The sequence below is a fragment of the Phyllobacterium endophyticum genome (genome assembly GCF_003010935.1).
GTDB classification, from domain to species: Bacteria; Pseudomonadota; Alphaproteobacteria; order Rhizobiales; family Rhizobiaceae; genus Phyllobacterium; species Phyllobacterium endophyticum.
Genome location: NZ_PGGN01000003.1, coordinates 633,578 through 691,248, shown reverse-complemented (window position 1 = coordinate 691,248; position 57,671 = coordinate 633,578). Strand labels below are relative to the sequence as shown.

Sequence of the window (57,671 nt, the reverse complement as noted above, 5' to 3'; positions counted from 1 at the left end):
TCCCATCATATTTCTGACTGCGATGGCTGAAGATACCGATCGGATAGTCGGTCTCGAACTCGGGGCCGACGATTATCTGGTGAAGCCATTCAACCCACGTGAACTTCTTGCTCGGATTAGAGCTGTGCTCCGGCGTGCTACAAGTGCTGCGTCGGCACGTCCTATTCTTGACCGCAGGATTGTTCGTATGGGTCACTGGAAGGTCGATTTGGGTCGTCAGGAAATCTTCGGCGATGATGGCGCCGGGATACCGCTCAGCACGGCAGAGTTTCGCCTTCTGAAGGTGTTTATCGAGCGGCCCGGGTTGATCCTCAGCCGGGAGCAGCTCCTTGACATGACGGTCGGAAGGACAGCCGATATCTTTGACCGCAGCATTGATAACCAGATCAGTCGTCTTCGAAAGAAACTTGAGGAGAACCCAAGAAGTCCCTCGATCATCAGGACTCATTGGGGTGGCGGCTACAGCCTGTGTACAGAGGTTGCATTCGAATGACTGCTTTTTGGCGAAAAAGCCTGGCGACGCAATTTATAGGTCTGACCCTTGCGGCGTTGCTCGCCTCACAGGCGCTCACCGTCCTCATTTCTTGGGATGAATACACCAAAAAATTCGACGCCGCGGTGAAAGGTGAGTTCATCAGCCGAGCGGCAGCGATAACCCGCTTGATGGGAACGCTCTCGCCTCAAACGAGGGAGCAAGCGCTGCGTGCAAGTGAGGGAAGCTATCTGCGGTTCTGGTTGAGCGAAAGCGAGCCGGCGAACGCCAATTCTTGGAGGTTGAGGGCCCTTGCTCACCTTTCCCGGCCTCTGGACAGTTCAGTCGACCCGAGCGGCACGCTCGGCTGGGCTGGGGCGTCGCATCCGCAATTGCCAGACACCGACGAAGTGGCCACCGCAAACGCAAATGACCCGTGGGTGACGCCGACGCCTTATTTGTGGATGCTGCCGCAGCCAGCGAAGGTTCTCCGTTTCTCGGGCAGTTTGGGATATGGGTTTATGACGCAACTCGATGACGGACGCTGGCTGAACGCGGCCTTTTATCAGCACGACAAGAGAAGCTCGTGGACATCCAGGTCACTCATGTCACTTGGGCTCACCGCTTTTATTCTTGCATCGATCGGCGTTTTTATCGCAAGGCGCATCGCGCGACCACTACAAAGCCTGGCAACATCTGCTGAAGCCCTTGGCAGAGGACAAAACCTGCCGCCGCTGTCGGAAAACGGCCCGGAGGAGATCAAGCGGACGGCTCAGTCGTTCAATACGATGCAAAGCCGTCTGCATCGTTTCGTCGAAGACAGGACGGAAATGTTGGCAGCGATCGGCCATGATTTGCGAACGCCGCTGACATCGCTTCGGCTAAGAGCAGAATTCGTCAACGACGAAGAAATCAAACGCAAGATGCTATCGACCATCGACGAGCTCCAGTCGATGACAGAAGCTGCGATTTCTTTCGCACGAGGGGAATCGGTGAGAGAGGAGACCCGTGTCATAGATCTGGAGGCGCTGGTTGGAAGCATTTGTGACGATCAAGCGGATTTGGGGCATCCCGTCATACATATCGAGGGCGTGAAGATGAAGTACTTCTGTCGACCGGACAGCCTCCGCCGTGCGATCAGAAATCTTGTCGAGAACGCGGTCCGTTATGGTGGGGAGGCCAAAGTATCTCTTCGGCACGCCGGGTCGACTGTTGATATCGTGGTGGAAGATCGGGGCAAAGGGATTCCCCATGACATGATAGAGAAGGTTTTCGCGCCTTTTGTCCGGCTGGAAACTTCGCGTAACAGACAGACAGGAGGCATCGGCCTCGGTCTCTCCATAGCGCGCGCGGTAGCCCGGCAACATGGGGGCGACATATCTTTGTCCAACGGTGAAAGCGGTATGCAAGCTGTCATCTCGCTTCCTAGAGAAGGCATTTTGAGCGAGGTACCGGCGCGGAAGTCTCGCTTGTGGAACGTTAAGAATGTCGTGAGCGTCTCGCGCACGACTGGCGCGCCGGAACCGAGTATACCACTGCCTGAACAATCCAACTGACTTCGTGCTTGGCGTGTTTGAACTGCGTTGTCCTCATCTCCACACCGCAAGGAAAGTCGTGGCGTTCTGCCTTGCTTTCTTCGTTGCATCTCGTGCCGGGCCAGATCGTCTATTCTATCGTTGCCGCAATAAGGATTGGGCCGAAATCCCGCGTGAGATCAGGTGGGCGGCCCAATCGCGGTACGCCTCTGGAAGACGCTCCACAGAGTTGAACTTGTCGCTTGTCGAGCGACTATCTTTCAAACCAGAAGATGAAACTCCGTCTGGAATTCGGCAAGCACCCTATCGAGGTGATTTGCAAAGCTTGCCTCATTTTCGTCGCTGCGCCAGTTCTCTAGTGCGACTTTCCAGATGGCTGAGCCCACCTCCGCTATCACACGGGCAGGGGAGGGCCGGATGCCACGCTGTTGCAGCGTTAGGTCAATAGCAGACGCGAGCGCATGCAGCTTCATCAGTTCCCGCTCCTGCAAGTCGCTGTGAGACGATATCAGGGCCTGGCGCAGCTTTACGATCGGCCGATGCCCATCGATAAAGGGGGCGACTGATTTGAACGCGTGAGCCACCATCGCAAGTGGGTGCCTGCTGCAAGTTGCGCTGGCAATTTCGTTGCGTATGCTGATCTGATGGTCAGTGGCACGCCAAAATAGGACTTCTCGCTTATCGGGGAAGTAGCGATAAAAGGTTCGTTCCGTCAGCCCCGCATTCTCGGCAATATCGGGTACGGTGGTGGCGGCATATCCCTGCTCGCCAAAAAGCTTGAAGGCGGCGGCCTCGAAGCGTTCGCGTGCATTTTCCGCTCTCTGTACCATTTCATATCCCTCGCGATTTTGTGAATTTATGTCAATTGTCAGGTTCTGACAATAGTGCTAAACATTGTCAGAACCTGACAATGGATGCAGCTTCCAAGTTGAACGAGCAGGCATATTTCATGGCGAGGCGTTGGAGAACAGGCACCACAGAAAGCGCGTTAGCGACTTACTGAATGGTTCTTAAGCCAATCGCCGTCGCACAACCGCTGCTCGATACAACTTTGAAGCACGAGGGATGGCAAATATGGCAGACGAAGGATCTACAAAGACACAAACCGCCGGTGTCACGCGCCGTGTTGTCCTTGCCACCGGAGCCGGGGCAGCCGCTGCAAGCATATTGCCGCTCGACGAGTCAGCGCAGGCTCAAATGCCGTCTGCTCATGTCGAAACCGGCAGAAAAGTCCACCTCTCGGCGCTGATAAACGGTCAGCGGGTCAGCCTTGAACTTGACTCACGCGCATCTCTCCTCGACTTGCTGCGTGAACGGCTCGGATATACCGGGACGAAAAAAGGCTGTGATCACGGACAGTGCGGCGCTTGTACGGTTCATTTGGACGATCGGCCCGTTTCGGCGTGTCTGACCATGGCGGCCAAGATCGATGGGCGGCAGGTTACCACAATCGAGGGCCTCTCGACGGGTCAAGACCTTCACCCGATGCAGCAAGCCTTCATAGACAATGATGCACTTCAGTGTGGCTACTGCACGCCAGGACAGATCATGTCCGCGGTTGCTTGCGTGACCCAAGGCCGCGCGACAGATCCCGATGCTATCCGTGAGTTTATGAGCGGCAATATCTGTAGATGCGGAGCCTATGTCGGGATTCTGGCCGCCGTCGAGCAAGCGGCGAAGGTCATGGAGGGCTGAAAGATGCAGGGATTGAACTATACTTTTGCTCGGTCTGCCGAGGAAGCCGTCGCGCAATTCGCCGGGGCGGGTGGATCCGCCCGCTATATCGCGGGGGGCACCAACCTTTACGACCTCATGAAGCTGGGGATCGAGCGCCCGGCTCACCTGATCGACGTAAGCCGTATCGACGGTATGGACGCGATTGAAACTGATGGTGAGGTTCTGCGGTTCGGGGGGCGCGCGCTCATGGCCGATGTTGCCTACGCGCCGGTTGTTCGCGACGAATATCCGCTTCTTTCGCAAAGCCTGCTCAAGGCTGCGTCCCAGCAGTTGCGTAACATGGCCACGGTCGGTGGCAACCTTCTACAACGCACGCGTTGCATGTATTTCCGCAATGGAGCAGGGTCCTCCTCAATGGTTGGTGTTTACCCTTGTAACAAGCGCGAGCCTCACTCGGGCTGCTCGGCGATCGGCGGGGTGGATCGTACCCAAGCGGTTCTGGGCACCAGCCAGGCATGCACAGCGGTAGCGCCGGGCGACTGGCCGGTGGCGCTGATGGCGATGGATGCGACGATCGAGACGCTAGGCCCGCAAGGGGCGCGCGCGCTTCCAATTGCCGAATTCTATCGCCTTCCTGGTGATACGCCTCACAGCGAATTCAACCTCAATCCGGGTGAACTGGTGACCGCGATTACCGTTCGGAAAACGCCGGCGGGCCGTAGATCGACCTATCATAAAGTCCGCGACCGCGAAAGCTATGCCTTCGCACTGGCTTCTGCTGCAGTGGCAGTCGAGATGGAAGGCGCCACCGTGCGAGCTGCCCGTATCGCCCTCGGCGGGGTAGCAACCACCCCATGGCGGTCCAGCGCTGCCGAGGCAGTCGTCACAGGGTCAACTCTGACTCGCGAGTTGGCCATCCAGGCCGGACGGGCTGCATTCGCCGACGCCCGAAGCGGCAAGCAAAATGCATTCAAAATAGAGCTTGGCGCCCGGGTCGTCGCTGATGCCCTGATCATTGCCGCTGAGAGGAGAGCGTGATGCCTTCACAAGTCTTCCCGGAAATTGCACGCGTCGACGCCAGGGATAAGGTGCTCGGGCAGGCGCTATACGGGGCTGATATTAATCTGCCGGGAATGCTCTACGCGATGCTGGTACCTGCCACGATTGCAAAAGGCAGGGTGGGCGAACTCGACGTCAGGCGTGCGACTGAAACCGCTGGCGTTGTGCAGGTGTTGTCCATAGGAGACTTCCCGACACTTCGCCCGGAAATATCCTTTCTCGGCCAACCTATCGCGCTGGTCGTTGCCGAGACGATCGAGGCCGCGATTGAGGGTGCCGAAGCGGTAACCGCTGTCTATGAGGCTTCGCCGTTTGTTGCCTTGATGAGTAGCCCTGGTGCGCACCGCGTCCCGGCCGAGGGCTTTAGTACAGGAGACGTCGAGAGTGCTTTTCAGAACGCCGCCACGATAGTAGAGGGCACGTTCGAAACGCCAACCCAGCATCACAATCCCATGGAACTGTTCGGCACTGTCGCGGAATGGTCGGGCGGACGACTGACTGTTTATGAGGGTTGTCAGAACGTCGATGCGGTCAAGGGCGCGCTGGCAAAGGCTTTGAATCTTTCTCCCGACGCGGTCGCGGTCAAATCCGAACATGTCGGCGGTGGGTTCGGGCAAAAGTCTCCTCCCAAGATCCAGACGGCATTGGTGGCCCAGGCAGCCAGGCTGACACGGCGACCGGTCAAGCTGGTTGCGCCGCGTGGACAGGTTTTTCATATCGCAAACTATCGGCCACGCAGTATCCACAATATGCGCCTTGCCGCCAACGCAGCAGGGCGCCTGGACGCCATCTCATATGATGTTGTCCAAGAAAACATCCCGGACGGTGGATTTCGTTCGACCGGATATCACGAAGATATTGCGCGTCTGTATGCCATCGAGAATTTCCGGGCAACGGCAGCTGATGTCCATATTGACCGCCAGATGCCGCGCCACACGCGAGGCACCCATCCCTTTCCCGCGGGATTTGCCTTAGAAAGTCTCATCGACGAGATGGCCCACAAGCTTGGGAAGGACCCTGTACAATTTCGCCTGGATCATCAGGCCAAAAAGGACATCATTGCCGGCCAACCCTTGTCGCCACATTTCCTCAATGACTGTCTGACAGAGGGTGCCAAGCGGTTCGGCTGGAGCAAACGCGTGCCCGAACCGGGCTCAATGCGGCTGGACGATGGAACACTTGTGGGTTTCGGCGTCGCCTGCGGAATATTCGGGGCATCGATGTCCGCCAGCGAGGCGACGCTCAGGGTCCGCGCAAATGGCACCACACGCATGATCAGCTCCGGTCACGAGATGGGCCAGGGGATGCTCACTGCAATCGCCAATGTCATCACGCAAGGACTCGACATCAATCCCGATCGGTTGGAAATCCAGCTTGGGGATACGACACGGGGGCCGCAGATAGCCACCGTCGGAGAACGCGGTACGGCAAGCTGTATTCCGGTGGCGTTAAAGGCCGTGCACGCCCTGCGAGCCAAATTTGAGGAACTTGCCGGATCCAACCCTCCAGCCGGTAACTTGCATGAGCAATTGGCGCGACTGAAACGACCATATATCGAAGTTACGGCCACGGAGCTCGCGCCCGGGCAAGACCCTTCCGCTCTCAAGGCGTTCCGATCAGGGGGCCGTGCAGGGGCAGGGCCAGACTACCCCGGCTTCACGTCCATGAGCTATATTGCGCAGTTTGTGGAAATCCATATCGACCCGATGACGCGCCGAATTCGCATGCCGCGCGCAGTCAGTATTGCCGATATTGGACGGGTCGTAAGCCCCAGGACCGCGAAAGGCCAGATGTACGGCGGAGTTGTCTGGGGATTCAGTACAGCGCTCAGGGAAGAAACGGAGGTCGACCCGCGCTTTGCCGGTTATCTCAATGACGACTTGGCCGATTACGTAATAGCAGTCAACGCCGATATCGGAAACATTGATGTGGGTCTGATCGACCAACCCGATCCCAGGATCAACTCCGTTGGAGTGAAGGGGATGGGTGAGCTTGTGATGCTGGGAACCGCTCCTGCGATAGCAAACGCGATCTATCACGCAACGGGTAAGCGCATACGAAAACTTCCCATTCGCATTGAAGATGTCCTTTGACGGACACAGACCCATCGAACGGTATTGTCAAATACCGGGCTCATAGACATTTCGGTTAACCTGGAGAGAGATATGCCTACTTGGAAAGCAAATTACACCAGCAAGTTCGCTCCGCACCTTTTGAGTGTCTTGCGCATCTTTGCCGCAGGATCGTTTTTCACCCATGGCACGATGAAGCTGTTCGGATGGCCCGCGCCTTTTGAGTATCCTCTCAATCCCTTGCTATACACCGCCGGACTTCTTGAAGTCCTTGGCGGTTTGCTGCTGATATTGGGACTTTTCACTCGTCCGGCTGCCTTCGTTGTCTCTGGCTTGATGGCCTTTGCCTATTTCATCGCACACAGTTCGGATGGTTTCTTCCCCGTGCTCAATCACGGCGAAGCAGCCATGCTTTACTGCTTCACCTTTCTCTACTTTTCTGCTGCCGGTCCGGGTGCCTGGAGCTTGGATGGCTTGCTGGAAAGCAACGCCAAAGCGAGCGTCACCAATATAGCGGAAGCATCGTGATATTGGAACGCCGGCCCGTTCGAGGCGTGCACTTGTACCGACCGATGATGCGGTTTTGGCTGCCCCTTAAGGAGCGAGCAGGAGGCCGGAAGCAACTTGCCTGATGACGACTTCCGATGGGTTCGATGAGATCCTAACCAAGCCGTGCCTCAATGGACCACTTGTCACTTTGGTGTGCAACCGGACGCCGACGCCAGGCTGTCATCTTGACCTCGCAAACAAGGAGGATGCCAAATGACCAAGATTTTTCTCTACGTCGCGGGAATCGCCTCGCTGTTGGTTTCGACGCCGGTGGCAATGGCCCAATTGAGTGGACAATGCAGGGATCGAGCCGAGGCTGAAAAAGAAGTTCTCGCCCTGGATGAAAGGCGTATCGACGCATTGCTCCACAATGATGTGGCCCTGCTGGAGTCCATCACAGACGACGACTATACGCATGTCGAGAGTTCTGGGGGTGTTCGTGACAAGGCCCAATTCATCGCAGGTCGTCGTGGTCAACGCGCGTTGTTCTCGACCTTCGTCATCGAAGAAAACAAAGCGACGATCTACTGCAACGTTGCTGTTGTCGCTGGATCCTATCGCAATGCGTATAAAACCAGCGGCGGGGCGTCCGTGGAAAAAAGAGCCCGGCATCTCCGCGTCTACGTCCATAAAGACGGGCAATGGAAAAACGTCGCGCATCAGGCAACGGAGACTGGCAGAACCGACTAGTCACGCGCCAAGCGAGCAGGCTGCGACTTTGGTGTTGGCGTAGCTGAAGAGCATGTCGTTGATGTGAGAATAGCACGATCCAAGGGAGAGCTGTCCATGCCGTATCGGGATTTCGAAGATAGAGGCGGCGCTGGATATATGCGGCGCAGTATGCTCGCAAGGGGCGCGTACGGCGCAGCGATTGCATTGGTCCGAATCTCAGTGATCAGCCTCGCACCCGTTCTGCTCGGGATCATGCCGCTTGTGGTGTCCTCAGACACAAATGCTCAGTCATCAAATTTGCCAGGATACCCAGATACAGGCGTAATGCCCGTTGACACTCCCGTCCAGATTGTCGCAAGCCTCGATTTACCCTGGTCGGCGGTGCCGGTGGGCCGCGAGGTGCTCGTCAGCCAGCGTGGCACAGGAGATATAGTCGCTCTGCGGCCAGGCGCGACGTCGCGATCGGTCGGGGTTGTGCCCGGCGTCGTTGCCCGCGGGGATGGCGGTATGCTTGGACTGGCAGCGCTCGCACAGGGCGCGGAGGTCTGGGTCTATGCCTACCACAGCACGACTTCGGGCAATCGCATTGTTCGGATGGCGTACAGCGACGGTGTGCTTGGGAATGTTCAGGTCATACTTGACAGCTTGCCTGGCGGTCGTGGTCACAACGGCGGACGGATCGCCTTTGGTCCCGATGGGATGCTTTATGCTACGGTCGGCGAAACGCGAAATCCAGATCTCTCCCAGGACCAGAATTCACTTGCGGGCAAGATCCTCCGCATGACGCCGGACGGCGGCATCCCGGCGGACAACCCGATCAAAGGCTCCCTCGTCTATGCCTTTGGACTGCGCAACCCCCAAGGGCTGGCGTGGGACGAAGACGGGCAGCTGTGGGCAACCGACTTTGGCGACGATACATGGGATGAACTCAATCGAATTAGGCCGGGCGGAAACTACGGCTGGCCGGTTGTTGAAGGCCGAGGCGGCAACCCGGCTTACATCGACCCGGTCATGCAATGGCATACGCAGGAAATGGGTCCCAGCGGGCTTGCTTACGTCAGGGGCACCTTGTTCATTGCCGGTCTGACTGGAGAGCGGCTGTGGTCGGTGACAATGGACGCCACCGGCAATCCGCAAGCAAGGGCGCACTACGTCGGCCAATACGGTCGGGTTCGTGATGTATTTGAGGGTATAGACGGAAAGCTGTGGTTCGTAACGAACGGGCGGCGCGGCGATCCGGGTGGGCAGATCCTTTCGGTCACGCTTGCGCCTGCGCCCGCTGCCCGATGCACGCCAACAGACGGATCCGCTCAGGTATGCCCAAACGACGAGGTCGAGCGCTAGGCGATCGGAGAGATGGCTGACGGAAAGCCGTCATCCAGAAGGCGCCGTCACTGCCGGCTTCAGGGCCGGCCGTTCGTTACGAGGCGCCGGAGGTTGGCGATCCCTACTCCTGGTGTCCATTCGCACTGGGTCGGGTCGCTGGCTCCATTTATAAGCTTCCACCTTTGACTTGCTGCGTCTGACCGCTCTTGGAGAATGTGAATTGCAACAAGGTGGGATCATGTCGTTCTCCTTGATAGAGTACGCCTTCAGCCGGGAATATCGTTGGACGGTACCAGGCGGTCCGTTTCAGGTGAAGGGTTTTCCTTTCCAGGATGGTTCGGAACCTCAAACGCCGAGTTCATCTTGCGATCCGCCGCCGGGAAGAGACTGCCTTACTTCCGGGCTACTTGGTAACAAATCTTCATATAACTTAACCCACCAAGCCCCCTATGCGTGAGATCAAGCCATCGTAATTTTACGGTGAGGTGCGACGATGCATTGAGTTCAAAACGATCAACTTGATAAGCGCCAGGCGCTGGCACCTCAGATGCGAAGTTATCTCATCCATTCGCAGGTTGCTTCCAGCCCTGACGACCTGCGATCAGGTGAGGGTATCGTTAGCCCATCAAAAATTGCACGACCACCAATCGAGAAGTTTAGCCGTGCCATCCTGGCTCCGTGCTTCCATAAGGGATTTCGATGAATACCGTACCTGCCCCATCGCCGGTCAATCAGATCATACGACTAAGAACCATTCAATTTGCTGTTGTTTCAATCATTCCGATTGTCGCGTTTTCCACGTCCGCTTGGCCTACCAATTCTTTTATTGCCAGCATGATGACGCTCGTGGGACAGCTATTGCTCGCCGTTTGTATACTCGGACGCCTCTGGTCGATACTATATAGCGGGGGACGAAAAAATCGCGAACTCGTGATGGAAGGCCCCTATTCGGTCAGCAGAAATCCTCTTTATTTGTTCTCAACTATTGGGGCTAGTGCAATCGGGCTGATACTGCATAGCTTCATTCTTGCTGCCAGCTTTGGCGTAGCATGCGGAGTGATTTTGTCCATCACATCTCGGCGTGAGGCCACATACTTGGAAACGAAATTCGGAGCGCCTTACCAGGATTATGCACGTCGCGTCCCTGCATTTTGGCCGGATTTCAGGCTGTATCGGGAGCGCAAGGAGGCAGTGTTCAATCCCGCAGTTCTCAGGAAAACGTTCCTTCACGCTTTGTATTTTTTGTTGGTCATTCCCTTGATGGAAATCAAGCAATTCCTCGTACAGAGTGGAATCATACCCAGTTTCTTCCATCTTTTGTAACGGCGTTGATTATCTCAAGATGAGCGATAGCCGGACGCTTAACGGCTGGCACTACGGGGAACTGATCGGACGTGCAATTCAGGCTGGTGCGGCAACGTCCGCCAAGCTGTCTGTCGCCAATCCTATGTAACTTCAACCGCGGCAGTTAACATGTATCCGCCCAGCCGTACCGTTTTGAAGAACACCGGGTCCTTCGCGTCCTTCTCAAATTTCTTTCTCAGGCGGCTCATGTGGACATCTACGCTCCTTTCGATCGGTCCTGCCAGCCCCGCATGCGAGACAGCGAGAAGTTCTTCGCGGGTCAAAATACAACCGGGGTTTCTACAAAAGGCAAGAAGCAGATCGAACTCGTGGGTGGTCATTGGTACCCGTGCATTGCTCGGATCGTGGACCTGACGGCGAAGAGGATCAATTCTCCAACCTTCAAAGCGATATAATTTTGGTCGCTCCCGACTCACAGGGGCATATGATGCGCGCCGCAGAAGCCCCCGTATGCGTGTGGTGACCTCGCGGGCGCTGAAAGGCTTCGTCATGTAGTCATCAGCGCCGATTTCGATACCGAGAATTCGATCGATTTCATGACCAAGCGCAGTCAGCATGAGAATAGGAACGGTCGTTTTTGTCCTCAAACGACGGCACAGGCTGAGGCCGTCTTCACCAGGAAGCATGACGTCGAGGACGACAAGGTCAAATTCATTCCTCGCGAACTGCGAATCCATCTCCGACCCATCGCAGGCAATTTCAACCGTCATCCCATTTTCTCTGAGCGTGTCGGCTAACAGTTTGGCAATCTGGTAATCATCTTCGACGATCAGAATCACGTTGCCTTCGCGGGCATTTTTCATGTGGATATCCGTACCTGTGAGAAGTGTTCTTCCAGAACACTAGCGTCAAAATCAAACAGCGATGTTTCAAAATATTAAGTTTTATTGCCAGCGCATGGAACGGGTAGGGCATCATTTCGCCACGGACTGCAACAGAACTTCACATAATATAACAACTCCACCCTCCGGGCTCATTAAACGTGGGTTTGTTGACCTACGACGCCGCCACGCTTTCGGGCCGGGCGCTTGAACATTGGAGCCTTATATGTATCTCTTTCCGGCTGATCTGCCAACGCGGGCTTTGCTGTCGCTCGCAAGCGCAACCTTTATCGTTGGCGCTTCCCTTGCTTCAGCCTCGTGGGCGGCGGATACACCAGATCCTTCAGACGAGCTTGTTCCCACCCCCACTCAACCTGATCCGGCGCGATACGGCCCAATCAGGACCAAGCTGCACGATTGGGAAGTTACCGTAGGCGGCGGGGCCATGTACAAGCCTTCCTTTGAAGGCAGCGACAAAATGGAACTTTCTCCGATCCCTTTCGTCTCCGCCAGATTGTTCGACCGCCTTGCCATCGATCCGACTGGCTTGGAACTTGACGCCTACAAGCATGGTCCGTTCACACTCGGACTTTTGGTCGGATATGATTCGGGACGAGATGAAGATGATGGCGATGATGATTACCTGAGAGGACTGGGTAACGTTGATTTTGGGGTTAACCTTGGCGTGAAAGCAGCACTGGAATATGGTCCAGCGGAGTTCTATGGCACGATCAACAAAACGATCGGTGGAAGTGACGGTCTGCTCGGTAAAATGGGCGTTGAGGTGAAGCAGCCACTTTCCGAAAATTTTATTCTGGGACTTGATGCCTCTGTGACAGTGGCGGACGAAAACTATATGGATTCTTACTTTAGCGTGAACAACAACCAGGCCGCTAACTCAAGATTCGGGGAATACAAGGCGGACGCCGGATTTCAAAGGGCTGATTTCGCTTTAACCGCAACCTATCTCGCCACGGAAAACTGGATTGTACGTGGTAAGGCCGGCCTTGGTCTGCTCTTGGGCGACGCCGCCGACAGCCCCATAGTCCAGAAAAAAACTCAACCGGAATTCGGCCTGTTCGTCGCATACCGCTTCTGATTTGAATTGCCTGGGATGCGGGAGCGCTTTGGCCGCGACCGCATCGTACTGATCCGGGTGATCCATCCGCCAGCCAGGCAAGTTCAGGCGCACAAGCCCTGCCAGTATAACGCCGATCGGCTGACATACAACTTAGCAACACGACACAATCCACCTTTGCGTCGTCGCATGTTGTTGCAAATTCCAAGGAAATTGTCGTGCGTTCGCACAACACCAGGAGACAAATATGGCAGCCAAATTCTTAAACTGGGCGCTTGCGCTCACGTTGATCTGTGTCCTTCCTAAGGTTCGCGTCGCGGGTGCACAGGGTGCTGGTCGTGCCGTCAGCGTTGTTGCGGCTAGGTCGGGGGAACTCGATCAGACCGTTCGTGTCATCGGGACCCTTGTGGCCAAAGAAGAAGTCCTGGTCCACGCTGGCCTCGACAGCGATGACCATGCGAAAGTTGTGGAAATTCTGGCGGAGGCTGGTGACAGGGTGCGGGCCGGCCAGCTTCTTGCGCGTTTGGACAGCAGTCGTATCGAAATCGAATTGATGCAAAGTGATGCGAAAGTTGCACGCGCAGACGCAGCGATCAAGCAAGCACTCAGTCAAATTGAAGATGCGCGGGCGGTGGAAGTTCAAACCCGTTCAACCCGCGACCGCAGTGTAAAACTCCAAGCAAAAGGGGCAGTCTCAAATCAAGCGCTTGAGGAAAACGAGACGGCTTTGATGCGGGCTATCTCAGCAGTCGGGCTCGCCCAACAAACATTGGGAATGGCACAAGCCGATCGGCTTCTCGCCGAGGCAGAGCGCAGTGATGTCAGGTCGAGATTGGCTAGAACCAGCATCATCGCCCCCAATGCCGGTTTTATCATTCGGCGATCTGTTCAATTGGGCGCGCTCGGATCCTCGTCGACCGAAGCATTTTTTTCAATCGCACGCGATGGCGATGTGGAATTGAGTGGCGAAGTTGCCCAAGCTGAATTCTCCCGCATTCAAGACAACTCTTCAGCGCGTGTCGAACTTCTCGATGGGCGTGCGCCTGTAGAAGGCAGGGTTCGGCTCAAATCGGCAGAATTGAGCGCCGGGAGTCGGCTTGGCCGAATACGGATATCCATGCCAAATCCCAGTGGGATCTTCATCGGTGCTTTCGCCCGAGCGGATGTCGTCGTCAAGAGGGCAATTGGAGTGATCGTGCCCGACACCTCGGTAGTCAATCTTGCCGGCTCCGACCGTGTGCAAGTCATTTCGAATGGCAAAATACAAACGCGAGTCGTCGCAATCGGCGTCCGGTCCAATGGCCTGGTGCAGTTGAATTCAGGTCTTTCGGCAGGAGAGACCGTCGTTTTAAAAGGCGACAATTTCTTGTCTGAAGGTGAACCGATCACCCCCGTCAAAGTAGTCTTCCACGTGCCGGGTGAAGCACAGGCGGCGTCAGCATTTGCACCGGTAGCCTTGCAATGAACGCAAGTTTTTCCGCTTGGGCCATCCGCAATCCGTTACCACCTGTTCTATTGTTTGTTGTTCTGACAATTTTGGGACTCTTCAGCTTCGCCAGCCTGCCGATCACCCATTTTCCCGTCATTGATGTCCCGGTTGTCAAGTTGGAAATATCTCAACCGGGGATGTCTCCCGCCCAGATGGAATTACAGGTTACACAGGTCGTGGAAGACTCCATCGCCTCTCTGGTCGGTATCGAAGAAATGAGTTCAACGGTCGGCGAAGGAGCATCTGTTACCACTGTCGAGTTCGAACTTGAGGTTCCGATAGACAGGGCGGTGTCGGATGTACGCGATGCCGTATCCAGGATCCGTTCGAAACTTCCGGCCACAATCGATGAACCAACCATCGAACGCGTGGAAGCCGAAAGCCAGCCCGTCGTTACTTACAGCGTTGCTGATCCGACCATGACGGGTGACGAGTTATCGTGGTTTGTCGAAAACATTGTGACCCGCAGACTTCAGCATGTGCCCGGCATTGGCCAAATCGACAGGTTAGGCAATGTTGAACGCGAGGTGCAGATCCTGCTTGACCCCGATCAGTTGCAAGCCGCGGGTCTCAGTGCCACACAGGTCGATGATCGACTGGCATCAAGCCAAATTGATCTCTCCGGCGGAAGGGCCGAGTTGGCAGGTCGCGAACGTTCCATGACGGTCAATGCGACAGCTCGGTCGGTGGCGGATCTGGCCAAGAGCAGAATTATTCTACCAAGTGGGGGAAATCTATCACTTTCGGACGTGAGTACGGTGTCCGATACAATAAAGGAGAGGCGGAATTTTACAACCTTGAACGGCAAAGACGTTGTCAGCCTTTCCATTTTCCGGGCCCGCGGCGCGAGCGATGTAGAAGTCGCACTTGCAACCGCGCAAGAAATTCAAAACTTGAATAAGGCATATCCCCAAGCGACCTTCACACTCATAGATGACAGTGTGACTTATACGTTGGGTAACTACGAAGCGGCCATGAGCACGTTGTTCGAGGGTGCTGTGTTGGCCGTGATCGTTGTGTTTCTCTTTTTGCGCGACTGGCGCGCTACCCTGATTGCCGCAGTAACCCTGCCACTGTCAGCTGTCCCAACCTTCTGGGCAATGGATATGCTCGGGTTTTCGCTCAATATAATCAGCTTGCTCGGACTGACCCTGGTGACCGGTATTCTGGTTGACGATGCGATCGTCGAGATCGAGAATATCGTCAGGCATGGAAATATGGGTAAACGTCCGTACCAAGCTGCCCTGGATGCATCAGACGAAATCGGTCTGGCAGTCATTGCGATTTCGGCTACGATCATTGCCGTTTTCCTGCCCGTGGGTTTCATGGGCGATGTAATCGGGCAATATTTCAAACAGTTTGGTGTAACCGTCGCTATCGCGGTTTTCTTTTCGCTGCTTGTTGCTCGTCTGATCACCCCAGTACTGGCGGCCTATTTCATGCGGTATCATTCAACAAGGCCAGTTTCGAAGAGTCTCGTCATATGCGCTTATCAAAAACTGTTGGAAACCACTTTGTTGTGGCGTGGCACGACGCTTACGACAGCGCTGCTGCTTTTTGCCTTCTCGATTTGGTCTGCAACTTTCTTGCCGACGAGCTTTCTTCCCGATGAGGACACTGGTCGCGTGGCAGTCTCGATAGAACTTCCACCGGGATCGACCTTGAAAGAAACCGCTGCGAGGGCCCACCAGATCGCCGCACAATTTGGAGGTTTGCCCGAGGTAAGAAATGTCTTCATTCGAGGGGGCGTGAGTGTTGCGGGGATTGAAGAATTGCGCAGATCGGCAGTTACTGTCAATCTTGTGCCAAAGTCGCAACGTTCTCGTACAGCTTCTGAAATGCAGGCCGAACTCTCAACCATCCTTAGTTCCGTGCCTGACATCCGCTATGAGTTTATCAATAACCGTGGCGGCCGAGATGTTTCGTTCGCCGTCTTGAGCACGGACGGGCAAGCAGCAAGCCGAGCTGCGAGCCAGATACGAGCCGAAATGGCTTTGATGGTCCAATTTCACAACCCCACCTCATCCGAGTCTGCAATGCGGCCGGAACTGCAAATCAGCGTTCATTCGGAGATCGCCGCAGACGCGGGTGTCAGTGCTGCTGACATTGCACGAACCATGAGAGTCTCGACAATAGGCGATGTCGACAGCAACCTTGCTCATTTCAATGACGGGAGCCGACAAATTCCCATCAGGACACAATTGGCTAACGCCAGCCGTAACGATCTCGCGACGCTGTCGTTGTTGCGTATCCCGAACTCGGCTGGCGGGACAGTACCTCTTGCGAGCGTTGCAGATATCGACTTCGGTCAGAGTGTGTCGACAATAGAGCGCTTCGATCGCGAGCGGCGCATCGAAATAGCTGCCGACATGACGGGGAACCTGTCGTCAGGCCAGGGGCTTGCGATGGTCCGTGATCTTAAGAGTGTGAAGGCGTTGCCTGAAGGGGTTCGGATAGAGGCAACCGGTGACTCCCACGCACAGGGTGATGTTTTCACCAGTTTTGCAGTTGCCATGTCTTCCGGTGTAATGCTCGTCATGGTCGTGCTCATCTTGCTGTTTGGTAGCGCATTCACGCCCCTGACTATTCTTGCATCTCTTCCGCTGTCTATAGGCGGAGTTGTGGCGGCGCTCGTCATTACCAGCAGCCCGGTCTCTCTTCCTGTTGTGATTGGTATTTTGATGCTGATGGGAATCGTAACGAAAAACGCCATCATGCTGGTTGACTTTGCAATTGAAAGGGAAGCCGCCGGGTGGACGCGTCGGGCGTCGATAATAGGAGCAGCAACCGAGCGGGCGCGACCTATTGTCATGACCACCATCGCCATGGTCGCCGGGATGATTCCCGCCGCGCTTGGAAACGGGGAGGGTGGCGAATTTCGCGCGCCTATGGCCGTTGCTGTCATTGGAGGACTGACGGCATCGACTTTATTGTCTCTCGTCGTTGTCCCGGCTCTGTATATGCTCTTGGCCGATCTTGCACAGCGTGTCGGTAAGATTTCAAGTTTTGTTTTTGGGCCTGATCGAGCAAGATCGCAAGAATGACGGTTCCAACATAGTTGGCCATGGCACACAGGTTCATCGAGGTTATAACTTTCACATAACAAATATGGCTCCGACAAACTGGTCGATATTGTACGCAGCGAGGCTGACATACATAAAGCGGGCGATCAGAAGAATGAATGGGAAAGCAAATGACGTCAGCTCTTCATGGGTTTTTCCCACGAACTATGCGCGGGCAATTCATGGTGGTCATCCTTGTCGCCATTGTTCTGGTAGTCGTGATCGGTGACTGGATAGACGTCTTCAAAAGGTATATGGGCATTGAAGACATAGATTTAGCCAACTCAAAAGCTTCAACAATGGCGCTGCTCTTGCAGAAGGTGCCAATTGACGAGCGGTCCAATTTGATCGAATGGTCCGGCGGGGCTGGCATGCCGCTGGAGATGATCCCGACAGTTTCTCTGGCAAATCGCACCGCACCGGAAGCATCGTTTCCATCTGTTAGATGGATCGTCGCTAGGTTATTTCCTGCAGACAATCCCCTGTCAGCAGGTGGTCGCCAGGTCATGCTGGACGGTCTGCCGGCTCTTGTATTTCCGTTGGATGGTAATATGTCTGTGGTATTCAAAGACATGCCAGATACGGTTGTAACCTCAGATGTTGTGGGTCCGCTTTCCTACTATGTCCTTGCTTTTGTAATACTCCTGGGGCTTTTTTCAGCCTATGCCTCACGGGCTCTTACGGAGCCACTTGCTTCGATCACCAATCGGCTCAAAGAGGTGGAAGGTGATTATCTTGCACCCGTGTTTGAGGAGCGCGGGACAGTTGAACTCATTGCTCTCGCGCGAGCGCTCAATGAAATGCAGGCCAGGATCAAGAAGCTGATAGATATCCGCACGCGGCTGCTTCGAAACGTCAGCCACGATCTACGAACACCCTTGACCAGAGTAAGGCTGCGAATTGAAAGACTTTCTCAAGAGGGCAGCGAGTCCATACTTTCCGACCTCGACCATATTGATGCTCTCATTCAAGATACACTCGACTACATGAGCAGCGCCGTAAACACGGAAAAACTTGAGCGCACGGATATCGCCAGTCTGCTGCAGACGATATGCAATGAGTATTCCGATATAGGTAAGGCAGTCGCGTACGAAGGTCCTGATAAGTTAATAGGTACCTGTAAATCATTGGCTCTCACTCGCGCAGTCAGCAACCTATGTGATAACGGTATCAAATTTGCTGAGAACGTGACGGTGCATTTGACACATCACGGATCCCACATTTGGATCGATGTCTCCGACGATGGTCAGGGGATTGCGCCAGGTCTGCGTGATCTTGTGCTTGAACCTTTTTTCAAAGCCGATCCCGCTCGTAAGGCTCTGGGTATTCGTAGTGGCTTTGGTTTGGGTCTATCAATCGTGGCTGAGATTGTCGAAGACCACAAGGGCAAACTATCCTTGTCCGACAATCATCCGCGTGGTTTGATCGTACGCATCGAAATTCCAGCGATTGCCTGAACGAACCTACCACGAGGAGTACCATACCGGCGGCGTTGGAAAATGCTGTGGTGACCGCCACTCTTGCGGCTCTCTCCTCAACGCAAGTATCCTTTGAGGTTCTACAGCGCTTGGCCGGTGCCCAGACGATCGTCGGCAGTGCCGAACAAGTCGCCGGACATTTGATGCTCGCGAACGCAGCCACGCAGAAATTGACGAATTTCAGGCCAATCGAAGCTTCAAAGATCTAGGCTCCGTATGCTTGGGTCAATTGCTCAGAGGAAGCTGCGCCCAGCTCCACGATGAACGGTACCCTGAAATTTGCTGTCCGCGCTGTTGGAGGCATCTTCTTGACGCAAGGCAGAAATTGGAGAATTCAACGAAAACAAAAGTCTGTTGTGTGCCGGCTGTCCAAGCGTTGACACGGGCTGGGAATGTGCTGTGGCATGGTTTGTAGCTTGATGAAATGTCGATATTGATCATTGCCATGAGCCAGCCCATCACCACTTACAACGAGGTCTGCCTTGACGGCGATTGTGGGTTGGAGGCGGGTTCGGGACTGACGCCGGCTGGATCGCCCATGGCGAGCGCGTTCGGCGGGTGAGTTGCTCATCCTTTCGTTGATTTAGCCGACGCCGTTTCCAGCGCGACGGGGCGCAGCCGCTCGCCTTGGGCCGAAAATAGCCGGAGGTATTCTAGGTCGAAATTCATCCAAACGTCTTCACCTGGTACATAGTCTCGTCCATCGCGTTGTTCGACGGTGATGCTCTCACCGCCTGGAAGATAGCAATAGAGGTAACGGGTGCTTCCCAGATACTCGGTGAAGTCAATGGTGGCATGCAACGAACTCTCCTGGCGATCCCCCAGCGCCAGATGTTCAGGCCGGATGCCGAGCTTGACAGTGGTTCCCTCCGATATGTCTGCCAGTGGCTGGTGCAGGGAAATAAGCCCCTCGGCCACTCCGAGGCGATTTTCTGGCATGTAGACCGCATCGACTATGTTCATCCGCGGCGAACCGATGAAGCCGGCGACGAAAAGGCTGTTCGGATCCTCATAGACTTCGCGGGGCGTGCCTACCTGTTCGATGCGTCCGTCTTTGAGCACAACAATTCGATCCGCAAGCGTCATGGCTTCCGTCTGATCATGGGTGACGTAGATCATCGTGTTGCCGAGTTCGCGATGCAGGCGGGCGATCTCGATGCGCATGCTGACGCGCAGTTCCGCATCGAGGTTGCTGAGCGGTTCGTCAAACAGAAACGCGAGCGGCTTGCGAACAATGGCGCGGCCGATCGCCACGCGCTGGCGTTGTCCACCCGATAGCTGCCCCGGGCGACGGTCGAGCAGCACCTCAATTTTAAGCACCTGTGCCGCGGCCTGAACCTGGCGCTCAATTTCCTCAGGCGAGGTCTTTGCCATCTCAAGGCCGAACGAGAGGTTCTGGCGAACGTTCATATGCGGATAGAGCGCATAAGATTGAAACACCATCGCAATACCACGTTTGGAAGGATCAAGATCAGTCACATCCCGGTCAGCAATCAAGATGTCGCCAGAGGTAACATCCTCCAGCCCTGCAATCATGCGCAGGAGTGTGGATTTGCCGCAGCCGGATGGCCCAACGAACACGACGAATTCGCCGCCTTCGATCATGAGATCAAGACCATGGATTACGTCAACATTACCGAAGCTTTTTCGGACATTGCGAAGCTCGATCTTCGCCTTTTCCTGTGCGCTATCCCTCATCTTTCCGTCCTTACCCAGACGAGCATTTCACCCGGCTCGCGGTTGTCCCACAGATGGTAAGGCACGAATCGCGTTGTTACGTCTTCCAGAATTGGCTTTTTTGCGTCGTAGAGTTTCCCTCGCCAGTCGTCCCAACGCTCACGCTTGGCCGCAACGTCAATCGCCACCGCTTTCCCGAGTTGTTCGATGGAACCGGCACCGGCGTGACTGAGGTCGCCCGGCAGGATTACACTGTTGAGGCCTGCTCCGTTATCGACTTCCTCTGCGCAATAGATGATCGGGCCACGGGCGAGACATACGCGGCCAATATCCGCTCTGACCGCAGGGTTGGCGTGCAAGGCGCGAATATCCATCGGCAGATCCAGGAGGATCGTTTCACCACCGCGCCAGAGGCGTTCGATGCGCGCATAGCCCTTATCCTCAGCAACAGCGACATCGATGCTCTCGCCATCGATGGACAGTTTTGCACCGCGGCACCAGGCTGGTAGGCGCAGCGCAAGCTTAAAAGAAACCGGAACGTCCAGACCAACGGTAATGGCGATGCGGCCATCCCATGGATAATCTGTGCGCTGCGTGAGCGTTACGGGCGCTGCACCTACGGCGAGCCGGGCAGTGCTTTCGCCATACAAATGGACGGCGAGTTCCCCTGTGGACACACCATACATGTAGCTACCAATGGATAACACGGTCCGGGCGATATTCGGTGGGCAGCACGGGCAGCGGTGCCAGATCCAGCGATGATGCGTCCCCCGGCTTTCCAGCGGGTTGTCGTAGAAGAACTTTGCGCCATCCGTCGCCAAGCCGGACAGTGCACCGTTGTAGAGGGCCTGCTCCATGATATCGGCATAGCGCCGGTCCGGGCCGCGACCCAGCATGCGGCTTGCCCACATGATCAGGCCGACGGCGGCGCAGGTTTCGGCATAGGCGCTTTCGTTCGGTAAATCAAAATAGTCGGTAAAGCCTTCGTTGCTGGCCGCTGGACCTATGCCTCCGGTAACGTACATCTGCTTGGTCGTCAGATCGTCCCACAGGATCTTCAAAGCGTCGGTGAGACTGTCGTCGGTGAATTCCGTCGCGATGTCGGCCATTCCCGCGTAAAGGTACATCGCGCGCACCGCGTGACCGGTGACTTTTGTCTGTTCGCGCACCGGCGCATGCGACTGGTTGTACTCGTATGTCCGATGCCTGAACTGTTTGGGGTCGGCGCCGCGCTCTTTCGCTTCGACGTCGAAATAGTGTGGCCGCTTCCCGCGCTCATCCACGAAGAAGCGGGCGAGATCAAGATATCGTTGCTCGCCGGTCGTGCGGCCAAGTCGGACCAAAGCGAGCTCGATCTCTTCATGACCGCAATATCCCGGCCTCTGGCCAGGACGTGGACCGAACATGTGATCGATATGGTCGGCATAGCGGCACATGACGTCCAGAAACTTGCGCTTGCCGGTTGCATGGAAGTAGGCAACCGCGGCCTCCATCAGATGTCCAGCGCAATATAGTTCGTGGCAATCGCGCAGATTTGTCCAGCGCTTGCCGGGCTGCATGCGGATGAACCAGGAATTGAGATACCCGTCAGGCTGCTGAAGTTTCTCGAACATGTCGATGATCGCGTCGGTCTTCGCCTCGAGATCCGGATTCGGCTTCCGGTAGAGGGCATATGCTGCGGCTTCGATCACCTTGGCGACGTCGGAGTCCCAGAACATCTGGACATTGACCGTATCAGGCGACCCGTCGGCGCGCGTATGGAATGGCATGCGGATTTCCGGCACCAGTCTGTCAGGATCGATCTGGTCGAGCATTCCCGCCGCAACGCAGCGGTCGTAAAGGATCATGACGGTCTTGTCGGCGACCGCATCTATTCGCTCGCCCCAGAAGCCGTGGACGTCGACTTCCGGCACAGCCGGTGGACGGAAACCGCCTGCGGTTGGTATATTCAAGGATGTCATATTTGATCTACCCATTCAGTTCACTGGTTGATGTTATTTGACGGCGCCCGCGGTCAGACCGCGGATGTAATAGCGCTGCAGGGCGAGGAAAATCACGAGGCATGGCGCCATCATGAGCGTTACGCCGGACTGCACTGCACCCCAGTCAATTGTGCCAAACTGGCCGGAGCGGACTGCCGCCATCAAGACAGGCAGTGTGTACTTGTTTTGGTCCGTGAGCAGGATCAGCGCGGCGAGGAATTCGTTCCAGGACGCCAGGAAGGCGAAGATTGCCACGGTGGCGACGCCCGGCAAGACGAGCGGCAACATGATGCGATAGAGTACAGCAAAGACCGACGCTCCGTCGACGCGGGCAGCATCCTCGATTTCCTTCGGCACCGCGTCGAAAGCGTTGCGCATCATAAAGATGGAGAAAGGCAGTTGCAGCGTCACATAGACGAGTACGATCCCGGTCAGGGTATTCTGCAGCCCAAGCTTCGTCAGGATCAGGAAAAGGGGCGTCAGAATCGACTGGAACGGGATCATCACCGTCGAGATGATCAAAACGAACAGTGCGTTTTTCAAGGGGAATTGGAAGCGTGAAAAGCCGTAGCCTGCGAACAGACTGATCACAACCGATGCCACCACGGTTGCAGCCGAGACGATCAAACTGTTCCCGGTGTAGGTCCAGATGCCCGCCCCGTATTGTGCGAGGTTTTCGTAGCTCTGTACGCTAAAGCCGCCAACAGGCCACGGCGGCAGCGGTGGCTGCCTGGCTTCGATGGACGGCTTGAAGCTGACCAGAACGCTCCAGGCGAGCGGTGCGAGGAAAAGCAGGGCCGCGGCAATGCCGAAGCCGTGATAGCGAATGGCCTCGTGAAGCCGGTGTGTGGTAGAGGTGCGGCTGCGGGCCATCACATGCCCTCCGGGTTGCGGAGCAGCCGCAACTGCAAGACACTGATGAAGACAAGGATGACCAGGAGCACCATCGACAGTGCCGAGCCGTACCCAAGATGGAAGGAGACGAAGGACTGACTGAATATCCAATAGACGGCCGTCACGGTACTGTTTTGTGGACCGCCGTCGGCGATAATGTAGAACTGGTCGAAAGCAAGCATTGAACCGGAAACGGAAAGAATGAGCGCGAGCGCGATCGTGCGGCGCATGAGGGGAAGCGTGACCCGCCTGAAACGCTGCCAGGCAGAAGCGCCGTCCATGCGTGCGGCCTCCTGAACCTCGGTTGAAATACCCTGCAGACCGGTCAGCAAGATGATCATGTTGAAACCGGCGGTCTTCCAGACAACCATGATGATGATCGACCAGAAGGTCGTATCAAAATCGGCAAGTAAATTCACGCGCTTGGCCGTAAAACCCAGCGACTGGGCCGCGGGGGAAAACAGGCCAGAGTCGACATCCAGCAGCCACGCCCAGAGCAGGCTGGCTGAGCCGAAGCCGACGACGACAGGCAGGAAAAACGCGGTGCGGTATATTTTGGTGAGCTTGCGTGACTTCTCAGCAAAAAGTGCCAGCGGAAAGGCTACCGCAAAGATCGCAACAGTCACCACCAATGTATAGTAAACCGTAAAGCGCATCGACGCCCAAAATTGCCCATCCTGCGCGAGCCTGGTGTAGTTGTTGAACCAGATGAATCGCGGTTTTCCGAGCAATGGCCAATTGTGCAGCGACATCCAGAAGGCCATCCCGAGGGGAATGACGAAGAAGGTCAGCACAAGGATGAGGGCCGGAGACACGAACAGGAGCCCGGCAAGCTGCTTGCGGCGTTGCCTTTGGTTCCTTCGGGGGATTGGCACGCCGTTGTGAATCTGCGGTTGAGAGGTCATTGCTTCAGGTCCATCGGATGAGCGGGGTTGGCCCGGACGGTAGGAGCGTCCGGGCCGGCATCCGAAGTCGGGAGGGGACTCCGAATGCAGTCAATTGCTTAGTTCGAGGAGTCGAGGATCGACTGCATCGCGGCCTGCGCCTTGGCAACAGATCCCCTAGCATCGTCACCAAAAAAAGCCTCGTTTAACATCTGCTTCCATGGACCGGTACTGCTGTTGATGATGTCATTATAGACGGGAGATGAGGGGGTGCGGCCAATCTTCATGGCCTCAGTTGCAATTTGATAGCGCTCGTCCAGCGACTTGATTGCCTCGGCGGCGATGTCGGCGCGAGTCGGCAGGCTTCCGCCCTTTGCAAGGAGGGTTTGTCCCTCTATCGAGTAGACGAATTCCAAAAACTCCTTTGCGGCCTTGGTATTGTCTCGGCCGGCTGTAACCACAAAATTGTCGCCGCCGGCGAAAGACGCTTTGCCCCCGTTCTTACCAGGAATGAAGGTGACACCGAATTCGACCGTTGGATAGTTCTTGACCAGATTGCCAATTGCGAAAGCGCCGATGGGTGACAGGCCGATCTTGTCGGTTGCAAAACCGCCGAAGAAGTTCTTGCCTGAATCTGTCTTTGCACTTTCGGGAACAAGACCCTTGGCCACCAAATTGCGATAGAAATTGATCGCCTCGTGCATCTGGGGAGTATCGATGGTCGCACGCTTGCCATCATCGACCAGAATGTCGCCGCCGGACGCCCAAATGAGAGGCATGAAAGTGAAGGCGTTGCAGCCGCCGCACGCGCCCGAGAAATAAAAGCCGTGAACATCGCCGCCCAGCGCGTTGACCTTACCTGCTGCCTCTTCGATTTCAGACCAATTGGTTGGCCCCTTTTCCGGATCGAGTCCGGCCTGCTTGAACAGTCTTTTGTTCCAAAGCAGAACGGATGCATCCGCCGACATCGGCAATGCATAGATCCTGCCATCATAGGTGCCAGTTCCGACATGAGCTTTCGATAGCTGATCGAAATAGGGCAGGCTCTTGGCAAGATCAGTCAAGTCTTCAAGCGCCCCTGACTTGGCGAAAGCCGGTGCGTAGACAAGGTCGAGCGAAACGAAGTCAGGCGCGGAACCGCCGGCCGCGGCGGTGGCGTATTTCTGCACCATTTCGCTGGAGGGCACGATCTGCAGTTCGATCTGTGTCTCATGGGAGGCATTGAACGCTTTGATCAGCGCAGGCATGAACGCTTCGCTGGTCGAGCGCGACCACATCGTCACCTTCTCTTGCGCAAGGGCGCACGTCGACAGTACGCCCAGCGCCGTCGCGGCAAGTGTCATAATCTTGAGCAGCTTCATGATTGGGTCTCCTCCCTGTAAAGCCGTGGTTATTGAACTGAGTCTGGCCTGCTATTTTCTTGCCAAGTCATCATGAGCCACGAACAACCAGCATACATGGCAACTTCCAAAGTCCTTGCTCGACGGTTTCGCCATTGACAAGGCGCACGAGCGCCTGGCCGGCCTGCCGTCCGAGTTCCTTCAAATTCATGTCGACTGTGGTCAGGGGAGGGCGCGTTTGTTCGGCAACAATCTCCCAATTGTCGAATCCGACCACAGAGACGTCTGTCGGAACTTCGATCGTCCGCTCCCGAAGCGCGTCTATCACGCCTCGTGCTATCTGGTCGTTACCGCAGAAGATGCCATCGGGGTGATTTTCTCCGGACCAGAGTGCTTCCACCGCCTCATGACCCCACCGCTCAGACCAGGTTCCTTGCAGGATTGCAGCTTGGGAGACAGGAAGGCCTGCAGATTGCATTGTCTCCGCGAATGCGCTGGCACGTTCCTGGACCACTCTGAAACTGCCCGGACCGGTAATGTGAACGATCTTGGTTCTGCCCGCTGCAATAAGATGGTCGACCGCCTCCTGGGCGCCCTGCCGGTCGTCCGGGACAAACGTCACCGCCTCCAGCGGCGCCGCCGTCAGCGCGTAGACGACCGGAACCGAAAGGTGGGACAGATCGACAGGCAGAGGTTTGTCGATGCGCTTGCCAGTGGCAATGATGCCATCGACCTGCTTGTCAAGCATGGCGTCCACATGGACCTTGGCAAGTGCAGGATTGTCTTCGACTGCACACAGGAAAACGGAGACGCCGTGATCGATCAACCCTTCGGAGATGCCGGCCATGACAGGAAGTGTGAAGCGGCCGTAGGTGTCGTCTGTGAGCAGCCCCACTGTAAAACTGCGCTTGCGGGTCAAACTGCGGGCCAATGCGTTGGGCCGAAATCCGAGCTCCCGCGCAACTCGTCTGATGCGGTCGCGGGTCTCTGCCGACATACGGCCCGTGTCATTGAGCGCCTTTGACGCCGTGGCGGTGCTCACGCCCGCTGCCGCAGCAACATCATAGATAGTCACTCGCTCTGACAGGTTGATGCGGGACAAGTACAGCTCCAGGCTTGAGAAACCGGTTTCTCACCTGGTTATAGCGTAAGATCGACGTTGAGAAAAGGGTTTCTCAAAAATAATTACAGCTCTTGAAGATATTGATCACAAACCGGCTGGTCGGGAGACGCAAGGACCCGTGCGAGCTGCCGATGCCTAGTGAGTACCGCTAACGCCATATGGCAAAAGGCTGCCTCTGCCGTATTGCAGGCCGGTCAACCAGTTCGACTGTCCCTGGCGAAAACGCATGTGCCAGGCCGGGTTCAAGTTCAGAGAAGCATTGTGTTCGCTTTGCCGGGCGCAATAGCTCCCTCGTCGGGAAGGGCTGCGGAATTCAATCGGCAGCCCTCTACGCGGTTACCAGGGAGGAGAAAAAGCGCCGATCTTATCGGGCGGATGTTGTCCGCCACGCTTCATATTTCTGTTGGTTTTCTTCCTTTGTGCAGGGATAAAGGCCGATGATTGGCGCTCCGGCACGAACCTCTTCTAAAACAAATTCCTCGAAGCTTTCCATGCCGGTGCATTCTTCGGCAACCTCGTCAGCAAGATGCGCGGGAATCACCATGACGCCATCTTTGTCGCCGACCAGTATGTCGCCCGGAAATACCGGTGCATCACCACAGGAGATTGGCACGTTGATATCCAAGGCCTCATGCAGCGTCAGGTTTGTTGGGGCAGACGGCCTGGCAAAATAGGCTGGCATGTCGAGCGCGCCTATGCCTTCAGCATCGCGGAACCCCCCGTCCGAGACAACCCCAGCGGCGCCACGAAGTGCAAGTCGTGTGATCAAAATTGACCCTGCGGTGGCCGCGCGCGCGTCCTTGCGCGCGTCCATGATGAGCACATGGCCAGGTGGGCAGGTTTCCACTGCAACTCGCTGAGGGTGTTCTGGATTGCGAAAGACAGTGATCGGGTTGCGATCTTCGCGTGCAGGAATGTACCGCAGCGTGAAAGCCGGACCCACCATATTCTCGTCCTTGGCAGCGACAGGCACAACTCCCTGTATGAATTGGTTACGCATCCCGCGCCTGTAAAGCGCTGTAGCGATAGAAGCGGTCGAGACCGTTTTCAGCTTGGCGCGCGTTTCGTCTGAGAAAGTTATATCGCTCATGGTTTCCTCATTTGCTCGGTGATGCCGTTCTGGCGGTCAGCTGCCAGACTCTCGGCATCTCGTTTGGCGGACGGCCCATAACCACCTCCGCCCGGCGTCTCGACGACGAGACGGTCACCCGCCGGTACAAGTTGTTTACCCTTCCCCTTGAGAATGCCACCGGACTTGAGTGCGACCTTCCCGGGGCCGCCATTCTCGCCACCGAACCGGCCGCGTGCGGGGTTCTGGATGCGGTCGAGAGCAGCGTAAATATAGAACGGATGACCCTCTCTATGGCCAATTTCAATGCTTTGACCAAGACCGCCCCGGTACTCACCAGCACCCCCGGAACCGGGTCGCAACTCCTTTCGCCAGAAAACCAACGGCGTCAGTGTTTCAAGAATTTCAATTGGCACGCCTGAGACGCCGGAAGGAAACGCCGTCGCGCTCAACCCATCGAGGCGCGAGCGTGCGCCTGTACCGCCGGTCTGAACCGACAGAGCAGAGAAGCGGCGAGTGCCAGCAATTCCCTGCGTCAGGCAAGCATCGTGGGCGTCCTCGAGGATGAGGTTCCAGAGAGCGGATGCACCTTCGGCAAGGACGCGCTCCGGAACGAGGTGCGCCAAGCAGCCATAAACGACGTCTGGCAGCATTTGACCGATGACGTGACGGGATGACACGGGGGCCGGACGCGGTGCGTTGACGATCGTATCTTCAGGCGCTGTTACGGTAACGACTGAAAGAGAGCCCGAGTTGTTGGGAACGTCGGGGAAAAGCGCGCAAGCTATAGCATAGGTAGAATAGGCTTGCGCATAGCTGAGGGGCACATTGATGCCACGCGCCGACAATCCGGATGTCCCGGTAAAATCAACCGAAATGTGGTCACTATCGATACGGGCAGTCGCTTTCAGCGTGACGGGGCGGTCGTATCCATCAACTACCATCTCAGCTTCTGCGACACCTTGAGGCAAGGTGGAGATCGCTTTCAATGCGGCCGCCCGTGAACGAATGACAATCTGATCGCAAAGTGGATTCAGGTCGCGCAGGGCAAACTCGTCGAGCATGTCGGAAAGGCGGTTCACACCGATCTGGTTGCAGGCAACCAAAGACATCAAGTCTCCCTCGAACTCGGCGGGGTAGCGTGAATTTGAGCGCGCAAGCGTGATCAACGTCTTGTCGATTTCGCCGCTTGTGATCAGAGGCAGTGGCGGTACATAGAAGCCTTCTTCGAAAACGTCTCTGCCGTCTGGCCCGAAGCCGATACCGCCCACGTCCATGAAATGGCAGGTCGAGGCGAACAATCCAACCAGCTGACCCTGGTAGAAAGCCGGTGTCACCGCGACGAAATCGTGTAGATGACCAGTGCCCATCCATGGATCGTTGGTGATATAGACATCGCCATCGTGCATGGAGTGAGCGGGGTAGATCCTCAGGAAGTGCAGCACAGATGCCGCCATGGTGTTGACGTGGCCGGGCGTACCGGTAACCGCCTGTGCGATCATCCGGCCGTCTGGATGGAAGTAGCCCGCAGAAAGATCGCCGGACTCCCGCACAATTGGACTAAACGCGGTGCGGCGTAAGGCCTGTGCTTGCTCTTCGACGACCGCGATCAAACGGTTCCACATGATCTGAAATTCGATTTCGCCGATGGCTTGGGCTTCGGATTTTGCGGTCATCTGCTTCTCCAATCGAGTCATGCGGATAATGCCGCCTGAGCGGCGAGATTGGTCAGGACAAGGTGTCCAAATGAGTTGCACTCGACAGTAAAGCCAGTTGGCACAACAGTATTGGTCTCACGTTCGGTGACGACCAATGGACCGGTGAGGAGAACGCCAGGAGCAAGCTCCGTGCGTTCATAAATCGGCGCGTCCGCTGTCATCCCGTCCATGTCAGTGAAGTTGGTGGTCCCTGAAGGCGACACCGACTCACGCGTCCCTATGGGGGCTAGGTCGGCGACAGGCACGGGCTGCGTTGCTGATGCCGTCACTGCCCAAGTTAGAACCTCGATCTCATGGTTCGGCAAAAAGCGGCCGAACACTTCGCTATATCGTTGATCGAACGCGTCCTTTAGTTCCCGCGCGTCAATACGGCCATTAGAGACCACCGGGATGCCAACTTCCAGCTCATGGCCCTGGCCGACGTAACGTAGAAAGGCCGACACTCGCATATCTATGGGCAGGCCCCGAGCGGCCGGAAATACGACCGCTTTGGCCTCAAGTTGCATAGAAGCAAGCAGTTCAGTGATGGCGACATCGTTGACCGCATCCAGGCGGCTGTGTCTACTGCGAACTACCTCATACGCCATAGGCGCCTCAAGGAACCCAATGGCTGAACCGACACCTGCTCCCTTAGGAATGACAACGCTCACAAGCGATAGTTTTCGTGCCAACTGCGCGGCGTGCATGGGAGCTGCGCCTCCAAAGGCGACCATAGCACGCTGACGAAGATCCTTGCCGTGCTCTGCGGCATGAACGCGACTGGCATTCGACATGTTCTCTTCGACGATCGCCGTGACCGCTGCGGCCGCTTCAACTGGGCCCAGTGACAGCGCACCGCCCACGTGGGTCGCCAGGGCTTTTTCGGCAAGATCCCGACGCAGCGTCATGCGTCCGTCGGCGAACTTGCGCGTATCGATGCGTCCAAGCACAAAGTCACCATCTGTCACTGTAGCATGACGACCACCTAATCCGTAGCAAGCAGGCCCAGGCTCGGACGAAGCACTTTCAGGTCCGACGGTCAGACGACCCAACGAGTCTACCTGGGCAATGGAACCGCCGCCGGCGCCGATCTCTACCATTTCGATTACCGGGATTCGGACTGGAAGGCCTGACCCCTTGAGGAAACGTTCGGTTCGATCCACCTCGAAACTTCGCGACTTGAGAGGTTCCCCGTGATCGATGAGGCAGATTTTCGCGGTTGTGCCGCCCATGTCAAAAGAAATTATTTTATCTAGCGCACATTCCTGGGCGATCTTTGCGGCAAGAATTGCGCCGCCGGCTGGTCCTGACTCCACCAGGCGGATTGGATAATCCGCAGCTTGTTCCACAGTCGTCAGGCCACCGCCAGAAGTCATCAGGAGGATCGGAGCTTTCATCCCCTTTTCGCTCAGTTCGGATTTCAGGCGACCGAGGTATCCCGCCATGATCGGACGAATATAGGCATTTGCTACTGTCGTGGAGGTCCTTTCGTACTCGCGGATCTCGGGGCAGGTCTCGCTTGAAAGACTGAAATACGTGCGGGGCAGCCGGGCGGATAGGATTTCGCGCACTCGCTGCTCGTGTGAAGAGTTTGCATAGGCATTAATCAAAGAAACGGCGATGGATTCAACCTGTGCCTGCTCCAGCTTCTCGGCAAGCGCTTCGACTTCATTTTCATCAAGTGCCAGCAATGTCGACCCATCCGCGGCGACCCGCTCGGCTACAGTATAACGCAATCCGCGCCCAACCAGCGGCTGGGGCTTCTTTATGAAAATGTCATACTGATCGTGGCGACTTTCAGATCCTATTTCGATCGTATCGCGAAAGCCTCGGGTCGTGATCAAGGCCGTCCTTGCCCCGCGGCGTTCGATGATGGCATTTGTAGCGAGCGTTGTCCCGTGCAAAAAAATATCAATGTCCGCCAAGCCAAGACGCTGTTTTTGCAGCAGACCGAAGACGCCCTCGATAACGGCGCGTTCGGGTGCCTGGTGGGTCGTGAGCACCTTGGTTGAGGCGCGGATGCCGTCAATTTCGATGACGATATCGGTGAAAGTGCCTCCGATGTCGGCGGATGCTCTGTTGATGCGAGGTTTCATAATTGCTCCACTTCCTATTTGCATATTTGTAATAAAGGTCAGTATTTGTCAATCAACTTCTGGAGTGCCGAAACGTGGAATACTGGACAGATCGCGCCATATGGGCATAAAACTCGCTTGTTTGGGCCGCTTCTCGTAACTTGAAACCAGAATCGCCGTCACCTGCATTGACATTAAAATTACAAATAAGTAAGTTTCTTAGCGTTGCCCAGGTTTTTGACGGACATTCGCCAAGGCTGCTGCTACCGGCGCCGCACTTTCCCCCGGGTCAATTCTGCAGGAGCCGCAATGGCATTCGCCGTAACGGAGCGACAAAGGACGATACAAGTGTGTCACGACGATCATCTGCGCAAGGAAAGCTCGTGTGTTGCAAGGACCACCGCGACGTTGCCCGCCGTGCTAGTCCAGCAGTTGCCAAAAAAATCGCCGCCGGGCTGCCCCCTTCGTACCAAGGCAGGGGCCGGCAACTGATCGCTTATGCCGCTCCGATGAGCCACTTCTGTGCTTCTGCCATCAAAACTGTCGAAATCACACTCAAGGATCAGAGATGACCGTTCTTTTCACTCCTCCAAGTCAGGCCCGGCAATTTGACAATTGGATAGACGGGGCCTGGGTGCCAGGCGACGGCCCGGAAACTGTCGTTGTCAATCCGGCATCGGGACAAGCCGTGACAGTGCTGCGCCAGACGAGCCAGGCGATGGTGAACCGTGCCTGCCGATCTGCGCACGATGCTTTCGGAGATGAATGGGGCAAATCCACCGGCGAGCAGCGGGCGAACGTGCTGCTGCACGCGGCTGCTGGCATACGAGCCAACTTAGAAGAGCTGGCCTGGTACGAGATGGTGGAGAGTGGAAAGCCATACCGGCAAGCGCGGGCCGAAATTGAGCGATCCGCGATGTTGTGGGACTATGCGTCAACACAGGCGCGCTCTTTGACCGGCGATAGTTTCGCCGGCCTCGGGCGGGACTATCTTGCTTTGACGATGCGCGTACCGATTGGGGTGGCTGCCATTATCACGCCTTGGAATTTTCCATTCTTGATTGTCAGCCAGAAGCTTCCATTCGCTCTTGCCGCTGGTTGCTCGGTGGTCGTAAAGCCGTCCGAAATGACATCCGCGACAACTTTGCTTCTGGGCCCGATCCTCAAAGAAGCAGGACTGCCCGATGGCGCCTGCAACTTTGTCACCGGCAGCGGTCGTGGGACCGGGGAGGCCCTGCTTCGCAACCCGCTGACCGGAATTATCTCGTTTACCGGTTCGACCGGCGTCGGAAAGCACGCCATGAAAATCGGCGCTGACGGATTGAAAAAGGTCTCGCTCGAGCTTGGCGGCAAGAATGCTCATATCGTCATGAACGATGCTGATCTGGATGCCGCGCTCGACGCCGCGTTGCATGGCGCTTTCTTGAATGCTGGCCAATCGTGCAATCAGGGCGGACGCTTGCTGTTGCAAAAAGGCATTGCTGCGGACTTCACCCGTCGATTCGTCGACGCGGCTCGGAAAATTCCGGTCGGGGATACGTTGCGAGACGATGTTCTGGTGGGTCCGATCATCAACGAAACGCAGTACCGCAAGATCCTGAGTTACATCGAGATCGGAAAGTCCGAAGGAGCTACGCTCGCGCTCGGAGGTACACACCGGGAAGAAAACGGCGGCCGTTATATCGATCCGACTGTTTTCACGGGCGTGGCAGCAAATATGCAGATCGCGCAGGAAGAGATTTTTGGACCGGTTTGCACGATACAGACTTTCGATACCCTCGAAGAAGCTTTCGAAATTGCGAATGGTACCGAATATGGCTTGTCTGCTGGGATCTGGACAGCCAACACTTCCGCCGCGTTGCAGGCGGCCCGTCGCCTTGAAGCCGGTACCGTTTGGGTGAACACCTACCTTGACGGTCCAGCCGAGCTGCCGTTCGGCGGCGTGGGGGCAAGCGGTATCGGGCGTGAAGTCGGCAGGCTGGGTTGCGAAGAATTCATGGACATAAAGACCGTGCAGTTTCGCAGTGGCAATTATCAAACGCGCTGGATCGGTAAGGCCATCTGAAAGGAATCATGATGGATAGGGAATATGACTACATCGTCGTCGGAGGCGGGTCGGCGGGCTGTGTTGTGGCCTCCAGACTTAGTGAAGACAGCAACGCGCGCGTACTTCTTCTTGAGTTCGGAAAAAAGAATGACGGTCCCTTGGTTCGCTGGCCAGCTGGCTATGCCAAGCTGCAGGGACCGAAATTCCGCTATGAATGGGAGACCGTTCCACAGACGGCACTGAACAATCGCAGACTGCTTTTCCCCCAAGGCAAGATTCTCGGAGGCGGGTCTTCAGTAAACTCGATGGTATACATCCGCGGAAATCGGCGGGATTACGATCAGTGGCGCGACCTTGGCAATGAGGGATGGGGCTATGATGATCTATTGCCTTATTTCCGCAAATCCGAAGACAACGAGCGGTATATTGACGACTATCACGGGCAGGGCGGCCTTCTTGGCGTATCCGACCAGCGCTCGCCGATTGATCTCACTCGCGTTTATCTCAGGGCGGCGCAACAGGCGGGATACCCGTACAATACGGACTTCAACGGTGCTCAACAATATGGTGTCGGATACTACCAGGTAACGCAGCGTGCGGTGCGACGGTCGAGCTCTGCGCAGGCCTTCATCTATCCTTTTTCAGACCGCAGGAACCTCACAGTTCAGACGCAGGCGCGCGTGCTCAAGGTGCATGTTGAGAAGGGGCGGGCAGTTGGCGTTGACGTTGCCGTCAATGGCAACGTCAACCGGATCGCTGCAGGCAGCGAAGTTATCCTGTGCGCCGGGGCAATCAATTCGCCAAAGATCCTGCTGCTCTCGGGAGTCGGGCCCTCTGGTGCGCTGAAGAAAGCCGGAGTGGAAGTACGTCATGATCTGCCAGGTGTCGGCAAGAATCTCCAGGACCATTTGGACGTGTATTGCTGTGCCAGTTTGAGAGAGCCTGTCTCATACAATGGCCACGACAAAGGCCTGATGGCGCTCTGGCACGCCACGCAATTTCTGGCGTTTGGGACCGGGGCAGTCACTTCCAACGTTTGCGAGGGAGGAGGGTTCGTTTCTACTGACGGCAATACAGATTGGCCGGACATCCAAATGCACTTCCTGCCAGCATATGTCATCGACCACGGACGCGTGAAAGTGAGGGGCCATGGGATGACCTTGAATACCGCCTATCTCCGCCCCGAAAGCCGTGGGGAAGTCAGCCTTGCTTCGGCCAATCCAGCGGATGAGCCGATAATCGATCCGAAATATATGACACATCAAAATGATTGGGCGCATACGATCAATGGTTTCAAGATTGCCCGCGAGATTTTTGCTCAGCCGGCATTTTCCAAGCTTTACAAATCCGAGCATCTGCCTGGCAGCGCTTCAGCGAGTGAAGAAGATTTGCGCGCATATGTCCGGCAATGGAGCAAGACCGACTTCCATCCCGCCGGCACCTGCAAAATGGGATCGGATGACTTGGCCGTGGTTGACCCCAATCTCAATGTGCGCGGCATTGATGGGCTGCGCGTTATCGATGCCTCGATCATGCCGACGCTGGTTTCAGGAAACACCAATGCGCCTTCTATCATGATTGGCGAGCGCGGCGCGGATGCAATCAAAGGTGCAAAACTTCCCCTTGAACCTGTGCCGGCTTGATCAGACAGGAGGGAGCGCGGCAGGAGAGATGCCGCGTTCCATTCGGCAAACTGGCCTATTTAACAGCTGCAACCAGTTCAATTTCGACACTCGAATTGCGTGGCAGTTCAGCCACGCCTACAGCAGAGCGCGCATGGCTGCCACGCTCTTGAAGAACGTCCCGGAGGAAATAGGTCGCTGCATCCGCGACTTGCGGCTGTAGATTAAAACCCGGCGCAGATGCGACGAACACTGTGATTTTGACAATCTGGATCACGTTGTCCAGTCCGCCGATCGTGTGGGACAGCGCTGCCAATGCGTTTTGTATGGCTAGGACGGCAGCCGCCTTCGCCTGATCGAGCGTTACATCAGCCCCCACCTTGCCGGGATAAAGATCGCTGTCGCCGGTTTTCGGGACATTGCCGCTTACCCAAGCGAGCCCCGCATGAACCATAACAGACGTGTAGCCATAGGCCGGTGGCTGGTAGGCCGGAATTTCCTGACCGTTGTAGGTGAATGATGTGTCCACTGGAGTCCTTTCTGTTGACCAACGTGAATACCGCCGAATGCGGGCCGGTAGGGAGCGACGCAATTGAACGTCAACTTATGTCTGACTAAATAGCAAAAATAGCCTTGATGTAAAACAATCTCGCTGTTATATTTACAAATATGTAACATAGGAAAACGGGCGGTGGCAAAAAAGCTTAAGCTTTCGGATCGACTTTACGACACCCTGCGCCAGCTCGTGGAAGGCGGCGAGTGGCCCGAAGGCACCCGAATTCCCCCAGAGTCGGTACTCGTACTCAAGCACGGGGTATCGCGGCCGGTCGTCCGTGAAGCTTTGATCCGGTTGAGAGCCGATGGCCTTATCGGTTCGCGTCAAGGATCGGGAAGCTTTGTCATTGGCAGCACATCCGTAGAGCCAAGTGGGTACCGGCCCATCGAGAACGTGGCTGATCTGATCCAAGCGTTCGAGTTCCGCTATTCGATAGAATGCGATGTAGCTGCTCTTGCGGCGCTGCGACACACGCATGAAGACCTGCAGGCGATCCACCATGCAGCGCATCTTGTGGCAGGTCAGCCGAACGATGATGGCTTCGGCGAGGCAGACTTCGCTTTCCATTTCGCGCTGGCACGAGCAAGTCGAAACAGCATGTATGAATCAACGCTCAATATGTTGCGGGCGCAAATTGTATTTGGCATGCGACTTGTCGGGGGATTCGCCCAGCAGAGCGTCAAAACTCGATCAGAGACCGTATATGAAGAACACGAGGCAATTGTTGCAGCCATCGCAAAAAGGCAAGCCGCCGACGCCTACCAGATCATGGGAAGGCACTTGATGAACTCCCGATTGCGAATTCTTGGCTTCGATATCACGGCAGATTGGGTGCGTTCGTCGTCAGGTACCCAGATCGTTCCTGCTCAAGTCAGCGGTAACGCGCATGAACATTCATCGTCAAATGCTCGCATATAATGCTTCGCGGTTCAGAGCTCAGGCGCGTGAGACTTGCATGCGCAATTGGACAATAACTTTGCGGTGAAGTGCCGCACAATTTACTCGAAGGAATTCGGGAGAGGGCGCTCGTTGCTCTGCGCAAGAGCGGTCTGCGCCACTAACTGTCACTCGTTTCGCGCCTTCGTTGTCTGCAATGACATCGCTGGCTCGATGAAAGGCTAACATCGCATGTCCTCACTCACGCTTGATAAAGTCTACAAATATTATGGACCGCAGCTGTGCGTTCTAAAGGATATCAATATCGATGTCGCATCTGGCGAGTTCCTGGTTCTTCTGGGACCGTCGGGGTGCGGTAAGTCGACATTGCTACACGCCATAGCGGGGCTCCACCAAATCAGCTCGGGCACTATAGCCCTAGGCGGCAATGTGCTTAACGACGTGCCTTGCCAGAACCGTGACATCGCGATGGTTTTTCAGTCCTACGCGCTTTATCCCTCAATGACAGTGGCGGAAAATATTTCATTTCCGCTGGAGATGAGGAGTGTGCCGAGGGCCAAGCGGCAAAAAGCGGTTTCTGATGTCGCCGCACTGTTGCAGATCGGGCACCTGCTTGATCGCAAGCCTAGCCAACTTTCCGGCGGTCAACGGCAGCGCGTAGCGATCGGGCGGGCGCTCGTGCGGGAACCAAGCCTGTTTCTATTCGATGAGCCGCTTTCCAACCTTGATGCCCTGCTGCGTGTTGAAATGCGGACCGAGCTGAAGAAGTTACATCAACGCATGGGCCGCACGACCGTTTACGTCACCCATGACCAAATCGAGGCCATGACCCTCGCAAGCCGCATCGCCATCTTGGATAAGGGTATCGTGCAGCAGCTTGGCACTCCCAACGAGGTTTACAATCGGCCAGCAAACCTCTTCGTCGCCAACTTTATTGGCAGCCCACGTATCAATCTATTGCCTGCGGTCAGCCGCGGCGGACGGGCGGTATTGGAGGGATCGGCCACCACATTGCCCGTGCCGCAGGAGTTTGCTTCTGCGCTTCGTCAGGATGATCAGAAGATCGACGTGGGAATTCGGCCAGAGCATTATGGAGTTGCTGATGGAGTTGCCGATGCCAAGGCAATTGATATCGATGTAGAAGTTATCCTGATCGAACCGACGGGCTCCGACGACGTGGTGCTCTTTCGGCACTCGGGCGTTGAGCAATCCGCGTCTTTACGCGCCGGCCTGATTCAAAAAACCGGTCAAGCGCGCCTACGCATCGACACCAGCCGACTCAACATCTTTGATCGTGCAACAGGTGAGCGCTTGAGATGAGCACCACTCTGGTCTTCTCGCGAGCAGCCTTCTCGTAAGGCAGTAGAATGCGAGGTCGCCGTTCTGCAGCGGCAACGGACAATCTGAAACCGATGCTGATTTACGCCAGGCCGAAACGATGAACGGTCGCTCTCTTGTCCCAAATTCGCACAACCTCTTTGGCTGGCTGGTCATTGTGCGGAACAGATACGCGGAACAGTCACTCGAAATCCAGGAGCTGAGAATATGATGAAAAACCTCAAATGGGGCCTGATTGGGGCCAGTCGGATCGGTGCGGAGTGGATCATCCCTGCTATCAGGTCGACGCCTGGGAACGAAATCGTGGCCGTTCAGGGCGGCGATGCTTTGCGGGTTTCAGACTACGCCCGTAATCATTCTATCGCCAATGCGTTCACGTCGGTGGAAGAGTTGCTGGCCGCCGATCTTGACGCGGTCTACATCTCGAACACCAACGAGAAGCACGCGCCTTGCGCCATTGCGGCGCTCAACGCCGGCAAGCACGTGCTCGGCGAAAAGCCGATGGCAACGTCGCTCGATGAAGCCAAGGCAATGGTTGCGCTGGCGCACGAGAAGGGACTGACGCTGGCGATCAATCATCATCTGCGCGGCATGAATAGTCACCGCAAACTGCGTGATCTGGTCGAAAGCGGTGCGCTTGGCGAGTTGGTGGCGGTTCGCGCTATGTTCGGTGTTCTGCTGCCGCAAGCTAACCGCGGATGGCGGACTGAAAGTGCGGTTGCCGGCGCAGGGGTATTCTTCGACCTGACGGTTCATGATGCGGACAGCCTCCATTTCATCCTCGGAGAAAAGTTCAAACGGGTTGCCACCTTCACGTCGAATAACGGTGTTTCTGCTGAAGGCATCGAGGACGGGGTGGCGATTGTCGCCCAAACCGCTTCGGGTCTCACGGTTCAGATCACCGAAAGCTTTGCTGTCGAGCATGCCAAGACCTCGCTTGAACTGCACGGCACGACGGCTTCCGTTTTCGCCGAAGGGGTCCTGCTGCAAAGTCCAGGCGGAAAGCTCGAACTCAGTATTCAAGGCGAGCGGCAGGAAATCAAGATCGAGCACGAGAATGCCTATCCGCGCGTGATTGCCGCCTTCGCCACCGCGGCACAAGGCAAAGGCCGACCGCTCGTCTCAGGCGAGGACGGCCTTGCCTCCCTCCAATTCGCCATCGCCGCGCGCCAAGCGGCCGAAACGCACCAGGTGGTCGAGATTTGAGCGCGTTTCCGAAGAGCGTTTCTGGGGGATTTCGACGCAGAGCTGACAGGATCTTTTCATCATGACGATCGTCTCCAAACAAAGACTAAGTGAAGCTCTCAATCAGCTACCGCGCGTACATCTGGCCCATCTCCCGACACCTTTGGACTTTTGCCCGCGGCTCTCACGACTGATGAACGGACCGAAAATCTGGATCAAGCGGGACGACTGCACCGGCTTGGCATTCGGTGGCAACAAAGCGCGTCAGCATGAATTCATCCTCGGCGATGCGGTACACCGCGGCGTGGATGTGGTGATCCAGGGTGCTGCGTCACAATCGAACCAGTCGCGCCAACTTGCGGCGGCCGCGGCCCGACTGGGACTGGAATGTATTTTGATGCCGCGCAAGGACGCGCTGTTTCAAAGTGTTCAAGGCAACCAGCTGATCGCGCGGCTGTTCGGTGCGAAGATTGTTCCCATTGAGCCCACCGAATCGGTGAAAAAAGCCAAGGAGGACATGGCTGCGAAACTGCGCGCAGAGGGACGCAATCCTGCTATTCTGGGCATGGGATCTGAGAAAGCGCTAAGCTTGGCTGCGGTAGCCTATGTCGCAGCTTACCTGGAAATTGTCGATCAGTTCGAGCGCCTAAGCGAGCCGCTGCCCACCCATATCTATGTAACATCACAAGGCAGTACACAGGCCGGCCTGCAGTCAGCTGTGAGATTGCTTGGTCACTCTACCCGTATCTGCGGCATCAATCCGATGGATCATCGCAATGAAGCCTATGAGGCACCAGCGAGCATTGCCCATCAGTGCGAAGCAGCAGCGCGTATCCTCGGATATGATCTGTCCCTGTTGCCCGAAGAGATCAATAATTCCACGGACTGGGTTGGCAGCGACTACGGTCTACCGTCATCGGCAGCTTTGCGTGGCGCGGCCCTCTTGGCCCGGACCGAAGGGTTGCTCGTCGATCCGGTTTATTCAGGCAAGGGGTTTTCTGGCCTGCTCGGAGATATCAAGGTCGGCCGTCTAACGTCGAGCGACCGCGTCGTTTTCATCCACACTGGCGGGTTGCCTGCGATCTTCACTTATGCCGACACGTGCCTGGAGGGCGCTGCAGGCGCACTCGAATGAGCGCAGCGGTCTCAGGCAGCGCGTGCGTCACAGTCATCCAAGCATGAGACCAAATCATTTCGCCGCCCGCAGTCATCCGCCTAGATCGTCGTCGGCCGGGCGTGCTTTTACAACGACGTGTCGAAAGGACGAGCAGTCCGGCCAGCGACAGCGCGACCTTTTTGAGGGCCGATGTTACTGACGCGACGTGTTAGACGTCTGGCGCCAGCACCACGACCCGGTCTGCACAACGGGACGCAAGGGCCGCGGCGCCGTATCTTGAACTTTAGGACGAGCAAGGGACGAGGCGTCAGGCTCGGTTGTATTGTGGTGTCGGTCAGGCTGGAGTGTTCTTGCTCTCAAAACCTTTCAAAATGGCTGCAACACCATCTTGGGCAAGAGCGATATCTTCCTGCGTTGACAGACCGCTTACGGCAACCGCTCCAATCACCGCGTCTCCGACGATGACAGGAAGCCCTCCACCAAACCCGGTGTAGCGGATGTCACCGTAAGACACCATGTCGAAGCCCGCTTCACCGCTCCTGGAGGCCTGACCGATTGCCAACGAGGGGCATCGTTCGCGAGACGCCGTCCACGCCTTGTTTGCAGCAATTTGGATCGATGCGTAGGGCGCGCCGTCGAGACGGGATAGAACAATCAGTTCTCCCTGCTGATCAGCCACGGCGACCACTGCGGATCTGTTGGTGGCTTTCAGCGCATGCAAAATCACATCGACTGCTCGCGAGGCGTCATCGTGGCTCAGGCATGGTATTTGCAACATGCTCATCCAACCCCTATTGAACTTTCCCGACTGTCACGGTCTGGCCGATCTGCGCCGACCGAGCTACCGCCCTTGCCAGCCTCAGACTCCAAACGCCGTCGTCACCTGTTGCCGACGGTGCCCCAGTTCCTTGGATCGCGGCTATGAAGTCGACGATGCTCCGGTCGTAAGCGACCTTGTGCACCAGCGGGATTTCCTGGTCGCCCTCCGCTGTGCGCAGGACAACGCGACCGCCTGGAGTCTGTGACATGATATCCAGGCCGAGTATGCTGCCTTTCGAGCCGTGAACTTCCACCCCGCGTGGTCCAAAGGGCACCACGAAACTATCATGACATTGAACAAGGACGTTGTTCGGAAACTCCCATACAGACATCACGCTGTCTTCAATCTCGCGGTCACCATCGCCCGCTGTCGTCGCGATGGCGGTGATTTTAAGCGGGTTGACGCCGAAATAGAACCGAAGCAAATCTGCGTTGTGCACAGAGATGTCATAAATGACGCCGGCACCCGCACCCTTTTCATGAAGCCGCCATGTTTTAAGGCCCTCGGGCAACGAACCGGCGTGGAAAACTCGGGCAGAATTCACAACACCTACGGCGCCTTCATCCATGAGCCGTTTGATTGCTCGATGGCTTTCCATGTTGCGTAGATGATGATTTGTGGCGAGGACGACGCCCCTGCGCTGTGCCGCATCGACGATAGTTTGCGCGTCCGAAGGCTCCAAAGCGAGCGGTTTTTCGCAAAGCACGTGTTTACCCGCGCTGATCGCTTCAAGTGCATCAGACAGATGCCGATCATTTTTCGTGCTGATGTAGACCGCCTGTATCTCTCGATCCGCTAGCAAAGATGCCAGTGAATCGTAAGCGTCAGCGATGTTCATCTGTGATGCAAACTCTTCGGCTCGGCGCAGATCACTGCTTGTCACGGCCTTGACCCTGCCCAGCGGGTGCTTCCGGATCGAATCGACAATCCATTCTCGCGCGATTGTGCTCGCCCCTACGATACCCCAAGTGAGGGCTTTCTCGTCCATTTTCGGTACTCCCTTGTATAGCAGTGACTGGCCAGCAGCGCTCAGCTTGCATCAGTTGTCAGACTATATACTGATTTGTCAATACGCTGCTGCGCCTATTGCAAGGTTGCGAGAGGCCTGTGGTCATGCGAATCTGGCAAATGGTGCTGGGTTTCCTCGCTTGTGAACGCGATTTTAGCCACGCCTTCCGGTTTGGTGTTGACATATGTGTAATGTTAATTACCATTAGTCTGACATTTGGCGTGAGATCGGACACAGCGCGCGCGTCGGCGCGAACAACCTGTTTGCTCTAACTACAGGTGCACAGTTTCCACCTGATCACCTGCCAGGTTTTGTACTGGAGGGATGTTCGATCGGTCGGAGATAACGAGACAATCGGGTACGCAATCTGAAAAAAGGGGAATGATAATGTCTATTCGAAACCTAATTGTTGCCACGGGACTGCTTCTGTCTACCTCGTCGCTGGCGCTGGCAGATGAACCTAACGTGGAAGTGATGCATTATTGGACGAGCGGCAGTGAAGCTGCCGGCCTGGACGTGCTCAAGACACTGTTGGAGAAAGAGGGCGTGAAATGGGCCGACTCGCCCGTCGCAGGCGGGACGGGCATGAACATGGTGCAGGTGCTACGCGCCCGCATTGCCTCAGACACCGCCCCAGCTGCGGCCCAAATGCACGCTCAGCAGGTCCAGGCCTGGGCGGCCGAAGATGTGCTTGCCGACCTATCGGATGTCGCACAAAAGGACGATTGGGCAAGCGTCATCGCTCCTGAACTCGTGCCCCTGATCACGTCCAACGGGAAGTATGTCGCTGTACCGGTCAACGTTCACCGTTCCAATTGGCTTTGGTACAACAAAAAGGTATTCGACAACGCCGGACTTCAACCGCCTACCAGCTGGGAAGAGTTCAACGCCGTCTCCGACAAGCTGCTGGCCGCTGGTGTTACCCCATTGGCACTTGGGGGCCAGCCTTGGCAGGAACTGGATCTGTTTGAAAGCGCCGTCCTTGGTCTCGGCGGGCCTGATTTTTATCGTCAGGCCATCCTCCAGCTAGACGAGAAAGCTCTCCAGAGTGACACTATGGTCAAAGTCTTCGACCAGTTGCGAAAGATGAACAAATACGTTGATTCCAACTATCCCGGTCGCGATTGGAACCTTGCAACTCAAATGCTGATCAAAGGCGAGGCAGCAATGCAGATCATGGGCGACTGGGCGAAGGGCGAACTGGCGCTGGCGAACATGCAGCCCAATGTCGACTACGGATGTGTCCCCGCTCCCGGTACGAAGGGCAGCTACGTGTGGTTGACCGACAACTTCGGCTTTTTTGTTACTAAAGATCCCAATAAGCAGGCGGGACAGACAGCAATGGCTTCCGCAATTCTTGATAAGGGGTTCCAAGAAGCCTTCAACCTCAAAAAGGGTTCAATTCCCTCGCGAATTGATGTCTCGATGGACAAGTTTGATTTTTGCGGCAAGGCTGCTTACGCAGACCGCGCCGAGGCCCAAAAAAGCGAAAAATCTCTCCCGTCACTGGCGCACAACGCAGCGGCCGACGCAACGAAGACGGGCGTATTTCTGGATGTAGTATCTACCTTCTTTGAAACGCCGAGCGTGACCTCGAAGCAGGCAATCGATCAGTTGGTCGCGGGCCTGAAGTCCGCCCAGTAAACAAAACGGGCTTGGTGGCGACACGCCGGATTCGTCTGGACGGTGATCGTCACCGAACCGCGCTGCTCCAGAGTGTGGTGCGGCCCAAAGGCGGGAGAGATTACTCGCCCATGATCGCCGAAAGGATCTTTATGTCGATGTTTCAGACAAGCAGCCAGACAGTGCTCCCCCGTCGGCAAGTGCTGGACGGCGCGGGGTTGAGAGGCTGGTTTGCCAAATATGCCTCGCAAGTGGCCGTGTCACCGTCAATCGCAATCGTTTTGATTGCCGTCTATGGCTTTATGGTGTGGACCGGCGTCGTATCGTTCACAGCATCGAAAATGCTGCCAAATTACAACTTCGTCGGCTTCGATCAATATGTCAGGCTCTGGAGCAATCCCATCTGGCGGATTGCCGTCAGCAATATATTTACTTTCGGTTTGTTGTTCATCTCGATTTCAACGCTCGTTGGACTCGCCTTGGCAATTCTTATCGATCAACGCATCCGGATTGAAGGTTTTTTTCGCACCATCTATCTCTACCCAATGGCGCTCTCCTTTATTGTCACGGGTACCGCCTGGAAATGGATCCTCAACCCCGGCTTAGGAATTGAACGACTGGTTCACCTTTGGGGATGGGAGAGCTTCCGCTTCGACTGGCTCATCAACCCGCAATATGCGATTTACACCCTGGTGATCGCTGGGGTGTGGCAGTCGTCGGGCTTTGTTATGGCTCTGTTCCTGGCTGCGCTGAGGGGTATTGACGAGGACATCATCAAAGCAGCCAGGCTGGACGGGGCAAATGGCATCGCAGTGTACAGACGGATCATCATTCCTCAATTGGGCCCAACCTTTCTAACAGTTCTCGTTATTCTCACTCAGCAGGCAGTCAAGAGCTTTGATCTCGTCGTGGCACTGACCGCGGGTGGGCCAGGCAATAGCACTCATCTTCCGGCCACCTTCATGTACACGCAAACTTTCGGCCGGGACCAAATGGCCGTTGGGGCTGCCAGTGCCGTCATGATTTTTATGACCGTTGCGGCCATTGTTGTGCCCTACCTCTACTCCGACCTGAGGAACCAGCGCGATGACGTATAATCCGATTGTTCGTCAAAGAGGCGTTCGTCACCGAACCGGACGCATATTCATCTACTTGTGCCTTGGGCTTATCGCGGCCGTCTATCTCCTGCCTTTCCTGGTTGTGGCGCTGACGTCATTAAAGGATCTTGAGGAAATAAGGGACGGTTCAATACTGTCGCTACCGAAGGCGCCTACATTTGAGCCTTGGCGACAGGCGTGGTCCGGAGCCTGCGTTGGTCTGGAGTGTTCAGGTCTTAAAGGCTTCTTTGCCAATTCCTTGATGATGATTGTTCCAGCGGTCGTCGTCTCGACGGCAATGGGCGCGATCAATGGTTTCGCGCTCACGCGGTGGACTTTCCGGGGCTCCAACTTCGTTTTCGCGCTCCTCTTATTTGGTGTCTTCATTCCATTTCAAATCATACTTATCCCTATGGCGCGCTCGCTCGGAGCTCTCGGTATCGCAAACACTATGGTCGGTCTGATAACGGTCCACGTCGTTTACGGGATTCCGTTTACAACCCTTTTCTTCAGAAATTACTTCATCTCCCTGCCATCCGAATTGGTCAAGGCAGCCAAGGTCGACGGCGCCGGGTTCTACCAAACCTTTTTTCGAGTTGTTCTTCCGATCTCCATTCCGTGCATCGTCGTTGCAGTAATCTGGCAGTTCACCAACATTTGGAACGATTTTATATTCGGAACGACGTTCACATCGGGCGGCAACGTTCCAGTGACGGTCGCTTTGAACAACATCGTTAACACGACGACAGGTGTCAAAACCTACAATATCGATATGGCATCGGTCGTGATCACTGCGCTGCCGACACTAGCCATCTACGTTTTTGCCGGAAAATATTTCCTCCGCGGGCTCATGGCGGGCTCCGTGAAAGGGTGACGCTCTGAGCCCCAGCAGTCTGCGACCGGTCTTTTTTCATGACCAGTTCGCGATTCTCGGCACCAAGGAAACTGGTACTTCCCTCCGGCATTTGCCGATGGGCAGCGCCCGGAAGATGAGGATTGGGTCGAGAACGAATGTCACAGAGAGATGAAATGGATCTAGCGGAATGGACTATGGAACTGAAAAATGCCTTGGAGTTCACAGCTCACTGGGATCGGCACGCCTGGGTCATGTTCACGATCTGGATAATACTTGTTCCATTCGTTGTGGTTATAACTCGCTTTGGAAAACCCAGGCCCTCGGCTGAGGGGATACCGAAGGCTAGCCCGAAGCTCGGACGCAAGCTCCTTTGGTTCACCCTTCACCGGGCAGGGCTGTTTCTGCTGACCCTTGCAAGCCTTTTTGCCGGATTGATTGCTATCGCAGCAAATGGCGGATTGAGTACATCGCTTCATGCCTTCTTCGGAAATACAACGATTGCCTTAGGTCTTCTACAGCTAGTCAGCGCATGGCTTCGGGGAACACACGGAGGGCGCGACCCATCGATTTCAACGCCAGACCAACCGGCCTTCATTCCAGGTGATCATTACGATATGAGCCCTAGGCGACGGTGGTTTGAGGCAGTCCATAAAACAGTGGGTTACTTCACCCTTGTCTCAGCTCTGGGCGCAGTTGCAACCGGCCTGGCGCACTATTGGATCATGGCAATTGCAATCGGTCTGGGGCTAGTCGTTCCCCTATGGGCGGCAATCGCCATTGCGCTGGAGGCCAAAGGGCTCCGTCACGACACCTACCTTGCCAACTTCGGCACCGGAAACCACCATCCCTTCAACAAATCACGCATGGACGAACTGACCGGCGACTGATCTCACACTTGAGCTAAGTCGCGTGTTCGATCCGTTTGAGGAACCTTATCGGTGAATTTTCTTATTCGTCGATCATCTGCCGGAAGGCATCGAATGAAATGACATCCGCGCAATTGCAAGGCGCCTGAATTGCGCACTGGACGGCGATGAGGTCAGGGACGGTCAGCTGGCGAACGTCTCACTGGAAAAGGCCGGTAATTGCCGACAGAGTCAGAGTATGGGGACCCAGCACCGCCAGGGCTCGCAGGCTAAGTCCGGCTGTTCCTGTTCGTGGTGATGCATCGAGGTGCGAACGGGTTTGCTATTGTCCATACCTCTCAGCGCCACCGTTGCTGCCATTTCCCAAATGTGCATAAGTCGGCACAAGATATTGCACATTTAGGTAACTTCGTGCATATTCGTGAAACGATCAGTTTTACTGGAAGGGTTATAAAGTGAATGCACGCGTGGTTGTTTTTGATATTGGCGGGGTCCTGATTGATTGGAACCCTGCCTATTTGTATCGCAAGCTGCTGCCGGATGAAGCGAGCGTCGAGCAATTCCTAAGTGAGATCTGCACACCTGCCTGGAACGAGCAGTTTGATGCCGGAATGCCCTTTGCCGACGGCATTGCCGCGCTGGCAAAAAGCCATCCTGAACGGGCCGATCTCATCGAGGCCTACTGGCACCGATGGCACGAGATGCTGGGCGGTGAAGTACCTGGCACCTCAAGAATTCTGGAGCGTTTGAAATCGGCCGGAGTCCAGATGCATGCAATTTCCAACTGGTCGGCTGAGACCTTCCCGCGGGCGCGAGAACTGTTCCCTTTTCTCGACGCCTTCGACATTCTGGTCGTTTCAGGACGGGAGAGACTCGTAAAACCCGACAGTGCGATTTTCGAACTGTTCCTGCAACGTGCAGGGGTTGCCGCCGGGGACTGTATCTTTATCGACGACAATCTTGCCAACATCGCGGCTGCAGCATCGCTTGGCTTCAAGACGGAGCATTTTGACACGGCTGATGCACTCGAACGGCGGCTGACCGCTATGGGTCTTCTTCCTGAGAACGAGCGGACAAATGGATCAGAATGGACAAGCATGAGTCTGCAGTCGGTCGAGCCCTCATTGCGCAGAAGGTGAACGCGACCGGCGCGAAGTTTCTGACGCAGCGCTTCCACGCGGGGAGCCCCGCGCCTCGTGACGCTTCCTGGATTTCCACCGGCGTGAAATGTTAAGAGCGCACGAGAAACAACTGATCGGCCGGCAAGCCGCCGCAACGGTTCCACAGGGCACGGCGCTACTCGTTGATTTGAGCGCGACCGTCATCCACTTTCTGCGGCGCCTCTCGCCGGTACTTTCCGTGGGCATCGTCACGGCGGCCGTGGATGTCGCAACAGCGGCACTCAACCATCCGCGCCGACGTGATCATGATCGGGGGCGGGCTGACCCAATGCGACTGGCGCCAGCGCTATCGAGCCAAGGCGGATCCATAAGTTTGGTGTCGATGACGAGAGACCTGAAACAACAAGCACTTTCTTCAAGGAGACTATAATGACCTACTCGCTCGACCAAGACGCCAGGGCCATCCTTTTGCCGGCGTTCGACAATCTTAATTTTGCACACGTAGTGGAGCCGTTCCTGCAGAATGGCGGCTGTTCCGTTTTGATCGGGGAAACGCGGGCGGAGTATGTGTCGCGAGCAATGTCGAACGAGCGGCTTGCCGCCGAAACTCCCGCACTGTTTCAGGCCTTCGTAGAGAAGCTGAAAGCCTGCTGCCCGGACCTGATCGTTGCCGTCGACCAGGAAATGGGCGGCATCCGCAGACTGCAGGGACTTGTTCCCGCCCTCCCGGAACTTGCCGATGCCAACAAGCTCACAGATGACGCGCTTGCCGAACGCTGCTTCCTCACAGCGCAGGCAGCAAGGAGGCTAGGCGTGTCGATGTTTCTGGCACCGATAGCGGATGTGGTCGATGGTCAAAATCCCTGGCTCCGAAACCGGACGATGGGCCCGGATGCGCAAACCGTATCACGGCTGGTTTCCGCCTACGTAAAAGGTGTGCAGAGGGCCGGGATCACTGCTGTAACGAAGCACTTTCCAGGTTTCAATGATCTGGATGCCGACCCCGCGCTGGTCGATGTTTCCCTGCAGACGGCTCCCGACCGCATCCTGGCGAATGCGTTACCCTTCGCGGCTGCGATTGCCGCCGGCACCAAGGCGATCATGACCGGACCGGCACCGGTTGTTGCGCTTGACGGGACGAACGCGGCAAGCACATCAGCGACCGTCATTGCACTTCTGAGAGGGCAGTTTGGCTTTGATGGCTTGATCGTGAGCGATGATCTCGACGCACCCGCAACAATGCGCGGCAATTCACTGCTGGAAACGGCGGTTGCTTCGCTCACTGCCGGGGCGGATCTCCTCCTGGTCGCCGGAGGACCCCATATCGAAGCTCTGTGTGATGGCGTCGTGGCGGCCGTGCGGAGGGGGACGCTTTCCGCCGGACGTCTGGCCGATGCAGCCGCTCGCGTCAGGAAAAACGCAGCCGGGCACTGACAAAACTTGAAGCGACCAGCTCGTAAAAGCCCCGGCGGTGCCAGCCGGCGGGCTTTCTAAATCATGAAACGCGAAGCGATCCTTAGCTTGAAACAGGATCCATGGCTGCCCGCCAAACCGTTCCGGACTGTCATCAGGCGGGCAGGAGGGGATCAGGTTGAGAGCCTGCAGGCCGGCAAGTCATGGTGCAGTCCGCAACAGTCTTCGACAGGACGCCGGGCCAGCGTCTTGCTGGATCAGGACTCCTCATTCCTGAAGTTTCGCAGCTCAGGGAAAGGAAGGCTTGTTCTTGCGGCTCGCAACCGGTCGCAATCCGCTGACCCGTAAGCTGACCTCCATCGGTCAAGTCTATCTAATTGTCCGTACAAGCGGCCCTGGTTCCGTCTGCACTCCCCTTTGAGCGCACGACCGCTCGTTGGTGCGTTGTTTCAAGCATTGCTCCCCGTAACTCGATTCTGTCGGGAAGGGCCATTGAGCTGCTCTGGTCTGGCTTGCCAACCGTTTACCGGGCCAATTCCACCGGCCGAATTGCCCTTTTCCGATACGCTAAGGCATGTCCAATTCTCCTGGAAGGGTTAGACCTTGTCAAATTGTCAGGCGAAGCGAGCGGACCGGGAAAACGAATAGACCCGCAAGCGCAGACAATGATAGAAGAGGTCGTTATTGTCAGACAAGCGGAGTTGCACGATTGACAGACTTGAGGACACGGTCGGAAGAACGGGTGAAGCTGTCCGACAAAGTTTACGAGAGCCTTAGCGGTCAGATAGCTGCGGGTGAATGGCCCGAAGGAACCCGGATTCCGACCGAAGTCGAACTTGCCGCAATCTATAGCGTCTCGCGGCCTGTCGTGCGCGAAGCGCTTTTTCGTCTGCGTTCCGAAGGGATGATCGACTCCCGTCGCGGCTCTGGGAGCATTGTTCTGGCCAGCAATGGCGTTCAAGGCTCGGTCGGCAGTTACAAGCCGATCGAAAATATTGCGGACCTCATCCACACCTTTGAATTCCGACAATCGGTGGAATGCGACGCAACCGCCATTGCGGCTCGCCGCGCGAGTGCCGATCAGGTCGCCGCGGTTCGTGCGGCCCACGAGGCTTTTACCGACACAACCGATGACGAGGCGTTCGGCGATCTTGATCTCAGATTCCACTTGGCGATTGCCAAGGCAACTGGAAACGAGATGTTTGCATCGACGCTCGAGATGCTTCATTCGCAGATTATCCTCGGCATGCGACTAAGCGGTGAATTCCGCTCCTCGGATGAAGGCTCGCGCGTGAGCATCGTCCGGCGCGAGCATCAGGCCATCGTCGATGCGATCATTTCCCACGACGCTCATGCCGCTTACGCGGCAATGCAAGAGCATTTGAGATTGTCACGACACCGCATTTTGGGATTTGAGGTTGCCAACGACTGGCAACGACCCTGACATTTCGTCCAATGCCGTTCCTGGCGGTGCCTTCACGAGGGAAACGAAGATGATTCCACCGGGAATTCAAACTGCATGACAAAGTTTACTTCTTGGACGTAATGATAGCTTGTGAGCCATTGTAAGAAAAACGCCGGCACATCTGCGTGGGAGCAGTTCTTAGTCCTAGGAGATTTGTATCATATCGGTACCATTGCCCAAAAATTGCAAAGCCTCCCTCGGGATGGACGTATCCTGCGGACTTAGGACCGTCAATTTGGCCAGTTCGCCTCTTCCAATTAATCCCGGACCTCGATAGTGCAGGGCTACTTTGGTTGAGAATGGCTGCCGGAACATGGTCGCCGAAATACCACTGGCAATACCGAACATGAATTTTTTGGCACTTCTTTGGACTGGCGCAAATACCCCGAACGTCATCTCGTTCTTCTGCACGCCTTCGAAGTCGACAGTGAAAACACGCCCAGCAATTGAAAATACGAATCCGTGGTACTTGAAGACATAGTCGATCTTATTCGGCGAGTCATAGCTCGGGAACCGCTCAATGTAATAATGCTGGTAGAAGTCATTGTTCTTGTAGATGCAGAAAGACGATCTTAGTATCGACCCCTTATAAATCGACGAATATTGATAACGATCATAGATGCCAACGACGTCGGTATCATCGGATTTCGCTCCTATTATCGCTGCATCCATAAATTTCTGAAGCTCGGGCGACTTGCGCAGGCTGTCTACAATGTTAAAGAAATTTCCTTCCACTAACGTCTGGAACTCGACCGGGTCGGAAAACATTATTGCGACACTCAGGCCAAAGAAATTCGCGATAAGACGCATATTTTGCGGCGAGGGCAAATGCAGGCCGGAAAGATATTTGTTAAACTGTTGCCTGTTGAGGCCTATCTTTTTGCAGACCGTGGTGATCGAGCCACGCTGTTCGCACAGAAATCTCAGATTTGCTGCGAAGTCGGCAGCCCTGCCCTCGTTATAGTCCATGTTACTTCCCTCAAAATGAAGCAATAAGCTTCAATAAATGCATCAATTCGCTTCAATAATCAATGTGATGCGAAGTTGTGACACACGTGGTTTTGACCGACTATCCGTCCAGTCAAACAGTGGAAAACTTCCTTGCAGAATGCGGGGAGTCCAGCAAAGGGGAACTGCCATGAGATTGACCGGTGGTCAGATCGTCGCGAAGGCGCTGAAAGAATACGGTATCGAATATGTTGCAGGTGTGCCAGGTCACGGAATTTGGTCGCTGTTCGACGCCTTTCTTGCGGAAGGATCGGAGATACCGTTTATCCAGGTGATGCATGAACAAAGTGCCGTCCACATGGCCGACGGCTATTTCAGGGCGAGCGGAAAGCCAATGGCCTGCTCGACCTCGATTGGACCGGGAGCCACCAATACCATCATTGGGCTGGCGACCTGTTATACGGATTCAATTCCAACATTTTACGTGTCCGGCGGTCCGGCGACTCATATGAAGGGTCACGGCGTCATGCAAGAACTTGAGCGCCAGCAGGAAAACGCTTTCCCCCGGATTACCGAGCAGGTGACCAAACGTGCTTACAAGGCCGGCCGTGTCGATGAGCTGCCGTTCATCATGCACCGCGCGTTCAATACAATGCTTTCCGGTCGCCCCGGACCAGTCCATGTCGAAGTGCCGATGGATATACAGACGGAAGCTGCAGACGTCGTTATCCATCCCCTGCAGCACCGCATGGCCGTCGGCGTCGCCTATCCCGACCCCATTGCTGTTGAGAAGGCTGTTGCATTGCTGCTCTCGGCGCAACGTCCTGTGATCCTCGCGGGCGGCGGCGCCATCAGCGCGAACGCCTCACAGGCCTTGACCGCGCTGGCCGAGAAGATCGGAGCGGCAGTTTCCACAACCTGGAACGGCAAAGGCGCAATCTCCGAAGATCACATGCTGTCGATCGGCGCAATCGGTCAGACGGGCACCTCCTGCGGCAATAAAATCACCGCCAGCGCCGATGTCGTCATGTCCGTTGGCTGCCGCTTTACTGACTGGTCGGCGTCCAGCTATCGCAAGGGGGCCAGCATCTCGATCCCGCCTGGGAAGCTTATCCATATCGACCTAGACCACCATGAGATCGGCAAGAATTACGCCACGGAGGTTGGCATCGTTGCCGACGCGCGGGCCACTCTTGAAGCTATCCTGGCCATGATTTCAGATCAGCAAGCTGGCAAGGCCCTGAACAGCCGCGAAAGGTTCCTGTCGGACGTGCAGTGCGCCAAGGCCGAGTGGGAACAAATGCTCGCACCGCGCCGGGACTCCCATGAAGCGCCGTTCACATCCCAGCGACCCTTGGGCGCGTTACGCAAGGTCATGGACCGCGATGGCATCATTATTGCCGGATCTGGCAACACGCAGGGCGCAGTAAAGCAGACATTTCCAGTTTATGAGCCGCGGACGCATATCACATCGGGTTCCTTCTCGCCGATGGGCTGGGCCATACCGGCCGCGTTGGGCGCAAAGCTTGCCATGCCCGACCGGCAGGTGGTTGCGGTCGTCGGAGACGGAGATTTCATGATGTCACTGCCGGAAATGGGCACAGCGGTCATGAACGACATCCCTGCGGTGTTTCTCGTACAGAACAATCGCGGATACATGTCCATTCGCGGAGGGCAGCGGAAGTTTATGGGCAGGCACGTTGCCAGTGAGTTCAACTACCACAAGGGCAATGGTGAGCCATACACTGCCAATATTTCCGAAGTTGCCAAGAATTTCGGCATGCAGTCGTGGAAGGTCGAAGCCTCCGAACAACTTGAATCCACGCTCAAAGCGGCGCTCGATTGTGGCGCCCCAGCTCTCGTCGAAGTGACGACCTCACGCGACGCGGCAGGCCCGTTTGTGACTGGCTGGTGGGATTTCCCGTCGCCGGAATATTACGAAAAAGAGCAGGCGGCCTACGCCGAAGGCCGTGAACTAGAACAACATATGTAAGCGATGAGGCGGACCAAGCGCCGCCTGCCAGTCCGCTGCAAAGCAACTAAGCGCCGGATGGTTATCGGCGCTGCGGGATTTGCGCGGCGTCACAGAGGTTTTTTGAGATGATTAGACAGCTAAAATCAGCCTTGCCGGCGTCCGATATATCTCAGGATGCGCTCCTAACGAAAGCCGTTGAGAGCCTGTTGACGCAAGTCGAAAAGGGAGGCGATGAAGCTGTGCATGCGCTGTCAGTCAGATTTGACGGGCTGGACCGCCGATCCTACCGTTTGACCGACGCGGAGATCAAAAACTGCGTCGACAATCTCACACGCCAACAGCGAGCAGATATAGATTTTGCGCAAGACCAGGTCCGGAATTTCGCCCAAGCACAGAAAAATGCCTTACGGGATATAGAGGTCGAAACCCTCCCGGGGGTTGTTCTGGGCCACAAGAATGTGCCGATCGCTAACGTTGGATGTTATGTGCCAGGCGGGAAATATCCTCTCTTGGCCTCAGCCCACATGTCTGTGTTGACCGCTAAGGTTGCCGGTTGTGAACGGGTTATCACCTGTGCACCACCCTTCAACGGGGAAATTGCGCCGCTTATAGTCGCCGCTCAGCATTTGGCAGGTGCTGACGAAATCTACTGTCTGGGCGGTGTGCAGGCAATTGCTGCAATGGCGTTGGGCACGGAAACCATCGATGCGGTAGATATGCTGGCAGGTCCGGGCAATGCCTACGTCGCGGAAGCCAAGAGACTGCTCTTCGGCCGTGTGGGTATCGATCTGTTTGCAGGCCCCACCGAGACGCTCGTGATCGCCGACGAAACCGTAGATGGCGAGATCTGCGCAACCGATTTGCTGGGGCAAGCGGAACATGGCGTCAACTCTCCAGCTGTTCTCATCACCAATTCAGAGAAACTGGCACGTGATACATTGCGCGAAATCGACAGGCTACTTGAAATTCTTCCCACGAGAGAAATCGCCCGGAAGGCCTGGGAGGACTGCGGTGAGATAATTGTTTGCGACACTCTGGAGGAGATGGTCGAAGTTGCCGACCGTATCGCCTCTGAACATGTACAGGTCATGACACGGGATCCCCAATACTTTCTCGACAGAATGAAAAATTATGGGGCTCTCTTTCTGGGTCAGAGGACAACAGTCGCTTATGGCGACAAAGTGATCGGCACCAATCATACGCTTCCGACGAAGCGGGCAGCTCGTTATACCGGCGGACTCTGGGTCGGCAAATTCATCAAAACATGCACCTACCAGAAGATTGTGACTGATGAGGCCTCGGTCCTGATAGGAGAATATTGTTCGCGATTAAGCATCATGGAAGGATTTGCCGGCCACGCTGAACAAGCAAATATAAGGGTACGGCGCTACGGGCGCCGCAACGTGCCCTATGGCGGCGCGGTAGAATAAAGACGCAAGTGCATTTACGCGCTTTGCACCTTCCAAACTATGGCACGCGAGGGCCAGATGGTTTGCCAATTTTCACGGGCTCTTATGTGGCTTGTTGTCAAAATGTCTGACCTCTCGCAGCAGATTGCGGGGAAAGCCAGCTTGAACCAGGTGGTAGGGAAATAGACACGTCATGAAAATCGCCGACCCTCGGTCGACCGGTCCTCACAACTGGGTGATAGTTGGCGGAAAAAGCGATTTACGCAGAAAGATTGTGGAAGCCGTACGCAGTTCCGGGGGTGAGACCGCATGGGTGGTGAGCGGAACTGAGAAGCACGCGAGGCACTTCGCTGATTCAAACCGCATTCTTGGGGCCACCGCAAAGTTGCCCGAAGCGCTTTCAGACCCAAAGGTAAGCGCTGTGTATATCGCTTCCCATGATTCCGACCATATCAAAACTGCTCTCGTAGCTGCAAAATCCGGCAAGCACGTGCTGTGTGAAAGGCTATTGGCCCGCACCAGGGAGGTGCTTGAGATGATACGGACTTGTGAGCGGCACGGCGTGACATTTGGAGTAAACCATTTTCTGAGAGCCTCTCGGCTGCATCGCCGCATGCAGGAGATGATCGCACAAGGAGTCATCGGCGACGTTCGTTCAATCCTGATAGTCCACGTAAATGCATTGCCCGACAATTTTCGCCTTGACACGGCGCACGGCCGAGCAATCTCCGACCTTGCCGTTCAGGACATTGACCTGGCCCGGTTCTTACTCAAGCAGGAGCCACTGACGGTCGTAGGCGTCGGCTCGGCTTGCGCCGGCAGCGCCAGCTTGTTGCAGGATCAAGCAATGTACTCCATCGTGATGAGTGGAGGGGCCTTCCTGCAGGTGCATGAAAGTTTCGCCTCTCCGTTCGTACAAAGCCAAGTATTCGTTCTGGGTTCACTAGGCTATCTGCATGCCAGGGGCACTCTGAACCAGCACCCCAGCGGCAGTCTCACTTGTGTCACGACAGGCGAGGTCAAGACCATCCCGTCAGAAATCCTTGATCCCGACGCCGAAATGATCCAGAGCTTTCTCGGAGCGATTGGATCGAATTCGCGTCCGCTCGCAACGGGCTGGGATGGATTAGCAGCTATCATGGCAGCTGAAGCTGTCGCCGCAGCGATTGCATCAGGCAGAGCGGTCAACGTCGCAAGTGGTAGAGATGTTTGCCTGGCAGTTCCACCCGAAAACGGTCGAGCTGTAGACCGCTGACATCGCTTTTGCCGAGACCCAGTTTCGAATCTGGGAAACAGGATTGGACGGACCTCCTCGCATTTCCCGGGTTTTAGCCCAACATGATGGTCCGCCGGATCTAGCGCTGCGGATGCAACTCGATGGCAAGCCAAACGGCATCAGTATCAGCATAATAGCGGTGCCACGGGTATTCCCACTCATTGCTCCCGGCCACCCGACAAAATGGTTCGTGCGTGTAACCGGGGCTCATGACGATATCTTCATAGAGCGTTTCTTCCCTACGCTGCCAAAACTTTTGCATGCGGCCGACACCATGAATTTGGGTGTGCACTTCAAGAAAAGGGTGCTCGTTGTGAACGAAGCAATCGGTTGTGCCCGGTGCCCACCACAAGTTGAGCTTAAGTTCGAATCGTTGTTCCCGCTCGATAGAATGCCGTTCATTGGTAAACAGGTAAGGATCAGTAATAACATGGCCAATCGTGTCCTGCGGCGAGATATAAAGTGGCGTATCCCGCGGAAAGCTCCGTATCCTGTTACCGAACCAATCCCAACCACGGAACATGCATCCGCCAAGATTGGTCAGTTTCTTCATTTTCAAGATCGCGGCTCGTTCTGCATCAAGAATCGAAGCGCCCCTTAATGTGGTTGAGCGCCAGGCAGGAACGATCGACGTGACAGTTCCGCTTCCGCCAACATACATTGGTCGTGGCGATAGGTTGACAACAATGGCATCATCAACTTGAAACCCGCTAGGATTTTCCACAAGCTGGGCCATTATAAACTCATCGGCGAAATTCAAGTCGCGCGTTATGTTAGCTGCTGTTGGCATATTTAGTCTACGCTCCTGGATTTGTCACACATACGACCACTTAAATCCTTCCGGTTCAATTTCGCGCTGATGCAAAAGTAGGCGCGTTATTATGCTCTTTGAGCGTCTAACAGCGTCACTTGCCCCGAGCGTCTCGGAGCAGCAAACGGATCCCGTGTCGCAGCCGTTCGCGCATTAGCCCGATGCCTTGGTTGGCTCAAGCGTGTACCTAACGGGTTTTCGTGTAGGCCCGGCTTTCGCGAACAGCTATCACAGCCGCATTGGGAGCGGCTTCACTCTGCAAGTTTAGCGGTCATTGCGCCCAAAACGGATGAATTCCGCCGCCCGCTCTCCAATCATGATCGAGGGCGCATTGGTATTTCCAGATGGTAGGTTCGGCATTACAGAGGCGTCGGCAACCCGCAGCCCGGAAATGCCATGCACGCGCAACTTTGCGTCAACCACAGCCATCGTGTCAGAACCGATCCTGCAAGTGCCCGTGGGGTGCAATGCCCCTTGCGCTTGCTCCTTGACGTATTGGCGATAGTCATCATCGGTTTTCAGGACACGTCCGGGCAAATGCTCGCGCCGAATGTAAGAACTTAACGCCGGTCGGCTCATGATGTGTTGTCCGAGCCTCACGCCTTTTGCCATCGTGTCAAGATCATAAGGGTCTGACAGGTAGTTGGGAACGATCCGGGGCGGATCGAAGGGGTCCGACGATCGCAGGCCCAACCAACCTCGAGAACGGGGCCGCGTCTGGCAAGCGTTCAGGGTACAACCGTTACCGCTGTCTATGGGCTCGACACCCTCCTCAACGCCCGATCCGGCCAGAAAGGCGAACTGCATATCGGGCAGGGGATCAT

General features: G+C 55.9%; 49 protein-coding genes (2 of these 49 running past the window's edge). 32 read left to right on the top strand and 17 right to left on the bottom strand.

The genetic code is table 11. The features are described from left to right. On the top strand, positions 1-493 hold the 3' portion of the coding sequence (locus CU100_RS17445; RefSeq protein WP_106717831.1) for a response regulator. Its footprint begins 227 nt before the window's first position; the window shows 493 of its 720 coding nt (coding positions 228-720); its start codon lies off the left edge, out of view; the stop codon is at positions 491-493. Continuing rightward, on the top strand, positions 490-2,028 hold the full coding sequence (locus tag CU100_RS17440) for an ATP-binding protein (protein WP_106717830.1): 1,539 nt from the start codon (positions 490-492) through the stop codon (positions 2,026-2,028). Before CU100_RS17445 ends, CU100_RS17440 begins: the two co-directional genes overlap by 4 nt. Positions 2,029-2,267: 239 nt before the next feature. Here CU100_RS17440 and CU100_RS17435 read toward each other — a convergent pair whose 3' ends face one another. After that, positions 2,268-2,837, bottom strand: a complete 570-nt coding sequence (locus tag CU100_RS17435; protein ID WP_106717829.1) for a TetR/AcrR family transcriptional regulator — start codon at positions 2,835-2,837, stop codon at positions 2,268-2,270. 244 nt (positions 2,838-3,081) lie between these two features. Between CU100_RS17435 and CU100_RS17430 the strand changes: the two genes are divergently transcribed. The 7 genes from CU100_RS17430 (at position 3,082) to CU100_RS17400 (ending at position 10,685) form a co-directional block, all read left to right on the top strand. Further along, positions 3,082-3,702 (top strand): (2Fe-2S)-binding protein, encoded by a 621-nt coding sequence (locus CU100_RS17430; protein WP_106718033.1) that lies wholly within the window; start codon positions 3,082-3,084, stop codon positions 3,700-3,702. Between the two features lie 3 nt (positions 3,703-3,705). Continuing rightward, entirely contained in the window at positions 3,706-4,722 is a 1,017-nt protein-coding gene (locus CU100_RS17425; RefSeq protein WP_106717828.1) for an FAD binding domain-containing protein, read from the top strand. Then, complete coding sequence (locus CU100_RS17420) at positions 4,722-6,836, top strand: xanthine dehydrogenase family protein molybdopterin-binding subunit (protein ID WP_106717827.1); 2,115 nt, start codon at positions 4,722-4,724, stop codon at positions 6,834-6,836. Before CU100_RS17425 ends, CU100_RS17420 begins: the two co-directional genes overlap by 1 nt. 72 nt (positions 6,837-6,908) lie before the next feature. Beyond that, positions 6,909-7,343: a DoxX family protein gene (locus CU100_RS17415; protein WP_106717826.1), complete on the top strand. Its 435-nt coding sequence runs from the start codon at positions 6,909-6,911 to the stop codon at positions 7,341-7,343. A gap of 234 nt (positions 7,344-7,577) precedes the next feature. Then, the gene (locus CU100_RS17410; protein ID WP_106717825.1) at positions 7,578-8,054 is read left to right on the top strand and encodes a nuclear transport factor 2 family protein; all 477 of its coding nucleotides are present in this window, start codon (positions 7,578-7,580) and stop codon (positions 8,052-8,054) included. A 306-nt stretch (positions 8,055-8,360) separates the two neighbouring features. Further along, on the top strand, positions 8,361-9,380 hold the full coding sequence (locus CU100_RS17405) for a PQQ-dependent sugar dehydrogenase (protein WP_170113877.1): 1,020 nt from the start codon (positions 8,361-8,363) through the stop codon (positions 9,378-9,380). A 681-nt stretch (positions 9,381-10,061) separates the two neighbouring features. Then, a complete protein-coding gene (locus tag CU100_RS17400) occupies positions 10,062-10,685 on the top strand; it encodes a methyltransferase family protein (protein WP_106717823.1) in 624 nt (207 codons plus the stop codon). A gap of 122 nt (positions 10,686-10,807) precedes the next feature. On the opposite strand, the gene CU100_RS17395 is transcribed toward CU100_RS17400, so the two are convergent. Then, on the bottom strand, positions 10,808-11,530 hold the full coding sequence (locus tag CU100_RS17395) for a response regulator transcription factor (protein WP_106717822.1): 723 nt from the start codon (positions 11,528-11,530) through the stop codon (positions 10,808-10,810). A 244-nt stretch (positions 11,531-11,774) separates the two neighbouring features. Between CU100_RS17395 and CU100_RS17390 the strand changes: the two genes are divergently transcribed. The 6 genes from CU100_RS17390 (at position 11,775) to CU100_RS26970 (ending at position 19,217) form a co-directional block, all read left to right on the top strand. Next, the gene (locus tag CU100_RS17390; protein ID WP_106717821.1) at positions 11,775-12,647 is read left to right on the top strand and encodes a MipA/OmpV family protein; all 873 of its coding nucleotides are present in this window, start codon (positions 11,775-11,777) and stop codon (positions 12,645-12,647) included. Positions 12,648-12,873: 226 nt separating this feature from the next. Further along, positions 12,874-14,091 (top strand): efflux RND transporter periplasmic adaptor subunit, encoded by a 1,218-nt coding sequence (locus CU100_RS17385; RefSeq protein WP_106717820.1) that lies wholly within the window; start codon positions 12,874-12,876, stop codon positions 14,089-14,091. Then, positions 14,088-17,159, top strand: coding sequence for an efflux RND transporter permease subunit (locus tag CU100_RS17380; RefSeq protein ID WP_106717819.1), 3,072 nt, complete (start codon positions 14,088-14,090; stop codon positions 17,157-17,159). The genes CU100_RS17385 and CU100_RS17380 overlap by 4 nt, the downstream gene beginning before the upstream one ends. A 149-nt stretch (positions 17,160-17,308) precedes the next feature. Then, complete coding sequence (locus CU100_RS17375; protein ID WP_170113876.1) at positions 17,309-18,634, top strand: ATP-binding protein; 1,326 nt, start codon at positions 17,309-17,311, stop codon at positions 18,632-18,634. Between the two features lie 50 nt (positions 18,635-18,684). Next, entirely contained in the window at positions 18,685-18,864 is a 180-nt protein-coding gene (locus CU100_RS17370) for a hypothetical protein (RefSeq protein ID WP_146141866.1), read from the top strand. A 215-nt stretch (positions 18,865-19,079) separates the two neighbouring features. After that, positions 19,080-19,217, top strand: coding sequence for a hypothetical protein (locus CU100_RS26970; RefSeq protein ID WP_170113875.1), 138 nt, complete (start codon positions 19,080-19,082; stop codon positions 19,215-19,217). A gap of 5 nt (positions 19,218-19,222) precedes the next feature. Here CU100_RS26970 and CU100_RS17365 read toward each other — a convergent pair whose 3' ends face one another. The 9 genes from CU100_RS17365 to CU100_RS17325 form a co-directional block, all read right to left on the bottom strand. After that, entirely contained in the window at positions 19,223-20,353 is a 1,131-nt protein-coding gene (locus CU100_RS17365; protein WP_106717816.1) for an ABC transporter ATP-binding protein, read from the bottom strand. Further along, entirely contained in the window at positions 20,350-22,293 is a 1,944-nt protein-coding gene (locus tag CU100_RS17360) for a glycoside hydrolase family 127 protein (RefSeq protein ID WP_106717815.1), read from the bottom strand. Before CU100_RS17360 ends, CU100_RS17365 begins: the two co-directional genes overlap by 4 nt. 33 nt (positions 22,294-22,326) lie before the next feature. Further along, complete coding sequence (locus CU100_RS17355; RefSeq protein WP_106717814.1) at positions 22,327-23,187, bottom strand: carbohydrate ABC transporter permease; 861 nt, start codon at positions 23,185-23,187, stop codon at positions 22,327-22,329. After that, positions 23,187-24,113 (bottom strand): carbohydrate ABC transporter permease, encoded by a 927-nt coding sequence (locus tag CU100_RS17350; RefSeq protein WP_106717813.1) that lies wholly within the window; start codon positions 24,111-24,113, stop codon positions 23,187-23,189. The genes CU100_RS17355 and CU100_RS17350 overlap by 1 nt, the downstream gene beginning before the upstream one ends. Positions 24,114-24,211: 98 nt before the next feature. Beyond that, positions 24,212-25,453, bottom strand: coding sequence for an ABC transporter substrate-binding protein (locus CU100_RS17345; protein WP_106717812.1), 1,242 nt, complete (start codon positions 25,451-25,453; stop codon positions 24,212-24,214). A gap of 70 nt (positions 25,454-25,523) precedes the next feature. After that, positions 25,524-26,534 carry a LacI family DNA-binding transcriptional regulator gene (locus CU100_RS17340; protein ID WP_106717811.1) on the bottom strand — a complete coding sequence of 337 codons (1,011 nt, stop codon included), beginning with the start codon at positions 26,532-26,534 and terminating at the stop codon, positions 25,524-25,526. A 385-nt stretch (positions 26,535-26,919) separates the two neighbouring features. Continuing rightward, entirely contained in the window at positions 26,920-27,645 is a 726-nt protein-coding gene (locus CU100_RS17335) for a ribonuclease activity regulator RraA (protein WP_106717810.1), read from the bottom strand. After that, the gene (locus CU100_RS17330; RefSeq protein ID WP_106717809.1) at positions 27,642-29,300 is read right to left on the bottom strand and encodes a hydantoinase B/oxoprolinase family protein; all 1,659 of its coding nucleotides are present in this window, start codon (positions 29,298-29,300) and stop codon (positions 27,642-27,644) included. Before CU100_RS17330 ends, CU100_RS17335 begins: the two co-directional genes overlap by 4 nt. Positions 29,301-29,317: 17 nt before the next feature. Then, positions 29,318-31,417: a hydantoinase/oxoprolinase family protein gene (locus CU100_RS17325; protein ID WP_106717808.1), complete on the bottom strand. Its 2,100-nt coding sequence runs from the start codon at positions 31,415-31,417 to the stop codon at positions 29,318-29,320. A 547-nt stretch (positions 31,418-31,964) separates the two neighbouring features. Here CU100_RS17325 and CU100_RS17320 point away from each other — a divergent pair. Both CU100_RS17320 and CU100_RS17315 read left to right on the top strand, forming a co-directional pair. After that, on the top strand, positions 31,965-33,461 hold the full coding sequence (locus CU100_RS17320) for an aldehyde dehydrogenase family protein (RefSeq protein ID WP_106717807.1): 1,497 nt from the start codon (positions 31,965-31,967) through the stop codon (positions 33,459-33,461). 8 nt (positions 33,462-33,469) lie between these two features. After that, a complete protein-coding gene (locus tag CU100_RS17315; RefSeq protein ID WP_106717806.1) occupies positions 33,470-35,086 on the top strand; it encodes a GMC family oxidoreductase in 1,617 nt (538 codons plus the stop codon). Positions 35,087-35,141: 55 nt separating this feature from the next. On the opposite strand, the gene CU100_RS17310 is transcribed toward CU100_RS17315, so the two are convergent. Beyond that, entirely contained in the window at positions 35,142-35,594 is a 453-nt protein-coding gene (locus CU100_RS17310) for a RidA family protein (RefSeq protein ID WP_210204099.1), read from the bottom strand. A gap of 162 nt (positions 35,595-35,756) precedes the next feature. Between CU100_RS17310 and CU100_RS17305 the strand changes: the two genes are divergently transcribed. The 4 genes from CU100_RS17305 (at position 35,757) to CU100_RS17290 (ending at position 40,176) form a co-directional block, all read left to right on the top strand. Further along, a complete protein-coding gene (locus CU100_RS17305; RefSeq protein ID WP_106717805.1) occupies positions 35,757-36,539 on the top strand; it encodes a FadR/GntR family transcriptional regulator in 783 nt (260 codons plus the stop codon). Between the two features lie 210 nt (positions 36,540-36,749). After that, positions 36,750-37,838, top strand: a complete 1,089-nt coding sequence (locus CU100_RS17300; protein ID WP_106717804.1) for an ABC transporter ATP-binding protein — start codon at positions 36,750-36,752, stop codon at positions 37,836-37,838. Between the two features lie 225 nt (positions 37,839-38,063). Then, positions 38,064-39,062 carry a Gfo/Idh/MocA family protein gene (locus CU100_RS17295; RefSeq protein WP_106717803.1) on the top strand — a complete coding sequence of 333 codons (999 nt, stop codon included), beginning with the start codon at positions 38,064-38,066 and terminating at the stop codon, positions 39,060-39,062. A gap of 61 nt (positions 39,063-39,123) precedes the next feature. After that, positions 39,124-40,176 carry a pyridoxal-phosphate dependent enzyme gene (locus CU100_RS17290; RefSeq protein WP_106717802.1) on the top strand — a complete coding sequence of 351 codons (1,053 nt, stop codon included), beginning with the start codon at positions 39,124-39,126 and terminating at the stop codon, positions 40,174-40,176. A 316-nt stretch (positions 40,177-40,492) separates the two neighbouring features. On the opposite strand, the gene CU100_RS17285 is transcribed toward CU100_RS17290, so the two are convergent. Both CU100_RS17285 and CU100_RS17280 read right to left on the bottom strand, forming a co-directional pair. After that, positions 40,493-40,936 carry a GlcG/HbpS family heme-binding protein gene (locus CU100_RS17285; protein ID WP_106718031.1) on the bottom strand — a complete coding sequence of 148 codons (444 nt, stop codon included), beginning with the start codon at positions 40,934-40,936 and terminating at the stop codon, positions 40,493-40,495. 13 nt (positions 40,937-40,949) lie between these two features. Then, positions 40,950-41,966 carry a Gfo/Idh/MocA family protein gene (locus CU100_RS17280; RefSeq protein WP_106717801.1) on the bottom strand — a complete coding sequence of 339 codons (1,017 nt, stop codon included), beginning with the start codon at positions 41,964-41,966 and terminating at the stop codon, positions 40,950-40,952. 495 nt (positions 41,967-42,461) lie between these two features. Between CU100_RS17280 and CU100_RS17275 the strand changes: the two genes are divergently transcribed. The 8 genes from CU100_RS17275 (at position 42,462) to CU100_RS17245 (ending at position 50,407) form a co-directional block, all read left to right on the top strand. Beyond that, positions 42,462-43,631, top strand: a complete 1,170-nt coding sequence (locus CU100_RS17275; protein ID WP_245419122.1) for an ABC transporter substrate-binding protein — start codon at positions 42,462-42,464, stop codon at positions 43,629-43,631. A 131-nt stretch (positions 43,632-43,762) separates the two neighbouring features. Further along, a complete protein-coding gene (locus CU100_RS17270; protein ID WP_407070349.1) occupies positions 43,763-44,707 on the top strand; it encodes a carbohydrate ABC transporter permease in 945 nt (314 codons plus the stop codon). Continuing rightward, on the top strand, positions 44,697-45,581 hold the full coding sequence (locus CU100_RS17265) for a carbohydrate ABC transporter permease (RefSeq protein WP_106717799.1): 885 nt from the start codon (positions 44,697-44,699) through the stop codon (positions 45,579-45,581). The genes CU100_RS17270 and CU100_RS17265 overlap by 11 nt, the downstream gene beginning before the upstream one ends. Before the next feature lie 176 nt (positions 45,582-45,757). Next, entirely contained in the window at positions 45,758-46,450 is a 693-nt protein-coding gene (locus CU100_RS17260) for a cytochrome b561 domain-containing protein (RefSeq protein WP_106717798.1), read from the top strand. Between the two features lie 434 nt (positions 46,451-46,884). Continuing rightward, positions 46,885-47,568 (top strand): HAD family hydrolase, encoded by a 684-nt coding sequence (locus CU100_RS17255; protein WP_106717797.1) that lies wholly within the window; start codon positions 46,885-46,887, stop codon positions 47,566-47,568. An 88-nt stretch (positions 47,569-47,656) separates the two neighbouring features. Continuing rightward, on the top strand, positions 47,657-47,980 hold the full coding sequence (locus CU100_RS27730; RefSeq protein ID WP_146141865.1) for a sugar phosphate isomerase family: 324 nt from the start codon (positions 47,657-47,659) through the stop codon (positions 47,978-47,980). Continuing rightward, entirely contained in the window at positions 47,980-48,984 is a 1,005-nt protein-coding gene (locus CU100_RS17250) for a glycoside hydrolase family 3 N-terminal domain-containing protein (RefSeq protein WP_106717796.1), read from the top strand. The genes CU100_RS27730 and CU100_RS17250 overlap by 1 nt, the downstream gene beginning before the upstream one ends. Positions 48,985-49,672: 688 nt before the next feature. Then, the gene (locus CU100_RS17245) at positions 49,673-50,407 is read left to right on the top strand and encodes a FadR/GntR family transcriptional regulator (protein ID WP_170113874.1); all 735 of its coding nucleotides are present in this window, start codon (positions 49,673-49,675) and stop codon (positions 50,405-50,407) included. 165 nt (positions 50,408-50,572) lie between these two features. On the opposite strand, the gene CU100_RS17240 is transcribed toward CU100_RS17245, so the two are convergent. Then, positions 50,573-51,397, bottom strand: coding sequence for a helix-turn-helix domain-containing protein (locus CU100_RS17240; protein ID WP_106717794.1), 825 nt, complete (start codon positions 51,395-51,397; stop codon positions 50,573-50,575). A gap of 169 nt (positions 51,398-51,566) precedes the next feature. Between CU100_RS17240 and CU100_RS17235 the strand changes: the two genes are divergently transcribed. The 3 genes from CU100_RS17235 to CU100_RS17225 all read left to right on the top strand — a co-directional run bounded on the left by CU100_RS17235 (position 51,567) and on the right by CU100_RS17225 (position 56,015). Next, the gene (locus CU100_RS17235; protein ID WP_106717793.1) at positions 51,567-53,369 is read left to right on the top strand and encodes a thiamine pyrophosphate-binding protein; all 1,803 of its coding nucleotides are present in this window, start codon (positions 51,567-51,569) and stop codon (positions 53,367-53,369) included. Between the two features lie 107 nt (positions 53,370-53,476). Further along, on the top strand, positions 53,477-54,781 hold the full coding sequence (gene hisD, locus CU100_RS17230) for a histidinol dehydrogenase (RefSeq protein WP_106717792.1): 1,305 nt from the start codon (positions 53,477-53,479) through the stop codon (positions 54,779-54,781). 172 nt (positions 54,782-54,953) lie between these two features. Next, on the top strand, positions 54,954-56,015 hold the full coding sequence (locus CU100_RS17225; RefSeq protein ID WP_106717791.1) for a Gfo/Idh/MocA family protein: 1,062 nt from the start codon (positions 54,954-54,956) through the stop codon (positions 56,013-56,015). 100 nt (positions 56,016-56,115) lie between these two features. On the opposite strand, the gene CU100_RS17220 is transcribed toward CU100_RS17225, so the two are convergent. Both CU100_RS17220 and CU100_RS17215 read right to left on the bottom strand, forming a co-directional pair. Beyond that, positions 56,116-56,826, bottom strand: coding sequence for a hypothetical protein (locus CU100_RS17220; RefSeq protein WP_106717790.1), 711 nt, complete (start codon positions 56,824-56,826; stop codon positions 56,116-56,118). A 285-nt stretch (positions 56,827-57,111) separates the two neighbouring features. Further along, on the bottom strand, positions 57,112-57,671 hold the 3' portion of the coding sequence (locus CU100_RS17215; RefSeq protein ID WP_106718029.1) for a GMC family oxidoreductase. It continues 1,036 nt past the right edge of the window; the window shows 560 of its 1,596 coding nt (coding positions 1,037-1,596); its start codon lies beyond the right edge, outside the window; its stop codon occupies positions 57,112-57,114.

Bases quoted from the DNA above. Each gene is read 5' to 3' on its own strand.
- CU100_RS17420 (WP_106717827.1), top strand. From the start codon at position 4,722: ATGCCTTCACAAGTCTTCCCGGAAATTGCACGCGTCGACGCCAGGGAT.
- CU100_RS17360 (WP_106717815.1), bottom strand. From the start codon at position 22,293: ATGACATCCTTGAATATACCAACCGCAGGCGGTTTCCGTCCACCGGCT.
- CU100_RS17315 (WP_106717806.1), top strand. From the start codon at position 33,470: ATGATGGATAGGGAATATGACTACATCGTCGTCGGAGGCGGGTCGGCG.
- CU100_RS17290 (WP_106717802.1), top strand. From the start codon at position 39,124: ATGACGATCGTCTCCAAACAAAGACTAAGTGAAGCTCTCAATCAGCTA.
- CU100_RS17435 (WP_106717829.1), bottom strand. From the start codon at position 2,837: ATGGTACAGAGAGCGGAAAATGCACGCGAACGCTTCGAGGCCGCCGCC.
- CU100_RS17345 (WP_106717812.1), bottom strand. From the start codon at position 25,453: ATGAAGCTGCTCAAGATTATGACACTTGCCGCGACGGCGCTGGGCGTA.
- CU100_RS17240 (WP_106717794.1), bottom strand. From the start codon at position 51,397: ATGGACTATAACGAGGGCAGGGCTGCCGACTTCGCAGCAAATCTGAGA.
- CU100_RS17295 (WP_106717803.1), top strand. From the start codon at position 38,064: ATGATGAAAAACCTCAAATGGGGCCTGATTGGGGCCAGTCGGATCGGT.
- CU100_RS17395 (WP_106717822.1), bottom strand. From the start codon at position 11,530: ATGAAAAATGCCCGCGAAGGCAACGTGATTCTGATCGTCGAAGATGAT.
- CU100_RS27730 (WP_146141865.1), top strand. From the start codon at position 47,657: ATGTTAAGAGCGCACGAGAAACAACTGATCGGCCGGCAAGCCGCCGCA.
- CU100_RS17350 (WP_106717813.1), bottom strand. From the start codon at position 24,113: ATGACCTCTCAACCGCAGATTCACAACGGCGTGCCAATCCCCCGAAGG.
- CU100_RS17355 (WP_106717814.1), bottom strand. From the start codon at position 23,187: ATGGCCCGCAGCCGCACCTCTACCACACACCGGCTTCACGAGGCCATT.
- CU100_RS17235 (WP_106717793.1), top strand. From the start codon at position 51,567: ATGAGATTGACCGGTGGTCAGATCGTCGCGAAGGCGCTGAAAGAATAC.
- CU100_RS17270 (WP_407070349.1), top strand. From the start codon at position 43,763: ATGTCGATGTTTCAGACAAGCAGCCAGACAGTGCTCCCCCGTCGGCAA.
- CU100_RS17400 (WP_106717823.1), top strand. From the start codon at position 10,062: ATGAATACCGTACCTGCCCCATCGCCGGTCAATCAGATCATACGACTA.
- CU100_RS17415 (WP_106717826.1), top strand. From the start codon at position 6,909: ATGCCTACTTGGAAAGCAAATTACACCAGCAAGTTCGCTCCGCACCTT.
- CU100_RS17365 (WP_106717816.1), bottom strand. From the start codon at position 20,353: ATGAGGGATAGCGCACAGGAAAAGGCGAAGATCGAGCTTCGCAATGTC.
- CU100_RS17330 (WP_106717809.1), bottom strand. From the start codon at position 29,300: ATGACCGCAAAATCCGAAGCCCAAGCCATCGGCGAAATCGAATTTCAG.
- CU100_RS26970 (WP_170113875.1), top strand. From the start codon at position 19,080: ATGTCGATATTGATCATTGCCATGAGCCAGCCCATCACCACTTACAAC.
- CU100_RS17260 (WP_106717798.1), top strand. From the start codon at position 45,758: ATGGAACTGAAAAATGCCTTGGAGTTCACAGCTCACTGGGATCGGCAC.
- CU100_RS17325 (WP_106717808.1), bottom strand. From the start codon at position 31,417: ATGAAACCTCGCATCAACAGAGCATCCGCCGACATCGGAGGCACTTTC.
- hisD (WP_106717792.1), top strand. From the start codon at position 53,477: ATGATTAGACAGCTAAAATCAGCCTTGCCGGCGTCCGATATATCTCAG.
- CU100_RS17385 (WP_106717820.1), top strand. From the start codon at position 12,874: ATGGCAGCCAAATTCTTAAACTGGGCGCTTGCGCTCACGTTGATCTGT.
- CU100_RS17410 (WP_106717825.1), top strand. From the start codon at position 7,578: ATGACCAAGATTTTTCTCTACGTCGCGGGAATCGCCTCGCTGTTGGTT.
- CU100_RS17430 (WP_106718033.1), top strand. From the start codon at position 3,082: ATGGCAGACGAAGGATCTACAAAGACACAAACCGCCGGTGTCACGCGC.
- CU100_RS17440 (WP_106717830.1), top strand. From the start codon at position 490: ATGACTGCTTTTTGGCGAAAAAGCCTGGCGACGCAATTTATAGGTCTG.
- CU100_RS17300 (WP_106717804.1), top strand. From the start codon at position 36,750: ATGTCCTCACTCACGCTTGATAAAGTCTACAAATATTATGGACCGCAG.
- CU100_RS17275 (WP_245419122.1), top strand. From the start codon at position 42,462: ATGCATTATTGGACGAGCGGCAGTGAAGCTGCCGGCCTGGACGTGCTC.
- CU100_RS17335 (WP_106717810.1), bottom strand. From the start codon at position 27,645: ATGAGCGATATAACTTTCTCAGACGAAACGCGCGCCAAGCTGAAAACG.
- CU100_RS17280 (WP_106717801.1), bottom strand. From the start codon at position 41,966: ATGGACGAGAAAGCCCTCACTTGGGGTATCGTAGGGGCGAGCACAATC.
- CU100_RS17250 (WP_106717796.1), top strand. From the start codon at position 47,980: ATGACCTACTCGCTCGACCAAGACGCCAGGGCCATCCTTTTGCCGGCG.
- CU100_RS17320 (WP_106717807.1), top strand. From the start codon at position 31,965: ATGACCGTTCTTTTCACTCCTCCAAGTCAGGCCCGGCAATTTGACAAT.
- CU100_RS17380 (WP_106717819.1), top strand. From the start codon at position 14,088: ATGAACGCAAGTTTTTCCGCTTGGGCCATCCGCAATCCGTTACCACCT.
- CU100_RS17265 (WP_106717799.1), top strand. From the start codon at position 44,697: ATGACGTATAATCCGATTGTTCGTCAAAGAGGCGTTCGTCACCGAACC.
- CU100_RS17220 (WP_106717790.1), bottom strand. From the start codon at position 56,826: ATGCCAACAGCAGCTAACATAACGCGCGACTTGAATTTCGCCGATGAG.
- CU100_RS17405 (WP_170113877.1), top strand. From the start codon at position 8,361: ATGCCCGTTGACACTCCCGTCCAGATTGTCGCAAGCCTCGATTTACCC.
- CU100_RS17425 (WP_106717828.1), top strand. From the start codon at position 3,706: ATGCAGGGATTGAACTATACTTTTGCTCGGTCTGCCGAGGAAGCCGTC.
- CU100_RS17390 (WP_106717821.1), top strand. From the start codon at position 11,775: ATGTATCTCTTTCCGGCTGATCTGCCAACGCGGGCTTTGCTGTCGCTC.
- CU100_RS17285 (WP_106718031.1), bottom strand. From the start codon at position 40,936: ATGTTGCAAATACCATGCCTGAGCCACGATGACGCCTCGCGAGCAGTC.
- CU100_RS17375 (WP_170113876.1), top strand. From the start codon at position 17,309: ATGACGTCAGCTCTTCATGGGTTTTTCCCACGAACTATGCGCGGGCAA.
- CU100_RS17225 (WP_106717791.1), top strand. From the start codon at position 54,954: ATGAAAATCGCCGACCCTCGGTCGACCGGTCCTCACAACTGGGTGATA.